The sequence below is a fragment of the Paenibacillus sp. FSL H7-0326 genome (genome assembly GCF_001955535.1).
In the GTDB taxonomy this organism is placed as follows: Bacteria; Bacillota; Bacilli; order Paenibacillales; family Paenibacillaceae; genus Paenibacillus; species Paenibacillus shunpengii.
The window spans coordinates 173,015-230,498 of record NZ_MPVN01000003.1 but is presented as its reverse complement, the minus strand read 5'-3'; the positions used below and the strand labels follow the sequence as shown (position 1 = coordinate 230,498).

Here is a 57,484-nt window from a genome sequence, read left to right as displayed (position 1 = left end):
GAATGGCCCGAGCTGAGACGAATGATCCCAGACCTTAAGGACAAATCCGTCCTTGATCTAGGCTGTGGTTATGGCTGGCACTGTCGCTATGCTGAGGAACAAGGTGCTACATATGTACTTGGAATTGATATATCAGCGAAAATGCTGGAACGTGCCAGAGCTCTGACTGATCATCAGCATATAGAATATAGAAGAGCGGCAATTGAAGATCTGAGTGTGAGCGATGAATCATTCGAGGTCGTAATCAGCTCGCTGGCAATCCACTATATTGAAGACTTTAAACAACTATGTCATAAAGTACATCAAATACTGACGCCTGATGGTCATTTTGTTTTCTCTGTGGAGCATCCGATGTTTACAGCACTAGCAGCCCAAGATTTCTATTATGATACCGAGGGCACTAAATTACACTGGCCTGTTGACAACTACCACCTTGAGGGTATCCGTGAAGCTGATTTTCTAGGTCATACGGTGATGAAATACCATCGTACAGTTTCCACCTATGTAAATGAACTCTTGTCTGCAGGCTTTCAGTTGACTCGATTATCCGAGCTGAAGCCAACACCTGAGATGTTAAGGTCGAGCCCAGCATACGAAGAAGAGCTGAGAAGACCTATGTTTATGCTCATTTCTGCGGTTAAGAAACAGTGATCCTGCATGAAAAAGGGACCTCATCTCTTATGTGATGTAAGAAATGAGGTCCTTGTTCAACCTAATTTAGATGAACTTTAATCACACTGCCGGACTGCGCACTTACGCTGCCAGCGGATTCGTTCGGCTCCACACTTTTCACTGCATCAATGCCAGCCGGGATCAATACAGGCGTAACCACCGGGTATCCTGCTGCTTGAATGGCTGCGATGTCAAATTCGATCAGAAGCTGACCTGCTTTTACTTCATCCCCTGTGCTGACATGAGCCTTGAAGCCTTCACCTTTCATAGAAACGGTGTTAACACCGATGTGAATAAGTACTTGTACTCCTGTTGCATGCTCAAGAATAACAGCGTGCTTGCTCTTCTCAATCAAATGAGCGACTTTGCCATCAAAAGGAGCTACAACCTTGCCTTCTGTCGGCTCGATCGCTACTCCCTCACCCATTGCCTTCGAAGCGAACGCTTCATCAGGAACATTCGCAAGTGGAACCACGGTTCCTGTCAGCGGGGCTGAAATCTCAAGTACATCCATTTTTTCAGCAGATTTACCTTTTAACCATTTAAACATCGAATCTCCTCCAATAACCAAACATTCATTTGTATTTATTTATATTTAGATAAAAATCTCTCCGTCATTCATCATAACACAATTCCGAAAAACGTTCGAAAACAAATCCTGTCTTTATCATGAATTTTTCACACACCAATTGTAATCATTCCCATATTAAAAAGTTGATACCAGAAATGCTATATACACATGATGTGATGGCTTTATTTCTGATAAGGCGTATAACTCACTTTGTCTGCTAGGAAACGACCGCCCTCATATTTGTAATCAATGATCACATCTCCCGAGAAAGTAACGGTGCTTGCCGAAGCCCCGAGACGTGCACTAAGCTGTCCATTATCGATAAAATAATAGACAATGGCTCCGAAGCCAAGCTCAGAATAGAAATAATCCGGAGGATTCCCTGTATATTCCTCAAGTACGTGCTTGATTTCCTCTTGTTCTTTTATCTTCAGAGACACAGTAACTTTCCCATCCTGCGTTGTAATAGAGGAATCAATCTGTTCTTTGATAATATCCTCGAAGGATTCAATCGGAATTTCCTTGTGATTGTGCAGATTTACAATGTGGACATCCTTCTCCATGAGTCCTGTTCCATATCCGAGTGTATTAATGACTGCAAGCTCTTCTCGTCCGTCATTCGTAAGGTCCTCCACATAAATATCAGGCTTATAGCTCCAGTTCCACATGCCTTCCCAACTCGTAAAAGGATGAGACTCTCCATTAATGATAAGGTTCATTCCCTTTACATAATCATACTTATTCACCTGTGCCGCTTGTAATTGAATTTCTCCATGCTGAGGAGCGGTCATGGTGTAATATCGGTTTGTGGTGAGATATAAAATTTGGTCCATTTTATCAAATCGCATAGATGAATCTGAGATTTCACTGAGAAATGACGCAGGCACCATTACGCGATGATTGATTAATTGAACCTTTTCTTTTAAATTGTACAACTTACCAGCATATGAAACCTTCGCTGCACCCGGATTAAGAACAAAGGATTGTCCGTTCATCTGCACAGTAACTGTCTTGCTCGCATTATTCCACTGGATCTGTGCTTTCGACAGCTTGTGAAGCATCGTGATTGGAACCATTACCGTACCCCGCTCAAGATAAGAAGAAGCTGTCAGTCTTACTTGTTCGTCATCAATATTCACTTGTATCGTTTTATTTTCTGCTGCTGATGCCTCGTGGTGGGGAAATCCGTGGACAGTAGATAATAGCGTCGTAATCACACCCGCTAGAGCGATCCGTTTCCAGTTCATCAGTCCGCCTTCTTTCATTTCTTTAAGAGTTTGAAGATACAACCTAATTAAACCATTTTAAGAAAGGATATTCTGTTGGTCAATAAATCAACCTAGAAATAACATTGAATCAAGTTAGGAATAAGCTTAGGCACCATAACACTATAAGGTCACACATATTAGATATTATGTAAACTGACACAGCTTCTTATCCCTAACAAAAATCAGCCGACCTGGTCAACACTTACCCTTCCGTAAGTCTTCTTACTTACTTCACAGGGTTGGTTAAAGGATCGGCTGAAATGATGTACTAATAGATGTCATTTTAATCAGAGCTCTACTTCTGCTGAATCATCATCCATTCGATATTCCAAAATATCTCCTGGCTGGCAGTCTAATGCTTTACATATCGCCTCCAGCGTTGTTAACCGAATGGCTTTGGCTTTTCCATTCTTCAGTATAGAAAGATTCGCCATCGTGATCCCGATTCGCTCGGAGAGCTCAGTAACACTCATTTTTCTCTTCGCCAGCATGACATCAATATTTATAATTATGGCCATATTATTCCACCTCAGATGATTAGGTCATTTTCTGATTTAATATCAATCGCTTCCTGCATCAGCTTCTGGAGAACAGCGGCGAATACGGCTACCACCAGAGGAGCAAAGATCAATACCATGCCTATAATAATTAGGCCAGGTGCGTCGTCTTTCTCAGCCAATAGAAAAATGAACGGAAGGATGATAACATACAGGATACTTATCGAGAATGCACAGGTTTTAATCGTTTTTAAAGCTTTAACTGAGATTACAGAGAACGCCTTATTCTTGTCAATGTAGCTTAGAAGCCGAAACGCCTGAAAGAGCCCTATAAAGAAAGGGATCACAGACACATACAGCATGATTACAATCGGATACAGCATATACGCAAATTCTGGATTCGCTGGGTTACTCAGTAACCAAGGCAGACCAACAATACAGAGCACAAGCACCGGGATTCCGATAAGAAAAACAGCTGCTTTTAGAAATAATGTTGAACCTTGTTTCATACAAACACCTCACCAAAATAAATTTCTTATTGAATTTAGCATATTATTTATCGTTTCACAATAAATTTTTACTTTAATTTATTATATAATTATTGTTAAAGGATTATTCTGGATTTGAATTTCTCTCTTTATCTATATTTCTGATATAGGTACATCTACAAGATCGCGTAAATTGGTATGGACTAGAGAAAATATTTATAATCTTAGTATGAATTTTTCAGGTGTTGAGTGAACCAAATAGTTGCCCATAACAATAAAAAAAACCGCTCCTTTATTCAAGGAAACGGTTAGGGATCAATATTATTTGTTCTCATCTCGTCCTGTGATGATCTCCCAACGATTCTCGTACTTCATTAGGTTAGGATGAAGCTCTCTCGGCTTATCATTTATAATTAATCGGATCCTCTTTATCCATTCATCAAAGAAGGAGTAAGAAGCGAACAAGTTCGCATATAAAGGCGAGATATATACGAAATGAGGTGCTGGATAGTACTCTGTCAAATGCCGTAAAGCAGCTTCCATCGGTGTATATTTCTTCCGCTTGCCCTCCCATCCCTCAACCATAATGAGCCTTTCATTTGACTGGTCACGCTTCCAGTCATGCAGCCGGTCCTCTCTCTTATAGAAGGGCTGTGTACTGTGCTTCAGCATGCGCTTAATGGTAGCATCGTGAAGGGGATAGAGAACCAGCTTCTTAAATTTTTTCGCTTCTGTTAATTCTAATGCGTTTGCGAGCTCCTTGTCCTCCACCCCGTCAAAATCATCATAATAGATCAAAGTTCCTTTGATCTCGTCCTCCTGGGGTTCATATCCATAGGGAACGGAATAGACTTCCCTTGCCATACGCTTCCCCTCCTTCCTACAGTTATATCGTTATTTTAAACCAATCTCTAGAAGCTCAGTCATGAATCAACGAGCAGTCTATATGCTGACAGATTCGCTCCACTTCTCCATGGTTTTGGCCATCCGGAACAGCAGAGCTATGAACAGAAGATAGAATACAATCTGAATGATAGTAAATATGAATATAACCGTTAATATCGTGTCGTCCATATTAAATGCCAAGGGATACATGATCATAAGAAGGGCATGTAGACCAAGTAATCCATTTTTTCTGAGACTGATCACTTCCTGAATCTTCACATTATGAAACACACCGGATTCTCCGATTACTGTGAGTCCTCTAAATATAAAGACAAGCAGGAACAGCGTAAGCAGACTAAGTAATTCCGCAAATATATGAACATACAGAGGAATAGAAGCAAAGCTGTTATAATCGACTGGCGGAACAAATATACCGGCTATGGACATGAATAATAAAATAAGGCTGAATCCTTTAGCTCGGCTAAAATCTTTGAAACGCTCACCGAGCCGGCTTAAGCCGAAGTATATCAAGATAAAACCTACAAAATCAGGCAGGATATCAATAGGACCCAAGTTTAAATCAATGAGTACAAATAGAAATCCCCATCCCATTTTGCGAAGGGGTGCCACCGTGCTTCGTATGGATGGAGACATTAGTTCACCTCCTGTACAATGGACCGGATCTGTTCTTCGGAATAACTTAGATTATTGATCATAAAGCTGAAATCTACAATTTCTTTATCTTCGGGTGTATTAAAATGCATTAACGCCAACGCTTCGTAGATCATGAACTCACTAGGATCCTCAGGGAGCTTCCACTGATATCTTAAGGTGATGCGATCGTCAGGGACCACTTCCTTCGGATAAGTAACCTGATCTGCCGGCTTACCGTACAGTGTATAATCAATGAGTGAAGAGAGCTCTTCCGTATGGGTCATCTCTACCTTCGTCAGCCAAGCCTTCGTGACCACGCTCAGGTAATCATGACCGCTTCCATCTGAGGATGCACCGCTTGAACCCATATCCGTAACATATCCTTTCTCAGGATAAGGCCGAACAACGATCTCTCCAATCGGAACTGTCTCTGTAGAACCATCATCATAATACACCTCAATCTCCCGAATGACGATGTCCTTGTCCTGTTCTGTATCTATCTTCGTATTCTCTTCCGGTCTGAGATCAATATAAAACCGTTTAAGATTCTGGTAATCATATTCTATTTGGGTTGTTGGACTTCCGATTGCGGTATGAGGGAGCTCTTTAATATGAATTTGGCTTACTTTCTTACCCTGATCCTTATTCTCCAAATAATAAACCTTGATCTCCGTAAGTTGATTAATGGCAGTCATATACTGCTTAGGAAATAATGGTTTATCAAGCTGCATGCTGTTGTAATAAGCCAGATTCCATACCCAGCTAAGCAGGAGCAGCAAGAAAAAGAAAGTCCATTTCCATACCGATTTCTTGTGTGATGTAAATTTAAGCAATCCTTACTTCCTTTCCATTTCAGTTTGTGTTTTTCTGCAAGACTATATATTACCATAATTATTAACTTTACAGACCCAAACTGCAGAAAAAACCGCGCATTTAATGATGCGCGGCTGCTCCTTTTTTCTAAACTCCACCTATTTTGCAACTAAATAACTGGTTCCTTCTGTTTTGTTGCTCTGTTGTTCTGTCGCTCTGCTGCACTATTCTACGGCCGGATTCGCGGCCAGTTCCTTCACTTCTTCCTTATGTTCAGGCGTTCCGTGGGAACCTCCGCCTGTATTAACTCTGTTCACGAACAAAGCAATTACAAACCCGGCACAGGCAAGAATGAGCCCGATCATAAATGCATCCTGCACTCCAGCTGTCATAGCGGCAGCCTGCTCTGCCTGACCTGGGTTTGCAATGCCTGCAAGTGCTTTATTCTGACCGGATTGCATGATGGATATGAACACAGCCGCTCCAAGCGCACCAGATGTCTGCTGCAATGTGCTCAGCACTGCGGTTCCGTGAGGATATAGCTCAGCAGGCAGAGCATTGAGTCCGTTCGTTTGGGAAGGCATCATAATCATCGCTATCGAAATCATCAGCACCGTTTGCAGTCCCATCACGATCCATGGTGATTCGAGCAGCTCGGTTTGCATAAACCCGATAATCGTCAAGATGAGCATGCTGATCCCTGGAATTAACAACACCCTTGGTCCATACTTGTCGAATAGGCGGCCCATCACGGGAGACATCAGTCCGTTAAGAAGACCTCCTGGCAGCATGACAAGTCCTGTTGTTAGCGTACTGTAGAGAAGAACCTGCTGCAGATATATAGGTAATACCAGCATCATGGCGAACATCGTCATCGTCACAATGATGGATAACACAACCGCAATAGTGAACATGGAATGACGAAATACCCGCATATCCATGACTGGTGTCTTCAATCTTATCTGACGCAATACGAAGAGAATCAAGGAGATTGCACCTGCACCAAGCACATAGTAAACGTAACTGCTGACTGCCCCCTCACCGCCGCCTTCTCCAAGGCTTCCGAAGCCAAATACCAATCCACCAAAGCCAATGGTTGACAGTATAATCGAGATGATATCCAGTTTCGGTCTGGAAGTCCGTGTAACGTTCTTCAGTCTCCAATATCCGAAGAGGATGGTCATCAATACAATCGGAGCAACCAAGAAAAACAGCCATCTCCAAGATAAAAATTGAAGTATAAAACCAGATAAGGTAGGTCCGATTGCAGGTGCAAACATAAGTACAAGCCCCACCAGTCCCATTGCAGCGCCTCTTCGTTCAATCGGTATGACAGCCAGAATAATGTTGGTCATTAAGGGAATAAGCACTGCCGTACCAATGGCCTGCACAACGCGTCCTGATATCAATATTGCGAAGTTTGCGCTGAAGCCGGCGATTAATGTACCTGTTAAGAAAAGAATCATAGCGGATAAATACAGCTGTCTCGTCGTAAAGCGTTGAACCAGGTAAGCAGACACCGGAATCAATACGCCGATCACGAGCATGTAGCTAGTTGACAACCACTGCGCCAAATGCGGCTCAATGCTGAGATCTCCCATAATTTGAACCAGCGCAACGTTCAGCAGTGTCTCATTAAGTATGGCGACAAATGCCCCTGACAGCAGGACGGCAAGTAATTGGCCGACCTTCGGTATCTTTTTATCCTCTCCGCTCGCTGATATTCCTGCCTGCATATTTGCTTCCACTCCCATCCTCCTCCATCTTTGTTTTATTCGTTCAAGAAAATACGCAATCCAAACATAGCATGGTTCCCCAGCTTTGTATCGGTGGTTTATGTCTTAAATCATTTTCTACCATCCTGCTTTAAGGCAAGTATATGTCATAAACAGCAGCAAGCCACTATGATATTTTTCATACCCTTTCCTATATATAGTGATTATGATAATTATAAACACCTACATATTGTATGTATGTCTACCTCATTTCATATATTCAAATTTCAAAGGAGGAGCAAAATGGCACAAATTGAAGCTGCAATGACGGTGAAAAAGGAATCAGATGACCTCACCGATATCATAAAACGGATTATAGACTCAAAAGAACAGGATGTGCTTCGCGAGAATGCGAACTTGAACGGGGACTCTTTCAGCGGGAAGATGAGCAAGATTGGTTCTGAAGCATCCAAGGAATACGCATTAAAGCATATTCTCCCCCCTTATGTCGCACGAGCAGTTGAACAAGGATATATTTATGTTCACGATCTGGACCAATATGCACTGGGCACCACAAATTGTATATTTATTCCTTTTGACCGCCTGCTAGAACGAGGATTTAATACGGGGAATGGCTCTGTAAGAACACCAAGATCGATTATGTCAGCCATGGCACTGGTCGCCATTATTTTTCAATCTCAGCAAAACAGCCAGTTCGGCGGTGTATCCGCCAGCAAGATCGACTGGGACCTGGCACCATATGTCAATCGCTCATTCATCAAGCATTACCGCAAAGGCCAGCAATTGTTTGAAGAAACAGGAGAGATTGAAGATGTGGATATTCACTTTGCGAGCGAGAAGGCCCGGACTCTATCGCCCAAATCCTTCACGTTTGCTCATGATGAAACCATCACAGAAACAAGACAAGCTGCCGAATCGCTGATCCATAATTTGAATACCATGAGCAGTCGCGCTGGTGGTCAGATCCCTTTCACATCATTGAATTACGGAATGTGCACCTCACCGGAGGGGAGACTCGTATCCCACTCTCTTCTCGATGCAGCGATCTCAGGCTTGGGTCATGGGGAAACACCTGTGTTTCCGCAGCATATTTTTCAGTGCAAGCAAGGTGTAAATCAGCGGGAAGGCGATCCAAACTATGACTTGTTTTTAAAGGCCGTAGACTGCACCAGCCGCAGGCTGTACCCGAATTTTATAAATATCGATGCTTCTTTCAACCTCCCTTACTATCGGGAAGGAGAACCAGATACGATCATGGCCACGATGGGCTGCAGAACGAGAACGATTGCAGATCGCTTCGGCAGAAACAGACTGTCTGGCAAGGGCAATCTCTCCTTTAATACGGTCAATTTGGTCAAACTTGGCATCGAGCAAGGTATTATTCTGCATCAACGACAAGCTGCCAATCTGAACGGTTTTTATAAAAATCTGCATTACTCCATGGAGACTGCGCTCTCGGGTTTGCTCCATCGATACTCACTTCAATCTATACAGCCTGCTAAAGCTTCAGACTTCATGATGAGAGAAGGCGTCTGGGAAGGTGGAGATCAGCTTCATCCTGACGAGCCGGTTTGCAATCTCCTGAAGCATGGAACACTTTCCATCGGATTCATTGGGCTGGCTGAATGCCTCAAGGCCCTTCTCGGACAGCATCATGGAGAGAGTGAGCTCGCCTATAACGAAGGACTGAAAATTATAGAAACGATGCGGGCATTCTGTGATCGCAAAAGCGAAGAGTATAACCTTAATATTACGCTCTTCGCCACTCCGGCAGAGGGATTATCCGGTAAATTCACACAGATGGATAGAGAACAATATGGACAGATACCTGAAGTCACGGATCGGGAGTATTATACGAATTCCTTTCACGTGCCCGTCTATTACTCCATTAGCAGTGCCCGAAAGATAGAGCTTGAGGCTCCATTTCACGAATTGTGCAATGCTGGTGCGATCTCCTATGTAGAGCTGGATGGAAATGTTCGCCATAATCAAATCGCTTTACGCAAAATCATTCAATATGCGCTCACACAGAATATGGGCTATTTCTCTGTTAATCACCCTATTGACCGTTGTCCTGATTGCGGGTATGAAGGGGTCATCGGAACGACGTGTCCCTCTTGTGGTGTGACTGAAGAGCAAGTGCATTTCAGCCGGCTGCGGAGGGTTACAGGATATTTGACCGGTGATTATACACTCCGATTTAACGAAGCGAAGCAAGCCGAAGTACGAGACCGGGTGAAGCATCAATGAATATATGCGGGTATATCCCTGAATCCGTTAATGAAGGGGCAGGACTGCGAGCCGTCGTGTTTATCAGTGGGTGCCGGCATGCCTGCCCAGGCTGTTTTAATAAGGACTCATGGAATTTTGATGCAGGTACTCCATTTACAGATGCAGAACAGAAACGCATCATTCAAGATGTTAAACATAATCCCCTTGTAGATGGTTTGACTCTATGCGGAGGAGATCCATTCTTCTCGGCAGAGGAATGTATTCAATTTGTCGAGCATTTTAAAGCGAAATGTCCTGACAAAACGATTTGGGCTTATTCTGGCTTTACCTTTGAAGCACTGCTTGCCAACAAGAAACGTAAACAGCTCCTGCTTCTGTGTGACATTCTTATCGATGGGAGGTTTATAGAGGAGCAGAAGGACGTAAGTCTACTCTATCGGGGAAGCCGTAATCAGAGAATTATTGATGTACGTAACAGCTTGAGGAGCAACAGCATTGTGCTGTATAACGAGGGAGTAAGTTGTTAATATTGCGTCGCATATATATCCTGAAGGATGTACCGCCAGATGCTATGGTTGTCTTCAAACATATTATCGACTTGAGGGATCAGCAGGGTGCAAACGTTGGGGAGCTCCCAATCCATTTCTACCACATTTTGAACAGAAGCATGGTTAACTACCAAGAGCCTGAATTCACCTGCTGTCATCTTTTGCAAAACATCAATCAGCTCCGCCGTTTCATGCCGTGTAGCCTCTGTACGCAAAAACAAAGTTTTCTTGTTCAGGATCATTCTATTCAAAAATCGCGCGGATCTACGCTCTATCTTATCTTGTAATATGGAATAGCTGGTTAAATGATGTGGAGTGTTCGATACCAGTGGAAAATCATGATGTGAGTATATGTCATATGCAGCATCTCTCACAATATAGCACTCTGCCAGTGGATTAACACCGATTACAGTCATATTCTCAGGCTGCATCATATATTTGAAGCGATTACGAAGCAGCTCCGTTACACCTGACAGCTGAGGTGTAATCATCCAGTCGATGACGCCTGCCATTGTACGAATTCGGCTGTGATTCAACTGACTTGCAGCCAGACAATTGTGACCAAGACTATATGCTACGTCATAGTGCCCTTTAATATCTGCCCACTTCACTAGGGTAGGATCCTCCTTTTTAATTCATGTCTCCTTATAGTAGATTAAGTTAATGCCATGGCTGCTTGTATTCCAATCTATTTTTATTAAATTGATGTATTTGATATAAGACCTTTCCCCATAAGTAAAAAGCCCGCTGACAAACAGCGGGCCTAATTAATTCTACTAGTATTCAACGATCTTAGTATGCCATCCACCCAGCATCTGCACTAATAACCGTTCCGTTCACGAAGCTGGCTTCGTCGGATGCAAGGAACAACGCAACCTGTGCAATCTCAGCGGGTTTACCAATACGTGGATTGATAGCCAGTCCTGCTTGGGAGCGGCCCATGCCATATTGACTAACGCCAGTCATGGAAGCGCTGATGTTCGTTTCTACTCCGCCTGGAGCAATGGCCACACATCTGATTCCTTCTTTGGCGTACATGAAGCCTGTATTTTTGGTGAAGCCGACAACAGCATGCTTAGATGCTGTATAAGATGCACCTGCACGAGCACCTTGAAGTCCTCCAGCTGATGCAATGTTGATAATAACACCGCTTTGCTTCTCCATGAAGATCGGAAGCACTTTACGTGTTGCACGCATTACGCTCGTAGTATTGATAGCGAAGATACGCTCCCATTTCTCATCTTCAATCTCACCAGCGGGTTCAAAGTTGTCCATAATTCCGGCATTGTTCACCAGAACATCAACCGTACCGTATTTCTCAACTGTTGTATCAATCAGCGTATTAATATCTTCGAGAGAAGCGACGTTGGTCTTAATTGCAAATGCCTCTCCGCCCGCAGCTTTAATCGTTTCAACAGTTGCATTTGCACCTTCTAGATTCAAATCGGACACGACAACCTTCGCTCCTTCTTGAGCATACAGAATCGCCGTTTCTTTACCCATACCGGAAGCTGCACCTGTAATAATAGCCACTTTGTTTTGAAGTCTCATATTGTATAACCTCCTATATTATCGTATACGTTTACATTAATAAAATAACGAACAATTGTTCATTAAGTGTTCACTTTTATATTATAATGAATGAGCAAACAATTATTCAATCAGCAAAAAAACAGCGTTTTGTATACTAACATACAATTAAACTGCTGAATGTCTATTAACACAATCTATACCTCAAAAGGAGGACTTCGAGAATGACGGATATACATGATTCCATAGATCGTAGAATCGTTAAATCCAAGCAGGCATTAAAGGATGCACTCATTCAACTGATGAAAGAAAAAGAGTTCAAAGAGATTTCGATCACTGACTTGGTTCGTATCGCTAATCTTAACCGCGGCACCTTCTACAAGCATTATCAATATAAAGAAGATATCTTAGAGGAAATATTAGATGATGTAATTTCCGATCTGATTGAATCCTATCGTGATCCTTATATGCATGTCGAAGTGCTGGATATCAGCAAATTGACCTCTGCTGCTGTTAAGGTGTTTGATCATGTATATAAATTCGCCGATTTCTATATTCTGATCGTTAAATCAGACAAGTTATCCGGTTTCCAAAATCGCATATGCAATGTACTGAAGGATCTATCTCTGGAGAGCATAGCTGAGCACGGACCACATACGAAGATCAATCCTGACATCCAAGCCAGCTACATTGCTTATGCTATCTTCGGGATTATTATTGAATGGATTAATGGTGGCCTTACCTTCAGCCCAGAGTATATGTCTGAACAGCTGCTTGAGATTGTAAGTCAGAATAAGGCATAACTACGATGATTATGCAAATTCCATTCGGGGCAACTTGTCCATCTGACTGCTCCGAATGTTTCATCGATCCGAAACCGAGGTAATGACGTACATATTTACGCTGAACAGCGTGCATACTAAGTCGAGAATGGAAAGGGTGATTCTGATGACTCACGATAAAACCGATCGCGGAGCTGGCGTGGAACCGATTCCTGAATCAGACGAGAACCATAAGCCTTTTGACCTGCTTGATCAATCCGGTTCTATAACCAAAGCCAACTTGACCGAAGATATACTGGAGGCGCCGGATGAGGAACAGAAAACAAAAAAGCGATAAGCAGGAAGCGCGGGGTATATGGCTCTCATCCGCATATCGACGCAGCTATTCCGCGCTTCATCATTCTCATAAGACGTATAAGCCTACTGACGAATAGTAGGCTTATACGTTCTTTTTCTTTTCGTATATTTGTAATTATGAATATTTATAGCTGAACACATACTCTCCTGAGCCTGCTCTAAGCACTACTGCTTCAGCTGTGCGGCTTATATCAATGATTCCTTCCACATCCTTTACGGGATGACCACTTTCCAATAGCTGATCGAGATTCGCTCCCTCCAGAATAATCTTAGCTTCTGTATTTACAGGGATCTGAATTTGTACCGTTCTAAGTCCCTTATCTTCTAGCCATGAGGATTCAATCCTTCCGTAAGGAGAATCCAGCTTAGCTGAAGCATGCTTAAGCTGTCCCGCTGCAAATCTTGGATGTATGCGAATCTTTTTATAAGCGATATCCGAATCCTCCATATCAAGACCTGCAAGATATCGATACATCCAGTCCCCGATTGCACCGTAGGCATAATGATTATAGGAGTTCATATCATCACTCCAAAAAGATCCATCAGACTTGATGCCATCCCAATGCTCCCATATCGTTGTAGCCCCTTGTGTAATCGAATACAGCCATGATGGATAACTGTCCTGCAGCAGTAATTTGACTGCTGTCTCATGATAGCCATTTTCAGACAAGACAATGCACAAATAAGGAGTACCTACAAATCCTGTCGTTAAATGATAGCCGTTCTGCACGACCATTCGATTAAGCTCACTTGCTGTTCTTCCTCTCGCGTCTCCTTCTACAAGACCGAACATCAGAGCAAGCACATGTGCAGTCTGCATAGGAGCAGCCAGACGACCTGCTGGAGTGACAAATTCATTCAGATAAGCTCTCCGTACCTGATACAGCAAATCACTGTATTTTTTCACATCTTCGGATCTGCCCAGAACAACAGCTGCATTTCTTACAAGATCAACAGAATATGCATAGAAGGATGTAGCAATCAGATCGAGTGGTGTTGCCCCCACATAGCTGTTCTCCTTCGCATCAAGGGCAAGCCAGTCACCGAAATGGTGACCTGTGTTCCATAAATATTCATATTCACCTTCGCCTCGAATATAGTTCACCCAAGCTTTCATGCTGTCATACTGCTCGGATAACAGTCTGATGTCTCCGTAGCATTGATACTGTGTCCAGGGACATATGACCGCCGCATCCCCCCAAGCTGCCGATGTATCTTTATTCCATTTCAAGATGTTCGGAATCGTAAAGGGTACACTCCCGTCTTCTCTCTGATCAGCCGCCAGATCTCGCAGCCATTTGGCGAAGAAGGGAGCCACCTGATAATTAAATGCTGCTGTACGTATAAATACCTGAGCATCGCCCGTCCATCCAAGACGTTCATCCCGCTGCGGACAATCGGTTGGAATATCTACAAAGTTGCCGCGTTGTCCCCAAACGATATTTTGCTGAAGCCGATTCACCCGTTCGTCAGAGCAGTCGAATTGCCCGGTCTGAACCATATCAGAATGCATGACTTCCCCCGTGAAGCCCTTTATGATAACCGAATCATCAAGCTTCTCGAGTCCTGCAATACGAATATATCTGAATCCCATGAAGGTAAAGGTCGGTGCATAGTTGTCTTCACCATTCCCCCGTGCGGTATATTCGACTAACTGCTTCGCACTTCGCAGATTCCCGGTATAAAAATTCCCTTCCCGATCCAGTACTTCCGCATGATATAGCGTAATCTTCGTTCCTTCATCCAGATTCATCTTTATTCGGACTCGCCCAACCATGTTCTGTCCCATATCGAGCACCGTTTCACCACGGGGGGTATGCAGTACCGATATAGGATGAATCGTTTCCGTTACCTTCACTGGCCAGTTCTCTTGTGCAGTCAGCGGATGATAAGGCATATCCGATCGAGAAACACCCTCCCATCCGCTGTCATCATATTCATACTCACTCCATCCTGCCTGTTCAAGTCTCGCATCATAAATTTCACCATCATATATACTAGTGTAGCGAATAGGCCCTTCGGATGCCTTCCATGTCGTATCCGTGACTACAACCTCTTCAGTGCCATCTGCATATTGCACATGCAGCTCCAGCAGCACTGCACGGTGTTCTCCATAAGCGCTGCGAAATCCCTTCTCCCAGGAGATACGCCCTGAATACCAGCCGTCTGCTGCTTGAATACCAATACCATTGCCGCCTGCATGCAGATAACGGGTTACATCGTACGTTTGGTATTGATGCCGGTGATGATAACTGGTCCATCCTGGGGCAAGCAGCTCCTCCCCGACGCGTTCTCCATTCAAATGCAAGTCGTACAAGCCTGCTGCCGTAGCATACACTCGGGCAGATACGATATTCTGCTTCAGCTGGAACGTTGTTCGGAGCAGCGAAACAGGTGGAGAATCGGGCCATTCCTGAGCCTGCTGGACAACGGGCAGCTGCTTCGGCATAATCCATTCTGCCTGCCATTCATTAGAACTAAGGAATGCGGTCTCCCACCATCCTGTACTGCTCCATTCTGAACAATTGCCCTGCTGATCCCACACCTTAACTCGGTAATAGTAGCGTGTTCTGGACTGTAGAGCGGGACCGCCATATTCAATATGAATGGATTGATCGGATTCAATTCTTCCGGTATCCCATAGATATAAGCTGAAGTCAGGCAGATCTGAGACAACAAGATGATACGCCTGCTGCTTGATTCCTCTTTCCTTCGAATTCAATTTCCATCCAAATCGGGGGACGAACTGATTGCTCCCGAGTAATTCCTCACGATATTCACAGGTGACTTGGCTCACTGAAAGTGCTGCTTGTGGATTCATCAACCTCTCCTGCCTTCCTTTGTCGAATGTCGAATATCTTCCCTTGTGTTTTCCTCTCTTTCATTCTACGATGATTGATAGCGCTTTATATGGTGTAATCAGACAAATCATGCTGGCTAATCGGACATTATTTAGGAAGAGACGATACATAAGGAGACAGGTGATATGATTAGTGCCAAACGGAGAATAGATATGATACGAGGCGAATCCTTATTTTCACAGGGTTTACCGTTATATCTCAATCGCAGTGTGGAATCATATGAGCTATCCGAGCATCAGCATGACTTCTTTGAGATCAGCTATGTTGCTGAAGGCAGCGGTACACATATCCTGAGCGGTATTACCCTGCCGGTTAAGCAAGGGGATCTCTTTTTACTGCCTCAAGGCACGTCTCATGTCTTCAGACCTCACGGCATAACTAAGGGACAGCCGCTTATTGTCTACAATTGCGTACTGGCGCTGGCTGAGTTTAGACAGACCGTGGCTCCCATTCCTGGCAGTGATGTGCTGAATCCTCTGCTGACAATGCATGAATATCGCCAGTACAGTGATAAATATGGAGAACTACTAACTTTATTCCAGCAATTACACCGAGAATACCAAGTCCACAGGCTTGGAAGAGAACTAGCACTCTACAGCGGCATCTTACAACTGCTCCTGCTGATCAACCGGATGGAAACGGCAGATGATCTAAGAGAAGATGAGAATTCCATCCATCTGGAAGCTGTACTGAGTGAGCTGCATGAAGGATATGGCTATCGAATCACCGTACAGGAGATGGCGCGTAAAATGGGGCTCAGCGAGCGGCAGTTTCACCGGGTATTTAAACGCCATATGGGGATGAACATGACCGATTATCTGCAAAATGTAAGAATCCATGCGGCAGGACGCCTGCTTCGTACAACCTCGCAAAAAGTCAGTAACATCGCAGCCGCTGTAGGCTATCAGGATGTGTCCTATTTCAATGCCCTATTCAAGCAGAAGACAGGCTGCACTCCACTTGAGTACCGACGGATGATATGAATATCAACTTGAATCCGCAAAAAAAACAGTGCTTGTCTGGACGATAGGCATGTCTTCATCCAAGCACTGTTTTATCGTATTTATATAGGCAAAGCCATTCGCACAGGTCTGATGAATTCTCTATACTAGTCTACTTCAGACTCGCTTGAAGCTCACCCAATACTTGCTGTAATCTCTCCGGGTAATCTGTAATGATTCCACTTACTCGAAGCTCTACCATACGTTTCATATCCTCTGTTTCATTTACCGTCCAAGGATACACCTCAAGTCCTTTTTCCAGAGCCGCATTTAGCTGGTTATCTGTAAGCTGCTTATAGTAAGGATGAAGGGAATACGTACTCACGCCTACTGCATCTGGTAAATATTCAGGATGCTGAAAATCCTGATGGTACAGAAGTCCGAGCTTAATTGAAGAATCCAGAGCTTGTAGCTTCTGCAAAGCACCAAAGTGGAAGGAAGAAACGACGACCTGTTCTGTCCGGTCATATTCCCGCAGGAGGTTTACCAGCTTCTGCTCGATTCCCGCTTCCAGTCCGCCTTTAATTTCAACGTTAATCATCAAATCCTTGGGAGCTAATTCGAAAACTTCTCTGAGCGTGGGAATCTTCTGCCCTTGATACTGTGCATCATACCAGCTCCCGGCATCGTAGCTTCTCAGTTCATCTAAGGTCATATCCTGAACCGCTCCCGTACCATCTGTTGTACGGTCAATGGTGTAATCATGAATGACTATGATCTCCTCATCCTTGGAGAGATGAATGTCCAGTTCAAATGCATTACAGCCTTGCGTAAGAGCAAGCTCGAAAGAAGCCAGTGTATTTTCCGGTGCAACTCCTGCTGCTCCCCTGTGTGCGATAATGATAGGCATCGTCGTATTCATTGGTCACACTCCCTGATTGTCATTAGATTCATTGCTTATTTACAGGCCTGTACGGACAAGTCGTTCATGTTAAGTATATGGAGTTCAGGAGATGAGTTCTACCTTTTTGTGTTAAATGATGTTTGCAGCTTCTAACTCGGCTTTACATTTCATCGATGTTATAGAATCGTGCACAATTTCCGCCCAGAATACGGTCTTGAATCTCTGTTGGAAGCTGATTAATATATGTGATGACTACGTTCATCACTGCTCTGTAATCCCGGCTCACCGTGCAAACGGGCCAATCGGAGCCAATCATCAACCGATCCGGACCAAAGGCTTCAAAGACGGTATCCAGGTAAGGGACAAAATCCTCTTCCCTCCAATTTGCCCAGTCTGCTTCGGTTACCATTCCAGACAGCTTGCAATACACATTTGGTGATTTAGCGAGTTCCTGTATACCGCTTCTCCATGAGTCCAGTTGCCCCTCCATGATCCTAGGTTTTGCCAAATGATCCAAGACGAACTTCTGTTCTGGGAACATTTGCGTTAATATTGACGCATTCGGAAGATGCCGCTCAAATAGAAGCAGATCATAAGTTAATCCGTACCTGCCCAAGAGACTAAGTCCGTGAAGAAAATCATCCCGCAGCATAAAGCGATCATCAGGCTCATCCTGAATCACATGTCTGATTCCCTTCAGCTTGGGATGAGCACCGAATCTCTCCAATTGCGCCGACACCGCAGGCGAACATAGATCGACCCAGCCGACCACACCGTAAACGAAGTCGAATTCATCCGCAAGCGAGAGAAGCCACTCGGTTTCATGAAGTGATTGTCTAGCTTGAACGGCGATTGAACCGTTAAATGACATGGAATCGAGAAGAGGCTTTAAGTCCGCTGGCATAAACGGCCTTTTTAATGCCCCATGACGATCATCAATCCATGGATAATCAACAGTTGCATAATCAATAAAATGCTGATGGGCATCGATACGAAGTGTGCTCATTACATCCCTGCTTTCTATGAATCTATTCTTTCATTTCCTTCTCATCTTTTTCGATTTCTTCATCTAGAATTCCTGTACGCGAAATGCTTTAAGAGCGTTGGCAAGCGGCCTCGTCTATGAAAGCACAGCCTGTAAGCAGTGAAAGAACAAAATAAACGTAAGACAGACTCTAGTAACCATGCAGTCCGTCTTACGTTATCTATCATTTAAACCAGCTGTATTTTTTCAATCATGAATAATCCGTTCCTTCAACTTCAACTTCAACTATCATATTTCCGCTTCTTGCTTCGTCAGACGATCCCGTGCAAAATTCCAATTCTGAATGCGCTCATACTCCTCCATGGTAATCGGCAGCACGGTTCCGTGCTTGAAGCCATATGGGAAGCTGAAGCTCTCGTCAGAACGAATAAACCTTCCACTGTCGATATCATCTGCCAAAAATGGCACATAGCCTTGTCCTTCACCTTCAACACCGAAAAAGTCGAGCAGCAGACACCATCTGCCATCCTTTACCTTAAATGCCGTTGGCGCTTCATAAGCGTGATGTCCCAGCTTCGCCATTTCTTCATCAAAGGCTTCAATCCGGGTATGCTCTCCAGTCAGCGTACTGCCCTTTTGCAGAATGATTCCCTCTGGATCCTTCTCGCTTTTTAGAAAACGATAAAAGAATCCGTTCTCTTCATAAATTGCGGAATCAATAATTCCGCTCCCATCTTTGCGGCACAGCATCTCCGGTTTCGAGAAGTGAACGAAATCCTTCGTTCGCGAGTAATAGATCGCCTTATGTCCGAAATTATTTGAAGCATGTGCTGAAGACCAATGGAGAACATAGTCCTCATTCTTGGTGTCATAAATGACATCTGGTGCCCACAGACAGCCAAAGTCCTCATTTCCAAGCTCAATCATTCTCTGCTCAGACCAGTTCACCAGATCCTCCGACTCCCACAACGACAAGCACTTGCTTCCTTCTCTTGAAATGCTGGCCCAGCTGCTCTTGTACTTCGTGTTAAATCCGTTTGCCAGACTCAAATCGGTTGCAATGATGAAGAACTTCCCTTCTCTCGTCCGCACAATGGTATGATCTCTGACTCCTCGATCTCCCTGTTCACTCCACAGCACAGGATTTCCATCATTGACCTGCTCCCAGTTTAGACCATCCCTGCTCAAACCAAAATAAACCTGTTCACCATCTGGTGTTTTCTTTTCTTTAAAATGCACAAACAAATAAGCGTCCATTAAAAAGTTCCTCCTTTTGAATTCTAAGGGAATGATCCATTGTGTTATTTTTAGTACTTGATAACTTATGCTTCCTTGTTAAGCGGCCGCATTGTTCGCAGCACACCATAAATTCCATTCAAATCTGCTTCAGGCATGAACTTAACGACAATTTGACTGCTCTTGTTGATTAAGGCTTGCGGAATCGGATACTCCTTGGTTACAAACTCTCTTCTGCGTTCATAACCGGTTTCCTCTCGCGTGAGAAGCTGATCATTCACATAAATGTTCATGGCACGATTATGGTTGATGAGGAAGTACGTCACCTGGAGCACATTCACATCATCTGGATCAACCGCCATTGTATAGCTGAACCAGCCCTTGTCATTTGCAAGCCTGCCATTCTGGCCATCCCAAGCTCCGCTGAACGTATTCTCTCCTCTGATCCCATGCTAGAGCTCATACTGATCATTGCCTACCTGAACGCTGTCAATCGTTGCCTCCTTAGTAAGGTTCTCAAGTCTGCCAAGCTCCAAATGACGCTTCAACTCCTCCGAATCTGGTTCAACCATGTTCCAGTAGATACCATATCGTTCTTTATGCTGCTTATAATGAGGTGTAAAGATCAACCGTTCATCCTCATCGGTATTCCTTAATCGAAACTCCATCCGATCCTCGTCTTTGACCACATGCTCTTCTACGGACTGAATCCATTCTTTGGGAGTCATTCCGTTTGGAATGATAAAGTCCTTGATCCGCATCCGCTTCGTTGGCACTTGCACCATGATGCCTGTGCTGGATAACGTCATATCTTCATTTCCTAGAGCTGCGCTGAGAACAATTGGACCGTATTGGAAACCCACTGCTGCCGGATTGTCAGGGAGGCTGCAGGCGAGCACCTTCATGGGCAGAACTAAATCCAGTACATCTCCGCTGTGCCAGGTGCGGTCTACCTCCAGATATTCATTTTTGATCTCAGGTTCAAACCGCTTGCCATTTAGTAAAACAGTCATTTCACCCTTGACCCAATTAGGTACTCTTACATAGAGCTTCATTGCCCTGTCTCGGCCATCTGTGGTTTCAATCGTAAACTGGACATCATCACGATCCGGTATAGAGGCGGTTTGTGTAATGCTCATATTCTCTTGTGCAAAATCGAGCCTGGAGCTAATAAATTGATTCACGTACAGCTCGTTGTCATTGTAAAAATATATGCTGTCATTCAGCTTCGTAAAGCTCTCCATTCCCGTACCTGTACAGCACCAGAAGTGCTCAAATGGAGAGCTGTATATTTTGAAATAACCGGTTGCCATCGGCTGAAAATACATGGTCATTCCCGTTTCGGGATTTTGCGAGGAGAGAATCGCATTTATGTAGCTCGTTTCGTAATAGTCGGCATATTTCTTGTCGCCGGTTAGTTTGAACAGCTCCCGAGTCAGCTTCAGCATGTTGTAGCTGTTACAGGTCTCGCATGTAATATCGGAGCGTCTTGCATCCAGAATATCTGGCTCTCCAAAATGCTCGGATTCACTGTTGCCGCCGGTTATATATGTGTGATGATTAACCACGATATCCCAAAATTTCTTGGCTGCCTCTAGATAAAATTTTTCACTCTCACCAAGCGTTCGATAACGGTTAAGCGCTCCCAGAAATTTAGGAATCGTTGTGTTCGCATGCTTGCCTTTTAATATATCTGCTCCCTGAGCGATTGCTTTGAACAAGGGGATCTCGTCAAATTTGTGAGCCGCTTCCAAGTGCTTCGGATCTGACGATATTTTAAATAGATCATACAAGCAGTCATTCATTCCGCCATATTCTACAGAAAGCACGATCGTTTGCAGCTCATGTGACCAGCGGGAGGTGCGTAATGCAACCCAGTCTCCTAATTTACAGACAATGCGCTTGGCATCGGCCAACTGTGTTCCTTGGTAAACAGCGATAAGTCCGGCGATCAGTTTATGTATGGTGTACCATGGAACCCAGGCGGGTTGTCTCTTCTCAATATTATCGATCAAGCTCTCGGGAAATGCCGACAAATAACCGCTTTCAAATTGACATTGGGCAAGCTCTGCTATGATATATTCCAATTTCTTAAGCAGATCCGGATCACTCGTTTGCTCATAAGCTTGAGCACATGCAGTCATGAAATGCCCGAGCGTATGTCCCCGAATCTCGGTATCCTCCCATCCTGGATACTTCCCTGCCTTAGGAGGAAGACCTCGGTTCTCCCGAAACCCAGCGAGCAGACGATCCAGATCATAGCTATGTAAATAGTCGAGCTCCTTCGCAAATGCGTTGATATGAAACTCTCCAGTTAAGTGCACCTGGTTCATAGCAAAATCCTGCAATACATGACCTTTTACTGCTTCTTCCTTTGCAGACATACTTCTACCACCTTCCGAGACTCTTCTATACGGTTCAGCTTGCTCTTTCAGAATAACGATTTCATATGTAGGAGTGAAGTGGAGAAACGTTCGAATTCGTGTAAAAAAGTCAGAAAATGACATATAGATGCATAGGAGTATAGAATGTTAATTCATAGTTGAGATCAACAAGTGGTGCCATTTCATACCAATATATTATAATAAGATACAGTAAGCTGAAGGTGTGAAAAAGACAGATACTTACGGAGGACATACATCGATGGATGGATACACATTTAATATAGAGAAGCCCCTAATAATGCAAATGACAGGAAAGTTCGCATCACCTGCTCCGGACTGGGTACATATGAGTAGAATACTGATGGATTACGAGCTGTTCGTCCAGACCAAGGGCAGGCTGTTCATCGCAGATGATCGGGGAGAGCATGTGCTCGAAGAAGGAGATTTTCTGCTGATGCCGCCTAGAACGAAGCAATTCGGTTACAAGGAATCCGATTGCAGCTTTTACTGGCTTCATTTCACATCTGAAGAACCCTCCTGCACCATTCCAATCCGAGATTATCAGCCTGTTCAGCACCACATCTTCATTCCACATAAAGGCCACCTTCGAGGCATGGACAAGATTGTCATCATGATGAAACAGCTGCAGGACTCCATGCGCAGTTATCAGGATCCTACACTCGGTAATTATATGGCGACCACCATTCTGTGTGAGCTGTATCATCAGTCCTATGCTGAGGACAATATATCCGGCAAGAAGCTGAAACAGCTTCAGCTCTATAATGATATTGTAGATTATATTAACTGGAATCGATTTGAAGCACTTAAGGTATCGGCAATTGCTGATTATTTCGGATATAACTCGAAATACCTGTCACACCTGTTCGCATCTGTTGCAGGCGTTACCCTTAAACAGTATATTATACAGCAGAAGATGGAAGCGGCTGCCTTTCTCTTGTCGGACACAAATCAGACAGTTCAAGAGATAGCCATGCAGCTCGGATACCATGACAGCCAGCATTTTATGAAGTCCTTCAAACAGATCACTCATCTCACACCAACGGACTTCCGAAACGCCGCTGCAAACAGACTGCTGTATTACAAGTGACTCACTTGGACCTTGTTTCATTGTTTCGATACCATTTACGAAGCTGGTTAATATGTGCCTGATGATAACGGTTATGGTCTGCCATGTGCCATATCCCCCAACGAATCGTTGCTTCTTTCTCATTCTCATGTCCGAACCTGACGACTTGTTCCAGATCTGCATCAGTCAGCTTCCTGCACGTATCTCGTAACAGCGCTAATACGTTTGTATAATCTGACATAAATGTATCAACTGAGACTCCAGCAATCATGGGAAGTCTGCCATCTTCATCAATCATGGGGCCGTATTTATCCCTATATGTTGAAGGCAAGGGTTGTCCCTTAATTCTGTACACCCAGTTCAAATCTACATACATGAGATGTTTAATCAGCTGGGCAGCACTATTATGACGATCGTCAGGCCCTCTGTAATCCAGCTCATCTTGCGTCATCCCTTGTGTAATCATCCGAAGGCGCTCGCAATTTTGTTCCACAGCCGAATACAACATACCTACGATTGGAGACATACTTGAGTCACTTTTCAAATCAAACATGAGAAGATTCCTCCTAGGAGATGATAAATAATGGATTTTAGGACAGCACAGAAAAATGCTGCAGTCGTTAAACAAATCGTTGATGTATATAGGCTCTCTAGAAATGCTGTAAAATCTGGCAAAATTTCAGATCTCGAGAATCGAAATCTATGGGACAGCCAACAGTCAGTGCTTGAACAAATCTTAGATGAGTGCTCGTTGATCGATTTAAGGGTTATCTATGCAATTGCATCCATAGGATATCATGAGAGAGGTATACGACATCGTTATTTAAACAACGGCGATGAATCCGTTGAAATTATAGAAATGGCAATTACAGAAAACGAAGAAGAACTGCTTAGCAAGCATAGCAAGTATATCGCTTTCCTCTCTGAGCAAGAATTGAGAGAACAATTGCTAGCTCGCATTGACATGTCTCAAGATTTGATAGAGGGCATGAAGATTATAAAATTAAGCTGAGGGCTAAGGAGGTTCTAGATGATCATTGCCATTCTTGATGAGCATAATACTGCCGCCTACTATGACGTGATTGAAGAAGTCGGGCACAATTTACAAGCGTTGCAATATGAATTTGATCGTTTTCTAAGCAGCCTGGAGGGAAATCATCCCTTCCGATCATATACTGAGATTGTTGAAAGTAATGGTGAAGTCATATTCGCTGATTATGTAAATACATATGGACCTGATCAATTGATCGCCTGGATCAATGTGGAGAAATACAATGCTAGAGTTGCTGTAAGAATTAAAAATACAGATGCTCTAAAACCTGAAGCTAAGATATACATTTAAAGGAGAATTCTATTTATTATTTGCTCGCTTTTTTCTGATTCCTTGAACAATCCAACCCAATCCGATACAGAAAAAGATAATGCTGAAGGAATCAATAGCCTGATTAGTCAATAAAGCTTTAATTACAACAAACATTTGAAATACCCATATGATGCCAGCATATACAAAAATCATATTCGTTTTGTCCTTAAAAAATCTCCGGCCAATGAAATTTACAATAAGTATGATTACAATAGCATAAAAGATTAATATTCCCATGATCATTAGAGTCATCATTGAAACACTCACAATAAGCACCCCACTAATAGTATAGTTTCATCTATGATATATGGTAGATCCTTACAATATTTTTTTCTCATAATAACACAATTGTGCTTGTTTTAACCTTCCAACCAAAAAAAACACCTCCAAGTTCATCTCCGACCTCAGATAGTCGATAGATGTTTTTGAAGGTGTTTTCAATATGAAGCCAAACTCTTCTTATTCTTTCGTCACCAATTTCAGTGGTGCGGCGATCATTTCTTCCACTTCATTGCCTTGAAGCACATCCGCTGCGGCTTGGACAGCGAGTTCACCGATAAGTGCCGGCTGCTGTGCTACTGAAGCGGTCAGCCCTCCGGCATTAATGGATTTAATCGCATCCTCGTTACCATCAAAACCAACCACGATGACATCTCTGCCTGAGCTTTGAATGGCCTCAAGTGCTCCAAGTGCCATCTCATCATTGTGGGCAAATACGGCCTCCGCATCCGGATTGCCTTGAAGCAGGTTCTCCATGACATTCAACCCTTTGGTCCGATCAAAATCGGCCGGCTGCTTAGCCACGACATCAAGCTTCTCATCGGCAATATTGTGGAAGCCCTGACCACGCTCCCGTGTTGCAGACGCACCTGCCACACCTTCCAGCTCAATGACTTTTGCTCCTTCGCCAAGCTGCTCTATAATATACTGAGCTGCCATTTCTCCACCCTTCACGTTATCTGATGCCACCAATGCTTCTACTTCACCTTGGTCTGCTGAACGGTCCAGCGTAATAACAGGAATACCGAGCGAGTTTGCCGTTTGTACTACGTTCGAGATCGCCGCCGAATCCGTCGGATTAATGAGCAATGCGTTCACGCCTTGCTGAATCAGATCATCCACGTCATTGGATTGCTTCGCCGAATCATCCTGTGCATCTACAATAACAACCTCGATCCCTTGCTTTTCTGCTTCAGCAACAACACCGTCTTTTAAGGCAACGAAAAATGGATTGTTCAAAGTAGATATGGATAGTCCGATTTTTATATCATCTGTGTTACCGTTGTTGTTCGGTTTAGCCCACTCTGGCGGCTGCATGGAACAGCCCGTCATAATGATCATGAGTACTGCAGTGAACAATAAGGTTAGTTTTTTCATCATGTCTCTACTCCTCTTATGCAGATTTCTTACGGTCAATCAGTACCGCAATAACGATCACGACACCTTTGACGACCATTTGATAGAATGATGATACGCCGAGCAGGTTCAAACCGTTGTTAAGAACTCCGATAATCAGTGCCCCGATCAAAGTCCCGATAATAAGCCCGCGGCCTCCTGTTAAGCTTGTACCTCCTAATACGACAGCAGCGATTGCATCAAGCTCATAAGAATCACCGGCTGTCGGCTGTGCAGAGTTAAGACGGGAAGTTAGAATAGCACCCGCTAGTGCAGCCATCATACCTGCAAGAGAATAGATCATAATTTTGACACGATCGACCTTGATACCGGATACAAGCGCAGCCTTCTCATTACCGCCGATGGCATACGTTTTGCGTCCAAATGATGTTTTATGCAGAATGACCCACAGAATAGCAAATGTAATCATCATCGTAATGGCCGGCACCGGAATGCCTAGGAAATATCCACGTCCAAACAGCTGGAATGCCATGCTGTCCCCAAGACCCGTGATCGGATTCCCGTTCGTGTACACTAGGGTTAATCCCCGGAAGATCGTCATACTGGCTAGTGTTGCAATGAAAGGTGCCATCTTACCTTTGGTAATCATGAGTCCGTTCATCATCCCCATAATTCCGCCCAGCAATACCCCGACAATGATGGCAAGAATCGGATCTAGACCAGACAGCATCAGGTTAGCGACAATGGCACTGGACAGTGCCAAGATCGAACCGACGGACAGATCGATACCGCCAGTCAAAATGACAAAGGTCATACCAAATGCAAGCAGTGCGTTAATCGATACCTGTCTGAGCAAATTCAATATGTTAAGCGGTTCCAAAAATCCCGGATTCATAATCGTTACAATAACGATAAGCAGGATGAGTCCGAGCAGCGGCCCAAGCTTCCCTGCAAGCTGTGACAACTGAAGTCCTTTTTTATTACTCGTTTCCTTTACACTGGTCATGTTATTGTCCTCCTGTTGCTAGTGTCATAATTTTCTCTTGAGTAGCTTCTTCGCGGCTGAGTTCTCCACTGATCTGTCCCTCGTGGACAACGATGATCCGATCACTCATACCGAGCACCTCCGGCAGCTCAGAAGATACCATGATAATCGCAACACCGCGGTCTGTCAGCTCATTCATCAACTGATAGATTTCCCGCTTGGCACCCACGTCAACGCCTCGTGTCGGTTCATCAAGGATTAGGACACTTGGTCCGATACCTACCCATTTAGCAATAACGACTTTTTGCTGATTCCCACCCGATAAATTTCTGGCAGCTGTTTCAGAAGATTCTGTCTTAATCAGAAGCCGTTTAATCAGAGTATCTACAAAATCCTTCTCTTTCTTACTGGAGATTAGACCTGCTTTGCCACTGAAGCTGAACAGATTAGGAAGCACCATATTTTCACGTATAGAAAAATCAAGCACCAGACCTTCATCCTTACGATCTTCCGTAATAAAGCCAATTCCGTGCTTCACTGCATCATCAGGCTTGCGGATATTAACCTTCTTGCCTCGTACCCACATCTCTCCACTATGAAGGGAGTCAAGTCCAAACAGTGCACGCATGATTTCAGTTCTTCCTGCACCCATGAGCCCAGAGAAGCCCACAATTTCACCAGATCTAACGCTGAAGCTTACATTGTCAAAAGCGTCCTTGCGGCCGATATTCTTGACTTCCAGTACGACCTCACCCGGTTTCGGGTTTCTGGCAGGATAACGTTCCGTTAATTCTCGGCCAACCATTTTTCTAACGACTTCCTCAAAGCTCGTATCTGGAATTGGCTTGGTGTCCACGGTCTTCCCGTCACGCATCACCGTAATTCGATCACAGATCGTAAAGATCTCCTCCATCCGGTGCGAGATATAAACGATGGATACACCCTGCTTGCGAAGTGAGTTAATGACCGCAAACAGCTTCTCGATCTCACGCTCTGTCAGTGCAGCTGTCGGCTCATCCATTACAATGACTTTAGCATTGGTCATGAGTGCTTTGGCAATCTCAATCATTTGCTGTTGTCCTACTGAGCATTCTCCGGCATCCTGATCCAGCGGAATGCTGACGGCCAGCTTCTCAAACTGCGATTTTGCCAGCGCTTTCATCTGTTTCGTATTTAAAAACCCTGCTTTACTGGTCAGCTCTTTGCCGATAAACAAGTTTTCCAGCACCGTCATATCCGGCCAAATGTTCAGCTCCTGATGGATAAAGGCAATACCGAACTGCTCTGCTTCTTTGGGATTAGAAAAATAAGTCTCTTTCCCATCTATCAGAATCGTTCCCTCGTTCCGCGGATGCAGTCCGATTAGAATATTCATCAGTGTTGATTTGCCGGCTCCATTCTCACCCATGAGCGCATGTACTTCACCTTCAACCAGATCAAAATCCACACCTGTCAGCACTTGATTCGTTCCAAATGCCTTATGAATTCCTTTCATCTGAATATGCATAATGATTTCCCTCCTTGATGCCGAATCTGTCAGAAGTACACACCGGACTGTAAGATGCAATTAGCATAAGGCTTTGCTTCCCCTGTGCGAATAATAACCTTAGCGTCTTGTGTTAGCTTCTTGAACTGCTCGTGCGAATGATATTCCACCGAATGATTTATAAACTTCTCTTGTATAAAATGGAGCGCTTCCACATTCTCCGATTTAATCTCTTCAGCCAGAATGACCTTCTCGATCTCCATATCTTCAGCAATCGCCTCTACTACTTCCATGAAGCTGGGTGTGCCCAGCTTTATGGAAAGGTCGATCTTATGAACACCTTCAGGCACAGGAAGTCCGATATCCGCTATCACAATTTGATCCGTGTGTCCTAAATCCGCAAGCACCTTGGTGATATGACTATTAATTATTCCTTGCTTCTTCATTACAGATTCGCCTCCACTTCATCTCGTGTCGGCATTCCGCCTTGTGCACCGAACTTCATGACAGACAGCGATGCCGCACGGTTGGCGAATTTAATACTATCCTGCAGTGATTTGCCTTCCGCCAGTGCAACGGCAAAGGCAGCATTGAAGGTATCACCTGCACCGGTTGTATCGACTGCTTCCACAGCATAACTTGGAACCAGAATCTCTTCGGCTCCATCATAGAAGCGGACTCCGTTTTTCCCTTCGGTAACAAGCAGCTTGTTCGGATACTTACGAAGGGAATCATGCACGCTTGCTCCGTCAAAGATGATCTTGGCTTCATGCTCATTCGGTGTAATATAGGCAGCCTTCTCAATGAGTTCATCGCTCACAGGCCGGGCAGGTGCCGGATTTAACATGAGCGGCACGCCAAGCTCACTGCACAGTGCTGCAACATGCTCCACTGTTTCCTCTGGAATCTCCTGTTGAATCAGCACGATATCCGAATTCTTGATCACTTCTACGGTCTGCTCTACATAAGCCGGTGTCACCTCATCGTTCGCTGCTTTCACAAAAACGATGCTGTTGTCACCTTCTGCCAAGATAATATGAGCCGTACCACTTTCCATATCTGTAACCGGTTCCACATAGTCGACAATGACTCCGTTTTGTTTAAAATTGTCCAAGATGATCTTGCCGTAATGGTCATCACCCACACGCCCGATCATCGTAACCTCAGCACCGAGTCTGGCTGCAGCGACTGCCTGGTTCGCTCCTTTGCCCCCCGGCACCGTCTTGAAGGATTCTCCAAGCACCGTTTCTCCTGCACCAGGGCGTTTACTAGACGTCACGACAAGGTCCATGGAGGAACTGCCAATGACCGTTACTTTTGCTTTTTTACTCATTTATTTCGCGCCACCTTTCGGGTTGTATTCCGTTCAATATACTCAACTGGAAACTGAATGTAGGCCTCCATATTATGTTTGTTATCGATTAAATTTATCAACAGCCGGGCTGCTGCTCTTCCCATCTCATATGCAGGTTGTCTAATGGTTGACAGTGCCGGTGATAACAATCCGCTGATCGGAATATCATCAAATCCGACGATCTGCACATCCTCTGGAACTCTTCTGCCTCGTCTTACGGCTTCATGAATCACTGCAATCGCTGCCAGATCATTACTTGCAATAATGCCGTCCGTAGAAGGATAAGTATCAAACAGATTCGTAGCCAGTCTATCTACGTTATGAAATGAAAAGCTAGAAGTCTGGATTACATGATAATCCATTCCCGCTTCTTTGAGAGCATCTAATGCTCCTTGGTATCGATCCTGAGCCGGTTTGACATGAGCAGGACCCTGCATCACCGTAACTTCTCTGCTGCCCCCGGCTATAATCGCTTCCGCGGCAAGTCTGCCTCCCTGCCATCCATCTGCATAAACCGAAGGTTTATCATGAGATGTCCGGTCTAGGAATACAACAGGCAGGCTAAAGGAAGCGTACGTATTCGTATCCGGATTATTTGTCAGCGTGATCACGCCGACCACATTATTTTGAGTAAACGTTTGCAAGTATTCCAGCTCTTTCTGTTCATTCTCATCACTGTTTCCAATAATAATACGGTAATCATTCTCCCGCATTTCATCCTCCACACCTCTTGCGATCTGAGGGAAGTAAGGATTCGTGATATCAGGAATAAGCAGTCCGATCAGCTTCGACTTACGTTTATATAAAGATCTCGCAACTTCATTCGGTGAATAATTCAATGCCAGGATGGCATCCTCTACTTTCTTGCGTGTATCCTCATGAACATATCCTGCGCTATTGAGTACCCGGGACACCGTGGCCACCGATACGCCTGCTTGACGCGCTACATCTTTAATTGTTGCCATCTCTGTCACCTCGACTATGTGTAACCGGTTACAGGTATAAGATAACATAGTTACTCACATGTTGCAAGCTCAAAATGAACACCTATATTCTGTCTTATTATTTCATGGTAAGATGGAAGTAAGCTTTAAGTTTATGGATAGGAGGTACAACGCCATGGGATTATTTAAAAAGATCACTTCCCTATTTGGTACAAATGAGCACAAGCCTAATCCGAAGAAGAGAATTGAAGCACCTGAATTTATCTACTCGCATAACCTTCCCGAGCAACTAGGAATCATGTCATCTGTCCATTCACTGAACAGATTGGCTGCTCGTCTTGAGGATGCATTAAACGATACATATATGAATCAGGTGAGAGACCGAGTCATGTCCAAGCATCGTTATACAGCCGAGAAATATAACTGGATGCTGCTTGAACTTAAGCGATACTTTATTCTCTGCGCTGTACTCAAAAATGTGCCGATGTACAGTAATGATACGGACGTCATTTGGCATGAAATGCTGATGTTTACACGAGACTATGAGGACTTTTGCCGAAAATTCACCGGTGATTTCATCCACCATCAGCCGCATAGTGTACAGCCAAGCGAAGCTGAACGTATCAGTGAGAGAGCCTGGTACGATCTCCTATACAGTCGTCTCTTTATAATCTTTCCAGAGAACGAGCAATTATCCAGACCTTTCTTCAAGCAGCCTATAGAGGAAGGGATCCTCAGGAGAATAGAGCATGATCCGAACGATGAAGTGATAACCGCAAGACTTAGGGTAACAAATGATCTCGATGTGAAGCAGCTTCAGGAGGAGCTGCTGCTTACACTTAGCCATCAGATCAGAGAAGCTCACCTGCAATTGGATGATTTGTTAAGACAAGATACGTTGTCTGTAAAAAACCAACAGAAGACTTCACCGAATGTGTTACGAAGCAATGCAGCGATGGACCCTATCCTCTCTATCCTGCTCATATCTACGTCTACTTCTTACTTATTCGAGGAGGCTCCACCTTCTGAGGAAGAGCTTCGTAAAGCGCAAGATACCAGCGGTGGCGGCGGATGTTCCGGCTTCCACTCGAATGAACATGAACGGTCCGATTCAAATGCTTCTGACTCTTCACCAAGTGATACATCGGATGGAGGTTCATCGTGCGGAGGTTCTTCCTGTGGCGGCGGATGCAGCAGCTGAATTCTGCAGCTGAATTCTGCAGATACACATTTCTTTATTCTGATATAGGCATCTATGTGAATGTATATAGGAGTGGTGAGATGATTGGAAATCTAGATAAGTTACTCTTTGTTCTCTGGCGAAGGATCTTTTCTCGATACACAATTAGTATCTACATGTCACACAATCAAGAACACTTCCAGAAAATCATTTATAAGCTAAACAGCCATCAGGTTGATTATAGGACACAAATAACAGATACCGGCTCCTCTGGAGTCAGTTTGGGCGGATTCTCCGCACAGTATGAAATCTTCGTAAAAAAAAGCGACATACATTTAGCTGAAAAAGTGATTAACCATTAAATAGAGCTTTACTCCATTAAATCTGTTCTCTAGAATCAAAGGCTCCTCTCAGCGGAATGCTGGAAGGAGCCTTTGATATTTTTATAAATGAGCTTCGTTATAGAACCATACTAATCAAGATGATTCACATTCGTGTTAATAGCTCATTTCGATTCGCACCGCTGTCGTTTTAAATCCCGGCATTTTACAAAAAGGGTCCAGCTCGCCGCGTGTGGCTCGATTCACATTTTGGACCCCTCCCCAGTGCATTGGTACAAATAAGGTATCCTTTCGGATCTGCTCATTGAAACGGCACCGAACCTGGAACTCTCCGTATCGAGAGGTGATTCTTACCCAGCTCTGTTCCTTAATCATATAGTGACGTGCCGTATCGGGATGAATCTCGACGAAGTTTTCGACCTGACGCGAAGCAAGTCCTGGACTCAGTCTTGTCTGTACTCCTGTCAGATAATGAGACAGTACCCGGCCATTCGTCAGCATAAGAGGATATTCCTTGGACAATCTTTCCTTAACCATTTCACTTTCTTCTGCTGTAAATACAGCTCTGCCATCAGCGTGCGCAAATCGCTCTTCAAAAATTCTGCCGGCTCCCTCTTCGTCTTCCGCAGGACAAGGCCAGTACACTCCTTCTTCCCTCCGCAGACGATCATAAGTGATGCCATAATAATCGGCAATACCACCCTTACTGGCGATTCGAAGCTCATTGAATATTTCCTCTGCCGAGGTATAGTCAAAGTATTTGCCTTTACCAAGAGCTGCTGCAAGCTCCCGAAGAATCTCCCAATCATGCCTGCAATTCCCGGGCGGCGGCGTCACCGCTTCACGCAGGAGTACCCGCCCTTCCAGATTCGTGAGCGTACCCGTGTTCTCTATATATGAGCTTACGGGAAGAACAACATCCGCTAAGCGTGCCGTTTCGGATAGGAACATATCTGCCACCGCCAAGAAAGGAACCTTCTCCAGTGCTTCTTCGACGAGTGTAGCGTTAGGATTCGAAACAATGGGATTCGAGCCCATCACAAACAGCGCTTCAATTGCCCCTGTATGAACGAGCTCCATCATTTCGTAAGCTGATACTCCCTTTCTAGGAATTTCATCAGGTTCAACGCCCCACACAGAAGCGATGTATTTACGGTCCTGCTCATCCTCAATGGAGCGATATCCAGGGAGCTGATCAGCCTTTTGACCATGCTCTCTGCCTCCCTGACCATTCCCTTGTCCTGTGATCGCTCCGTACCCGCAGCCTTGTCGGCCGATCTTCCCTGTCGCTAGCAGCAAATTAATAAAATGCCTGACCGCGAGATGTCCATCTGTCTGCTGCTCCACGCCTCTCGCCGTTAGTACCATACCTGTCTTCGCCTTACCGAACATATCAGCAGCAAGCTTCAAATTCTCCTCAGATACACCGGTATTATCCGTAATATACCTCCAATCCAGCTTATCAAGATATGCCGTCAATTGTTCATAGCCGTTTGTTCTATTTGCAATAAACGCTTCATCCAAGAGCCCCTGCTCCCTTAGCCATTTCAGCATTCCATCAGCAAGCAGCATATCCATTCCCGGACGAACAGCGAGATGAAGATCAGCCATAGCAGCTGTCGATGTTCTGCGCGGATCAATCACAATAATCACCGCACCTTTTTCTTGAGCTCTAGTAAAGTACGGCATAAGTGTAGGCTGACACTCTGCAATATTGGTACCGGCGAGTATGATACATTTTGCATCCTCAATATCCGATAATGGGAAGGTTAAACCACGGTCCATTCCAAATACCTTAGCACCCGCTGATGCAGCAGCAGACATACAAAACCGTCCATTGTAGTCGATGTATTTAGTGCCGATGCCAATCCGCGCAAATTTCCCGAGCATGTAGGCTGTCTCATTGGTCAGTGATCCGCCGCCGTATACGCCGACAGCATTGCTTGGCAGCGACTGTTATCTTGCCTGCAATGTACTGAATCGCTTCCTCCCAGGTAGCTTCCGTCAGTTCCCCATCCTTTTTGATTAACGGAGACGTAATTCGTCTGGCACTTGTCGTATGCTGGTGCGCATTCATGCCCTTGACGCATATTCTTCCTTCGGAAGCTTTGTTCAGCGTTCCTTTGGATTCTGTTACGTACTGAAATACGCGGGTTGTCGATTTAGAGACATCCTCACGGGATTCTATCGTAACCTCCGCTTTGCACTGCACACTGCAGAATGGGCATTGGGTTGTTGCATGATGAATTGCACCGGGCAGTACTGAAGCAGCTTCTTGATTATGATTCATCACTTCTGAAGAGCCTGCTATTTTCATGCTGAGTTCCACTCCTTTTTATCACCACATCTATATCGTTCAAGCAAATTCCAGCAGCTTATACTCCAGCTCCATAACGCGTTCTCGAATGCTCCCAATCCCTGTGCGCTCCACCCATTCCCACGTTTTCTCGTTGAACCAGCCCTCGGTGCTGTAGAGCTCCACAGTGTATTGAGCAGCACGTATTGCCCCTTCTCTCGTGTCAGTGATACTTAAGAGCTGTCCCTCTGTTACAGGATGCCTTGCATGACCTCCTACGTAGATTTCGTATCCAGCGGGGCACGCTTGAATAGCAATATCATGCAGCAAGATCCCGAACACGGACTCAGCTTCCTCTGAGGCAGCAGCATAGATTGAAGCTGGAACCTGCTGCTCAGCGCACCAGCTTATAAATTCATCAAATGTATCTATCGGTAATGAGCGATGCTTAGCTCCTTGCGATCGGTTTCGCTGTATGTAGTATGCAATCGTTTCTTCACAGGTCCGGCACCCCTCTTCTTGATCTGCAGTTAAATCAAGTAACTCTCGTACTTCTGCTGACGATTTAACACCTGTCGTACGAATGAGATGTATCAGCTCCTCGTGCCCGGTAGACATGCAGGAGCAGATGCTGTGATCTGTTACAGATTCCTGCTCCGCACCGCTGGCTGGCATCGAAGCACCTGACAGCGTTACCTTCACCAGCGCCTCCAGCATGGGCCTGCACCCGCCGCATGATCCGGATGCCTTCGTCTTCTGCTTCACTTCATCCGCAGTCGTAAGACCATCCTTCTCCATTACCTTCACAATCGCTGATTTGGACACTTGGTTGCAGGCACATACCGTCTCGCCTCCCGGCATCGCAGCAACAAGAGCTTCCATCCGGTTCTCACCAGCTGATGCAGGCTTCATTGCCGCAAGCTCAGTGGCGTCTGCTTGACGTTTGATATATCCTAGCATGGTCTGGGATTCGGTTGTATCTCCATATAAAATAGCACCAGCAAGCTTACCGTCACGCATCGTCACTTTTTTATATTTGAACTGCAGCCGGTCATACTCCTGAACTGCTATACCGATATCCGGTCCAATCTCCCCAACAGAGAATAGCTCGACACCGGACACCTTCAGCTTGGAATAGGGAATTGAGCCTTGATATGCTTCGGTTTCCATATGGCACAGCTTACGTGCCAGAACTCTCGCCTGATCGTACAGAGGTGCAACCAGTCCATAACAGATTCCCTGATGCTCGGCACATTCTCCGACCGCATAGATATACTTATCACTTGTCTGCATGTAATCATCAACAATAATCCCGCGACTCACGGCAAGTCCGCTGTCTCTCCCAATGTCTACATTAGGGCTGATTCCCACGGCAAAAACAATCAGATCCGCCATCAGCTTGTTTCCATTGGCAAGCCGAATTCCCTTAGCCCGGCCGTCTCCAATGATTTGCACCGTTTGCTGACCAAGTCGGAATTTCATTCCTTGCGCTTCCAGCTCCGTCTGCAGCAGTCCTGCAGACATCGGATCCAGCTGTCTATTCATCAAGTACGCTGCATTGTGTATCACTTCGGTCTCCATCCCTAGGTTCAGCAGTCCTCTTGCAGCTTCCAGTCCCAGCAGCCCTCCGCCAATAACAATGGCTTTCTTAAACTTCTTGGCATAATCCATCATAAGAAGACAATCATCCATGCTTCGAAAAGCAATAACACCTTCCTGATCACTTCCCGGGATCGGTGGTATAAAGGCTGATGAACCTGTCGCAATCAGAAGATCATCATAAGACAGCTTCATTCCAGAGGAAGTTTCTATCCTTTTTTTCTTCCGATGAATCCGTGTGACCTTCTCTCCCGTGTAAAGTTTGATCCCGTTCTGTTCGTACCAGGTCCAGTCATGAATAATAATATCTTCAAATGAAGTTCCGCCCTGAAGCACTTTGGACAATTCGATCCGATTATAGTTCGGCCTCGGCTCTGCGCCAATTACCGTTATTTCATAAAGTCCACGATTCAGTTGAATAATCTCCTCTATACATTTCATGCCGGCCATTCCGTTTCCAACGACAACCAACTGCTTCTTCATCTAGTATTCCTCCATCCCATGCCTATCTCTGTAGAGAAACCACGATCTTTATATGAGTAAAAAAGAACAAAAAAGCCCCTTTTTCAAAATAAGAAAAAGGGGCTGCGCTGCCTCACGAAACAGCACTCCGTTGTGCTGAACTTATATATAAGAGAATATAGGATACCCGATTCTATGTCAATATTTTTAACACAAAATGCTTTCATACGATTACTTTCATTTTTTTCAATAAATTGCGTTAAGTATCTTGACATATCGAAAATCAATTTCTATAATTCAGTGTACAGTCATCCAAACAAAATACATAGCGATTCACAATGAAGTGAATCATATGTCACGGCAATGAGGCCGCAGCTCGAACCCTTTAAGTAAGGGGCGAATTGCGGCTATTTTTGATGCAGTTGAGATCCCTCTTCATGATGGATCTGATCTATTTAAAGATAAAAGGGAGAGATTAGGATGGAGAAAAAAAGTTTCTGGAAAAGCGGGCATAACCCCACACTCTTCGGTGCATTTTTCTATTTCGACATCAGTTTTATGATCTGGGGCTTGATTGGTCCGCTTAGTGTTGTCATTGCAGGAGATTACCCGATGGATGCAGCCCAAAAAGCAAATCTGGTTGCACTTCCGGTATTAAGCGGCTCCATACTTCGACTGCTCTTCGGGTATCTGACCGACCACATTGGTCCCAAGCTTACTGCGCAGATCGGGATGATCGTCACCTTGATTCCTTTAATTCTCGGCTGGCAATGGGTCAGCTCACTCGATCAGCTGTATGTTGTTGCACTGCTCCTTGGCGTAGCTGGCGCTTCCTTTGCTGCAGCACTACCACTGGCAAGCCAGTGGTATCCAAAAGAGCACCAAGGTCTGGCCATGGGAATTGCCGGAGCAGGTAATAGTGGAACCGTACTTGCTACTCTATTTGCCAACCGACTTGCTACACATTTCGGAAGCTGGGAAGTCGTATTCGGACTCGCTATGATTCCTATCATCATCGTCTTTATCCTCTTTACGATCTTTGCCAAGAACAGCCCGAATCGCCCTGCTCCTAAGACCTTTGCGCAATATGCCCATGTCTTAAAACAAAAAGACGCACTGATTCTCTGTTTATTTTATTGTGTTACCTTCGGTGGATTTGTCGGTCTATCCAATTACTTAACGATCTTCTTCAATACGCAATATGGCCTATCTGCTGTACAGGCAGCCGATATTGCAACATTCTGTATTATTGCGGGCAGCTTCTTCCGTCCAGTCGGAGGCATGCTCTCTGACCGCTTCGGAGGAACACGTATTCTAACATTCCTCTATGCAGGAGCTGCTCTCATGCTGGTAGGTGTTTCATTCCTGCCTCCACTCCCAGTCGTCGTTGTGCTCTTGTTCATCGGCATGATGTGCCTTGGTGCCGGTAACGGTTCGGTGTTTCAGCTCGTTCCGCTTCGGTTCGGCGCTGAGATTGGTCTCATGACAGGAATTGTCGGTGCGGCCGGAGGATTAGGTGGGTATGCGCTGCCGCTTCTCCTCGGAAACCTATACAAATCGGTTGGAAGCTACACCCCTGGATTCTTGATTCTAAGCGTCGTCGCTGCAGCTGCTTGTATTCTGGTCATTGCCATGAGTCTGCAATGGAGAAAAACATGGCTGCAGAAGCAGGGCAAGAAGTCCGCTGCCTTCGCTGCTGAACTCAATGCATAAATTATAAAACATGTACCACAACCAAAACGATCAATAAGCTGCAAAAAAGAAGCAGTATTTTATCATAAACGATAAGATACTGCTTCTTGCTATCTTGTTATTTAACCGTCAGGGTGCCAAAGGTCATATACATTCCGCAATTAAAGTTATAAGTCCCCGGCTCGAGTGTTGTATCCACGGTATAATAATTGTCGCCTTTCTGCAAATATTGAAGCATATCAATATCCTCTGAGACAAGGCTGGTAATATGAGTAAGGTTCGTCACTTTCTTAAAGTTAATCTTCGTTGGTACACCTTGCTTCACTTCGATGTGACTAGGAGAGAAGCCCTTATCATTAATTTCGACGGTTACGATCTCATAATTGCTTAGATCCTCTTCTTCTTGCACGGTCTGGCCTCTATCCAGTGCAGATGGAACCATGCTGTTACCTTGGAAGAATAAGATTAAACCACCTATAACAAGTACGCCCGCAAGTCCCAGTGCCAGGAATGGCCACCATTTTACTAACTTTTTATTCATAACTAAACAAGTCCCCTCGAGAAATATCTAAAGTAATATATTTATATCTTTAGCATAAACCATCTTTTCAATGAACTATATGACCCTTTGTAGCTATTTCATTACATTCTTTTGTCAAAAATATAAACATTATGTGAATGAAGTCTTGAAATGAGGAAAAGAGCAGCGTCATCTAAAGACAGCTCCTCTTCTTCCTATTCCATATTATATACGTTAATGTCAAGACTTAACCTAACTGATGTTAAATCTTGATGTGATGCTCTTATCACTCTTCGTTATTGTCAGTAATCCGCTTGGGGCCGGGTAGTCTCCCCGCATCTCTTAGAGCTTCTCTTAACAGAAACTCAATATGACCATTTACGCTTCGGAATTCATCAGCTGCCCAGCGCTCCAAAGCCTCATACGTAGCCTGGTCGAGGCGGAGAGGGAAGCTCTTCTTCTTACCTGCCATTAATGCGGATGCCTCTCATTAATAAAGTGAGCTGGTGTTAATGACCGGCTGGGCAGAACGATCAGAAACGACAGCAACAAGCAGATTATTAATCATCGCAGCTTTGCGTTCCTCGTCAAGTTCAACAGCTCCTTCTTTCTCAAGCCGTTCAATTGCAAGCTGTACCATCGTGACCGCACCTTCTACAATTTTCTCCCGAGCGGAGATAATAGCAGACGCCTGTTGTCTTTGCAGCATCGCGCTTGCAATCTCTGTAGAGTACGCCAGATGTGTCAAGCGGGATTCACGCACGTTAACTCCTGCAATTTCCAGACGAGCCTGCAGCTCATTCGTGAGCTCCATGGCGATCTCCTCCGCATTGCTTCGCAGAGAGAATCCAGCCCCGTCAAGATTATCATATGCATATTTACTGGCCACATGGCGCAGTGCGGTCTCGCTCTGAATTTCAACGAAGGATTCATAATCATCAACCTCAAACAACGCCTTCGCGGAATCCACGACGGAGAAGACAACCACAGCTTCAATCTCAATCGGATTCCCTTCCACATCATTTACTTTGAGCATCGAGCTGTTGAAGTTACGGACACGAAGCGATACCTTCTTCTGTGCCGAGAGCGGAATGGTCATATAAAACCCACTGTCGCGGATAACCCCCATATACTTACCGAAAAATGTAAGCACCATCGCTTGATTCGGCTGAACAACCGTCATCCCCGTAGCCAGCAAGACAGCAACGACAGCAAGAATGGAGCCTGCAACATAACCGCCTGTTTCATCTGTGGTAAAGGCATAGACTCCGGCAGCAAGGAGCACAGCAACAACAAGCAGACCTACAAAGCCATTTACACGAAATACTTTTTTCTCCTGGAACAATAAACATCACCGCATCTCTCTACAATATTGTTTTGATATATTTATGATATCACTTTTTACTTTAATTGTAAACGTAACTTTATAAATTAATACATTGTTAAACAAATGAGCATAAAAAAAAGCCCATCTCATGGATGGACTCCCTATGTTATACTCGTTCCCCCAGAAATACGACATTCAGGGCTTGCTCATCCACTTCTTGCTGGTCGTTAATGGACACATAGTGGGACTTGGCACCAATTCTAGAGCTGACTGTTCTTAATAACACATCATCTGCAAAATGCAGCGCAGCCCCGTCATCCACACCATACCCTGGCTTCATCGCTCCTTCCGAAATGAGCTTGTGGTAGCCAGGCCTTCTATTGACCTCACCGTCATAATGCGGGCAGTGGCTCCCTTCTAAGAGGCCTAAGCCATTGAGCTTATATACCGAAGCATTTAACGGATCGGTGAGTCCGTCTTCAAACCAGCAAATAGATCCTGCACTAAGCCCTGCGAGAATAACTCCTTTTTCATAAGCAGAATGAAGAATTCGATCCAGCCCCCACTCCTTCCAGAGGACGAGCATATTACGAGTGCTTCCCCCACCAACATAGACAATATCTTGATCAAGCACATAACTCTCCAAGTCTTGAAAATTAGGCCGAAAGAGAGAAAGATGAACAGGTGTACAATTCAATGTGCTAAACGCATGATAGAAACGCTCGACATAGTTATCAGCATCTCCGCTGGCCGTAGGGATAAAACATACTTTTGGTGAAGCTGTTCCTGCCTGCTCTAATATGTACTTATCCAGCAGTAGGTTGTCCGGTTCCATTGAAAAACCGCCTCCGCCCATCGCAATAATTTGTTTCATCCACTCACCTCTTATTCATTATGTTGTCGTCCGTAAATGTTAGAAAACGTCCCACTCATGTTAGATTACGTCATTTTATTAAGTACTTCTCTGCTCTATCATTTAAAGCTTAATCTTCATATGAATATCCTTTGGTTCCTTGTTAAACAGCTCTTCATCGATTTCTTTAGATAAATGACTTCCATTACTCTGATAAAAAGAAACGGCTGACCTGGTCTCCGTTGACGAGATGTACAGAGCGGCAGCACCCCTGGACCTGGCCTCTTCTGAGAGCCGATCCAACAGCTGAGTCCCAATGCCTTGTCTCCTGTATTGTCTCGACACATACATAAGATCCACTTGTAGTTGATCCTGTCGAACGCCTCTAGGCTTGTGGGCAAGCACTCCGAATCCGACCAAGATATCGCCTGCAAATGCACCAACGGCCATTCCGCCTTTTTCAAGCTCGTAGATGAACCTTTCCTCCATTTCACGCAGCAATTCGTCGTCCCAGTTCGGACACTCGTGATCCGTCTTGATCTCAACTAGCTGATCATTGTCCATTTCGTATATGAGCTCAATATGCTCGGAGCGATCAATCTCCTTCAATTGATGTACATCCGCAGGGGTAAGTTCGCGATAAGTAATCATGATCATCCTCCATGGTGATTTAAAGATAAGAAATCGCTTAATTCCTCCACACTTTTTACATAGTGGGTGGGCTGCTCAGAGGTCAACTCTTCCTCGCTTCCGTATCCAAATCCCACAGCAATGGAGGCAATATGTTGATGGTGAGCACCGATAATGTCATGTTTACGATCACCAATCATTACCGTTTGATCTGGATCCAAATTGTAATTCTCCATGAGATATCCGATAATTTCAGCTTTGGCAGATCGTGCTCCGTCCAGCTCGCTTCCGCATATGTATTCAAAATAGGTGCTGAGCTCGTAATGCTCCAATATTTGCTTCGCATATACTTCCGGCTTGGAAGTCGCAATAAACAACCGCATCTGTGGGTCGCAGCTTAAACGTTCGAGCATCTCTCTAACTCCAGGAAATACAGCATTCTCGAAGAGTCCGGTAACACTAAAATATTCTCGATAATAATCAACAGCAGCTTCAATCTGTGCCTCATCAAATTGATAAAAATCTTTGAAGGAAACGCGCAGCGGCGGCCCTATGAATTTGTTCAGCTCTTCCAAGCTGGCAACAGAAATATTCATTTTACCCAGCGCATGTTGAACCGACTTCGTAATTCCCAGCTTCGGATCAGTCAATGTGCCGTCCAGGTCAAACAATAGGTTAGTGTATGGCATCTCTATTCTCCTTTTTTACACTCATGTATTAAACTCATGTTTCAACACTTCCTCAAAGGAAGGAATGAATTCGATAAAGTTCTGGATTCCTTTGAGCGTTAATAGAACCTGCTCCTCTCCTAGCTGTTGTTCCTGTGCATCCCTGCATTCCATATACAAAGATCTTTTTAAGTTATACTCCAGCCAATCCAGCTTCCCTATCAATCCATTATACAGCACAGCCCGCCAGTCTATCTCTATTGAAACCGGCTGCTTCTTGTATCCTCTCATGAACGCTGTAAATTTTTCAGGAATCATTCGTCCCTGTGTATCTACACACCAATAGAGTAATGTCTCCGTCATATCCTGCCATTGATTTATGTAACCCGCTGCTTCCCAATCAATAATTACAGGTAGATCGTCATGCCACATTATATTCTTTGGATCTAAATCTCGATGGCTTATAATCCGATCCACTGTACTTAATACCTTAACTGAAGCCACTGCTTGAGCATTCGACTCATACAGTAGATCCATATTTTCTTCTAACAGGTTAGCCCAAACCGCGTTAGCGATCCTTCCTTTGTCTAAATAATAGTTCCAATTAATAATGGCAGCTTCGTGTGAAGCATGATCAACAACACCTATAACCGCAAAATCAACAGCATGAATCCTTGCCAGCAAATCCCCAACGATCTCACAATGAGTCAGTCGTATTTGATCTAGGCTCAAGCTTCCACCTTCAATCCATTTAAATATGAGATAAAAGTTAGATCCAACCAGATGAATAGACTCGTCATCGACTGAGATCGCCGGCAATGCAGATATTTGATTCATTGCAGCCATTCTAGCAATACGTTCGGCATTTTTGTAATTCTGAAGTGCTGTGGGCCTCTGCATTATTTCTGGATTTAACATCTTGATGGCATATGTTCCGCGGTCAGTAACAATTGAATACATCTTGTGCAGCAATCCACCAGTAACCTGCTCTGGTGTTCCTGCAACTATGCCCAGCTTTAATCTGGTGCATAATTCCTGAATTTGTACAAAATCCTTTGAATCAATCATCGGCAGTTGTCCTCTTCACCCATATTTACTTTGCAAAGCTCTTCAATCTGTTTTGGCGGGAACACTTTTCCTCTATGAAGATAATTTTCAAGAAACATTTGAACTTGAGTCAAGTGTTTGTTCATATCCTTCATATCGATTAGACCTTGGCTAACCGCATCTGCATATTCTTCTAGGTCGATTAATCTATAAGTCGGTCCATTGCCTTCTACAACTATATCTATGTATAAATCTGTTAGTACCATCTCAGCGTCATTCAATTTAATATCTATCAAATCAACATACCATTCGTTTGCCCATCCCCATGGTTCATGCATTATTTTGACTCCTTCAAGGATAAGAATATAATGGCGAATAACTTTACGGGATAGCTCATCATAGCGGTCAAAGAATGCAACCTCGCTTGTTCCATATCCTTGAAACTCACCTAATCGGGAAATGACAGTGAGTGGTTTCAATCTAACCCCTCCTAACAATTCATTGTAATTCAATTTGCTTCAGTATGTACTGCGTGATTTCATCTGCATTGAGTTTTTCGGAATCAATATGTTCTGAGAATACACTGGCTTGAAGAGCACTCAAGCATTTTTCGGTCTGCTGAAACTGCCATCCCCCTACGGTATCCCCTCGAATGGTCAGCCTCTCATGGATCGAAGCCTTAGAAGCCATTAGAGTGAAATGGTATACTTTATCCAGCTTCTCAAACGCATCCTTAATGTAATTAAAATTGTATGGTTTATACAGCGTCATTGGAACAATCAGGTTCCTGTTATATTTGAGCTTAACCATCTTAGCGACTTCCACGACAAGCACTCTCCACAAGTCCAAATCTTGAAAATCCCCGCTTCGCTCGTGCTCCTGTCTCATCGAATCAGGTATTAACTTTCTCAGCAAATAACCAGATAGCTCCGGATCAACGATCATACTGTTAGGAATAAGCTTGGCTAAATTCTCTGCTTGCGTCGTCTTTCCTGCCCCAAATGCCCCATTGATCATAACGATCATTGTTATTTCCTCCTGTTGTTGATATCAGAATTTGAGAGCTCATAATGTAGAACTATTGTTAACGCTATCAAAATCATCCCTTAAAATGGCATACATTCTTTGATCCACGAACTCGCCCTTCATTTTCAGCTGACCTCTTAGTATCCCTTCCCATTTCATACCCAGCTTCTCCATCGCACGCGCGGAACCCGCATTATTATAACTGCATCTACCCTCAATACGATTAAAGCCCAAGTGCGTAAAGCCATACTCGATGATCAGACGGGTCGCTTCCGTAATTATACCTTGATTCCAATACAGACGCGAAAGGGCAAATCCAATCTCAGTTCTCTCGTGTTCCAAATTCCACTGAATAAATCCTGTTCTGCCGATCAGCTTATTTTTGGCTTTATCAATAATGCCCCAGTGATATTGCTTCTTTCTCGCTATATTTTTGGATTAAACGACTAATAAATGCCCTAGAATCTGTAATCGATTGATGCTTGTCCCACAAGGTATACGTAGCAACAGCTGGATCAGATGCCAGCTCATAGTAAGCCTCTGTATCATCCATTGTTATTTTTCTTAATAACAGCTTACTCGTTTCAAACTCCGGTTCAGTTTCGAATAACTGATCGACGTTCACGTTCAGTTCCCTCCACTTCTCTGATCTGCAAAGATGTTAATTTTCAACGCATTTAATACTTCAATGGCGTCTTGTACTGGCAGCTTGGGCAGCCGAAATTCCTCTACTACTACTTGTATTAGTTGTTGTGAAGAACTTAAGTATTTAACTTCGGTTTCTCCATTACTGTAATGAATGCTAAATTTATTGTTCACTATAGAGACACTTCTCATCTGATCCAATTGATATAATTGACATCTAAATATGGACATGAATGGGGCGGCACGCAGATATGATTTTTCTATCACCTCACGAAAATCATGGATTGTTACTACTTGAGCTGAATTAAAGTACCATTCCTTCCCACTTTGTTTCCCATTTGTATAACGAACATATTTAAATTCATTCATGCTCGGATCCACTGGTAATAAATATACTTCATCCTTACCAAAATATGCTTTACTATGGAATCCAGACTCAAAAGGTATCGGTTTGAAAAATGGAGCGGCAGCACCAACATCTACATAATAGCGCTGATGATCAACATCCACGATGATGCCGATATGCTCTTTGCCCAGCATGATATGGTGGCAGCGGAATCCTAACTCTCTTAATAAAATCAATAAATTGCTATTTAATGTATAGCAGGTTCCTCCGAAGTTATAGTCATTATTATGGCCAGTGAACTGTGAAATGTTCGGAATGTCGATATTCCTATCTTTATTTTGATGATAATAGAGCAATTTGCTTACATTTTCAAAAGGGAACGTATTCAAATGCGCCTGACATATCTGTGCTAGATATATATAGGACGGTTTCTGTAAAGGGACATTGAGAATTGATAAATAACGGGTCACTTGATCGCTTAATTTCTCCATACCGGCCCCCTGTAACTGAGCTTATCTCTCTTAATTATTTGATGGATCATGCTACTGACATTCCGAGTCCTGACCAGCACGCTTAGTAATTTGTATAATGCCATGAATGGTTTCAGGAATTTCATCAGGATGAGTTACATGAAACAAATAATTTGCTTCTCCTTCGGATGGTAATACCACGTCAGTATTCTCTGTCTCAGCTTGCTGTCGGTGAAGGACCTCTTTAAAAGAGGATGCACTTCTAAATATCGCTGTATCCCGCTGACTACGAGCAACTCGCTCCTCAAGGACATGATCCGGAGGATCTAAATGAACAATGACGCTGATAAATCCACCTTTATGAAATCTGGATAGCAAATCTAAACGACTCTTATAGCTCCGATTTGAATTGCATAAAATGAGATGATAGTCTGTCTGCTCTACCGCATAATCTACAATGGTTTGAGTGAGCGCGAATTTAATATGGTTAGGTCCATGTTCAGGCAGCAAGCTTCTATAGTATGTATTGATAAATGCTGCATGATTATCCTGATCGATGACGAGTGAGGGATGGAGCTCTTGCTCCAAAGCTCGGGCAAACGTCGTTTTTCCACTATGTGTCTTACCTACGGTGATAATAACTAACCTGCTCACAATATGCCTCCTCCCTTTTCTCTCTTATATCCATTTTATTACAGAAAAAACTCTCTTTAAATGCTAGAATCTCAAATCTGATTATGTCTTTAATCTCAACATCCGAGCATGATAACCGAATCAAACTCGTCTATCGGTCTTATGAAACATTTTTTCTTAAAGTTCTTTGATTCTACGCAGTATATGCGTGATATGTCCTTTAATTATGGCATGTATAAACAACCCTTCATTGAATCGATCACCACGGATGTAGCTGGTCATTAATTTTCTAAGGGCTTCCATATCTAACTTCATAATGTGGTCTTGAATATCGTGTTCCACATTTCTATAAATCTCATGTTCACTGATCCACGCTGTCCAATCAAAAACCATGAGAAATCCGGTACGATCCAATTCTTTGCGGAACCTTAACACTTCTTCGCTTTCAAGCAGATACCCATTTTTCTCAGTGAAAAAAATAGAGTCTGGGTCTTCAAAATAAGGAAGATACTCTACCAATATATTTATTTCTTTACTCGTTATTACGGCATCGTATGGCATATGATCATATCCCTTTCATTATAGCCGGATCAATTCATTTATTTTTGCTGAGAAGCTGTCCCAATCTCCAGAGTACCCTACTTGCATACCCCATCCGACTGACCTAAGATTATTTCTGAGTTCTACAAGTTCATTCATATCACTAGCAGTTAAATCTGTATTAGGATATCCGGAATACGTCGGAAACTGTGAAAAATAACGGGAAAGATTCCACAAATCTTCTTCCTGCTCTTCTGAGATCAAGGCCAATGCTTTACCGGTATCCATTAACGTATCAATATCCTCATTGATATCCTCTATTTTTTCAATTACGGTGTCCGCTTCTGACCAATCCTTCTCTATTTGGTAACCAATTGAGTCCTCTAACTGAATTAATTCATGCTGAAGATTGAAGGACATGCCAGAATAGACATCCTCCAAATGATCCGACCTTGAATAAATGTAAGCAATCAAGCCTAGATTTAATAAAACAGAAATGATGATAACAATGTTTTTAATTTTCATGTTTATCCTTTCTTTCTCCGTTTTATAAAATTTCAAATAAGCTCTTTGTGCATATGTATCGTTATCAATCTCTCATTTCCAAAGTTCATTAATTTAATATCGAACGGTTTGAAGCCTTGCTTGGTGTAAAAAGCTAAACCTCTCGAGTTCGTGCTGTGACATGCTAATCGTACCGTATGATACCCCAAGTTGTATTTAGCCTTGCTCAGCATGACTTCAATTAAATACGGAGCTGCTCCTTGACCTCTATAAATAGGCGAGACAATAACGTTACCCAGCCAGCAAATGTTTTCGTCCGAATTATCTCTATAAATATTGGCATAGCCAACCACTTCGCTAGTTCTTTGATCCAGTACTACCGTTAGCTCTAACCGATCCTCAGATATTTGAAGTATTTGCGAGGGGGTTAGTGGATACGTGAATTTGGGACTTACATATTTTAATTCTTTTTCAGTTTGTGGAAATGAACTGATGATCTCAAGATCCTGTTCTTCCAAACTTCGATGAACATACATACCATTCACTCCTTTTCACTTAATGGCTACCAAGACTTATGAAAACTCAAGGGGCAGTCAAATTGTTGGAATCGGATTACCGCTCGCTAGCCATGGCTTCAATCGTTTCGTGAGCAAGCCCCCTAATTCTCTCTAGTCGATTATTTGCTGATGCCTCACACATCACACGTTCACTCCTGTTTAACCACCCCTGACTACAAATAGTTCAGACTGGATTTGAATATGTATCCTGAGAGCCATTTTTTCTCATCCTAATTATAAATACTTATATATATCCATATTGTTCTCAAGGACGATTAACTTCTCTTTATAAGAAAACTCCTGTATAAATTGCGATAACTTTGTATCATTGTAATTTCTATTCCAGTCAATTAGTTTATATATCCCTTCCTTCGTTTCCTTCTTTTTACTTGGCAGTTCACCCGCTAATCGTTTGTAATATCGATCCCAGATCCTCCTTTCTTGCAATTCTAAGGAAGGCTTTAATACGAATATTTTGTCTGCAGTAGATAAGCTTGGTTCAACCCATTTAATGTAGACTCCTTCAAGTATCCACTGATCGAACTGTAGTACTCTTTCAAGCTTCCTTCTCCTAACATCCTCTGGAGTCTTAACCCCATAATGTTCACTAGAATTATCCCAAAAGATATCATCCAGATCGTAGTGTCGTATATTTAACTCCTTTTGCAAAAGATTAGCAATATGAGACTTACCGCTTCCTGCACCACCAATGATATGAATTCGAATGATAATCACCTCCTGAATATTTTCTTTTCACATAACGCACCACGGATCTCTCTTCGATATTTCTTAGTATTCAATAATATCTTCCTGCTATTGTCGATTTATTATATGTTGAATTTCATTCTTTTCTTTTAACTTCAATAACTGGCTCTTCAAAATTCGAGGATATACATTCAACTGCTCCAATTGATCGATAGTAAACCATTGAAATATTAATTTCCCGCCTTCTTCAATGCCTATGAATTGATCCTGAATCTCTGTAATTTCATGTCCCTCAGGAAAATCAATCAAATAATAGAAGCCAATCTCATGAAACAATTTGCCATCATACTCAAAAAAGTCCTCGTTAACAAATAACAGTCCTTTGATTTTAACTTTGATACCCAGCTCTTCTTCCATTTCTCTACTAATCGTCTGATCTGTAGATTCGTTAAATTCTACCCTGCCACCAGGTAAATTCCAGAAGTCATCTGTGAGAGTCGTATGTAAAAGTATTCTATTTTGATGAACAGCGATACCAGCAACCCTAAAATTAAATTTAATGTTGTTTTGCTCAAATGTGATCATACACTACCTCTTTTCATTCAAAATTTGATTTAAAATCTCTTTCATCGTTTCTTCCGGTTCTCGATCTTCGGTATATACGATTTGCTTGGCCAGCTTATAATTCGATTCATGGTCAACAAAATGTCGGTTGAAATCAAGCCCCGACCGTTCACATAGAATTAGCGCTGACTTCTCACGATTCTGTGAAGGAATTAACAAGAAGACAAAAGGTTCATTTAACATTGCTTTCTCCACTTTCCCAAATAACTCTGGGTCTTCATAGACAGAATGACCTGCTCCAAAATCAATAATATGATCTCTGTATTCCTCAAGGACCCTGACCACCAAGTGAGCTTCAAACGGTTTCCAATATTTATATTTCTCCCTAATTCAGCAATTGTTGATTTCCCTGTACTAATGGGACCTATAAATATGATATTTGACATTCAAATCTCCTCTAAGCCTAAAATGATATTTGTTCTGCCTCTGACTTATGATGGTATTTAATGTAGATTCATAACCACCAGCCCTAGATATTTCTTATCCAAGGCTGGTGGCTGCCAACTTCTTTTATTTCGATATCAATATTTGATCATTTACAAAGGCTTTCAGGAAGAAAAGCTCGTCACCCTGAGGACTTCTAAGATTATTTTGTTCAAAACACTCAATCGCATGATCCAATGATATGGATTTCACAGCTCTATTGCACGAGGTGAGTTGATTCCAGAATACGTTCATCTCATCCAGATCACAAATGGATTCATGGCCGAGCAGAAAATGATTTGCATCATACTTTTGGATATCTTCGATCATAGGTAGTAATTGAGAGGCTTTATAATGAAATATAGCATCCGTAGTCGTCCCATACACACTATCACCTAGAAAAATAGTCTTATCATCGGGGACATAAACGATTGTAGAATCATCCGTGTGCGTACTTCTAATCCGTTCAAGAATACAGACCTTATTCCCCAGATCAACAGTTAGAGATTCTTCGAACACTAAATCGGGAGAGCTTAATTTAAATTGATCTCTCTCCGGTATTTCTTGCTGAATTATTTCCATACACTGCGAAGTTATTTTATTAGACTCTACATACTCTTGGAGTGAACGATCATCATAGGAATACTTTCGCCAAACATCCATTTTTTGATGGGTTAAGCTATTCACAATAACCGTCGTATTGAATTCATTCATCCCTAAGAAATGATCCCAATGGGCATGAGTGATAACCAAGTATTTGATAGGCGGTACATCTAAATGTTCGATTTCCTTCAAAAATTGTCTAGCATGTACAGCGGAGCTCCCACCATCGACCACGAGGCTATACTTTTCTCCACAAATTAACCCCAATGTTGGTCTTTCTTTATCATTTTGATTAGATAGATAATAGATGGATTCACTTAATTTATTCAGCATGTCCATTCTCCTCTTCGATTGATTCTAAACCTAACAAGAGAAAATTCACATGCTATTTCACATTTAGATTCTCTCATTTTATTTCGTTACCAATGGAAGCACCTCACTTTTCATATTAAATACCGCTGGCTACAAATTTATCACATTCTCTACTAGCCGCTAATGGCTTGATTTTGTACGACAATTCCTTGAGCTTCACACCAATTCCGTAAGAACTTAATATGTTCATTAAAATAATGATCATTTTGCCAAGCTCCCCATATCGGTGCATTGCCTGTATGAAGACCCATTAGCCAAATATCTCTGATCGCTACGAATAAAGGAATAGCGCTGAGTTCCGTACTCGACAGGGGTTTGATCCTTTGATAGGAGTTAATAAATAATGTCCAATTCTTGTTCTCAAAAGCATCCTTATCTTTATGCATCACTTTGTTCCAAAGATACACCGAAACGTCATACGATCGGTATCCATATCCACAGCAATCAAAGTCAAACTGCGTCAGCGTATCTTCATGAAAATGTACATTTCCTCCATGGAGATCGCCATGACATACACCCCACTCAAGATCATGTGATAATTCTTCAATTCGACTTCGTAGTTCGACGGATAACGTTTGCAAGTAATCGAAGTCCTCAGGTCTATGCGATAAAAAAGGACGTATATTCTGCAACGGTTCATCCAATAGATGATTCAGATCAATCTCAAATCTGGTATGTTCACTTTTAAAATCATTCATAGCAAGATGCATTCGAGCTACCTCTTCACCAAACCATTCACTTTTATCCTCTGCTTCAGAATACTCACCGTCTGCGTATGTAAATAGCACCATGTAACGCAAACCTTCTGGCGCCTGTAAATCATACAAATATTCGTTATTTTTTGTTGGTACCGGGGAAGAGACGGATATTCCCTTTGTTTTCAAATCATTCAGAAGCTCCACCTCGAACAAAATATCTGCTTTGGTACGCCAATGGGCTTTGTAAATCCTCAGAACATATTGTTCTGCGAGAGTTTTGACTAAATATGTATCATTTAATCCGTTTACAAGAAAACGACACTCCTTCACTTCCCCAATCGAATACAACTCATTCACCAGAATTAGTAACGAATTTGAGGAAACTACTGAGTGGTTATAAGTTACTGTCGTCATATCTTATGATCCTCCGTCTCATTGATACATTATGTATTGCTACCTGACTCGAAAGAATCATACCATATTTTTACTGGTAATATATACCGATTTCAGCTTGAATGGTCTCGTAAAGCCCTTGATCTCACTTTCCGATCCATCCTCATGCTCTAATTCGGTTCGGATGAACCATCGATTGCCGATTGAATTATATTAGTAAAAATTGTCTTTTATTTCTTGTTAATATATGGTACGCTCCATTTGTTATTCTGGATAATGAATCTTGAATAACAAATGAACAGGGGGATATTGATGAAGAAAAAAGAAGGTAATAACACATACATTTCACAGGATTTTTTAGAGGATATGGTGTCACTGGAAAATCACTCCTTCGCGGAAAGGAGCTTCTTAAACTGTTATGAGTAAAAAAAATACGCTATAATCATTGTTTTAGTCGTTATAGTTCTTTTTCTACTATCGATTATTTTTCTAAACGGATATAATCAGTCAAAAAACGAGGCTAAAGCCTACTATAACGGATTTGTTTTAAGTCTCCAATCGCTGGATCGGTCCTTAGCTCTTATTGAGGAAAGCGACGAGCCTGATGAAATTTCTCCACTGATGGTTGATGTTATAGCTTATATTAATATGGTGTGTGATCGATTAGATCTTTTTGTACAAAAAAATACAAATAACTTTCTCGAACTGGCTAATCTGGATAATGAGTTTCACTTACTGAAGCATCAATATATAGGACTGGTAAGAAATCAAGTTTCAAATCCAGACGCATCCAACGTCCAAACGAATCTGAGTTAAGAGAACAAGTCCGTTTATTAATGGACGAATTACCGAAAGAGCTCAACAATACAAGAGATTTTTCTCAGGAATTTGACAGAGTGGCTAAAGAGTTCAGACCATTCATTAATTAAGAGCTAAAACTAACTACCCTCCATGTGAAATTAAACTCCTTTGGAGGGTTATTTGGTGCTTTTCAAATTACGAATTCACCACTTCATTCCAAGCCTTATAAAACTCTTTTACAGAGCTGTACCTCTTGCGCCTGTCCTGACTAGTTGCTTTCCGCGCCACCTTATACAGTGCTTCACTTGCATCCCATCTCTCAAGGGTTCGATCAAGCTCACCGCCCAATAACACGAATGCCGTTGCTCCCATGGTATACACATTGGTTCGACTATCAATCTCTGCACCGAGTTCAAATTCTTCTGGAGACATGAATCTGGATGATCCCCATAATCTTCCCATCTGATTGTAAAATGGTTTCTTCTCATAGTAATCAATATCACAAATTCTAGTTTCATCATTCACAAAATCATATATAACACTTCCATCATAGAAATCAATGGCGGCATAACCTTTTCCCTCTGCAAAAACATGAAAGTCAAAGATGCGATTTAATGACCGAAGTCTTTTCTCGATGGATAAATGCTTGAACCTATAGAAGGGAGAATCAGGATCTGTATATTTGGCTGGAGGAGGATAAGCCCAGTGAGAATGAAGGCATTCGCCATCAAACCATTTAAATATTGCCACATAGCCTGAAGCTACTTCATAATGATCGATAAGCTCCACTAGGACCGGATGTTTTAGCTCCTCATACAATGAGGCAGCTTCCACCAATTTAGCGACTGCATACTGAGGGTCTCCTTCGTATTCCATCGTCCGGGCTCCGGCAAATTTTACAAAACGCTTCTCTCCTGCCTGCTCTACCCCAAAGCTGATATTACCTGAATCCTGCTGATCAAACACCGTAAATACAGTTCCAAGCTGACTAAGCCAACTGAAATCAAGATGTTCCTTAAGGCAAAAGGAAACCTGATCTATTTGATAGACGATAGGACTGCTCATTCTTCACCTCCTGCTCGTAATTACTTACTTAACTGTGGACCCGTAAAAAATAAGCCTGTTTCCAAATGGATCAATGACACAGCATTCCTCACTGCCCCATGGCATGCTTTCTAATCCAGGCCTGGAGAAGTGATATTGTTTGGCTAGCAGATATTGATGAAATTGTTGAATATCATCTATTTCGATTCGAATGGCTCCTCCTGGACTGCAATCTCCATAATGCTCGCTTAAATGTATCCTAAGTCCATTCTTGGATATCTGCATATACAAGGGTAGATTCGTCTCAAAACGATGCTCCCAATCCACCTGAAACTCTAAATATTCGATATAAAACTCTCTTGCTTTCCTCTCATCGAAGATCCGTAGGATAGGAATCACTTCTCTAAACCTCATATTCATAGACATAATAGCATCTCCTTCTAGTGTGATATTCCGTTTTATTTCCTCATATTAATCACTGTCCCTTGCTGATCTCTTTTCAAATCTTCAAATACTGGTCTTTGCACGGAGCTTATATCCTCTATTACAATCTCTTCAAGGAATTTAAATTCAAGAGTTAGAGATTCCTGATCGACATCGTTATAAATAAGAGTACGGTCGTCTTCAGCAATCCTACCCTCCAAGTCTGCTTCCGCATGAAAAATAAACATGACAAAAACGACTTCATTTCCATCTGGATACCGATATTTCATTCGTGAGCCGCTATAAACGGAATAAAGCTCATGCTGTTTCACCAAAAGGCCTGTTTCCTCAAACACCTCTCTGATCATCGTCTCTTCAATGGACTCACCAGCCTCCATTCCACCACCTGGGAGCCCCCAATCCTCATAATCCGATCTTCTCTGCATTAATATCCGGCCGAGCTTATCTCGTATAATAGCTCCACCTGTTACAATAATTTTCATCTTCGTTTATCCCTCTCGCAGCTTCAAAATATAATTCTGATAATAATGGATAGGACTTGAAACATCATCGGTTAGATTACTTGTAAACACAGCAGCTAATTGTCTCTGTTTGTTAACAAATATGTATTGCCCGCCCATCCCCATAGCATAGAAGGTCTTATCCTCTTCGCTTAAGGGATTCTTGTCTTTTAATATCCACCAATGGTAGCCATATGACGTTTCCTCTACCGACAGGCTTCTTGTTGATTTATCAATCCATTCGGCAGAAATCAGCTGTTTCGAATTCCATTTCCCGTTATGTAAATATAGCATGCCGAATTTCAGCAGATCTTCCGTCTTCATTGCCATGCTGAATCCACCAATTGTAATCCCTTGGGCATCCTGATACCAATTAAATTCTTCAATACCTAACGGCCCAAACAGATTCTTCTTCGCAAAATCGACTGTATTCATTTGTGTTGCCTTCTGCAATATAGCGCTTAACAGATGTGAATTACCACAGCTATACTTCATGTCATTTCCTGGCTCCGACTCAACGGGCTGTTCGAGAACAAACCTCACCCAGTTCTTTGATGGAATCATCGCTTCATTACCTGGCCATTTCAAGCCGGAGGACATCGTTAGTAAGTGTCTTATCGTTATGTTCTTCTTTGTACTATCCATGTCTTCGAAATAATGACCAATAGAAACATCCTCGTTCTCAATATAGCCTTGCTCAATCGCGATCCCGCACAATGCGGACGTTATGCTCTTGGTAACCGAATTGATTTTGAAGGGTTTCTCTTTGGCTTTCCGGTTTTTGTAATATTCAAAAATGACAGATTCACCTTTATATACAACACAGCTAACGATCTTATCTTTTCTAAGTGCTCTTTCAAGGGTGTCTAAACTACTCAATCGAACAACTCCTTTCGCTCAATCTATTAACTTAGCAAATAGTGTTTTCAGGACGAAACAAACTAAATTATAGCAATATAATGTAAATATTGTAACTCGCAATCTCATGTCCATCATTTCACACCTCTAGCATACTAAAAAAGCACACCAAGGTAGACGTAATCGCCTATCTCTTGGCATACTCTTCAAAATGATGGTGTATAAACTACCATAACTATTCCCTTATCCAATCTGCTCCATTCGAGCAGGCAGCTGCTGCTGTAACTGCAGCAGCTCCTCCCTCACCTTCACAACCTCACCAATAATAATGAGAGCCGGATTCTCAATCGCATTGATCTTGGCAGTCTCCTCGAGCTGATCCAAAGTTGTAACCATGATTCGCTCCTGCTCCGTGGTCCCTCTCTCAATGATAGCAACCGGTGTATCCACTTTTTTTCCGGATGCGATCAGCTCATTGCGAATAGTTGAGATATGACTCACTCCCATATATATAACCAAGGTGTCCACATACATGGCAAGCTTGCCTATCTCCTGCTGATCTCCACCCTCTTCCTTTCGGCTTGCCGTTATGCAGGCGAACGAAACCGCTGCACCACGGTGCGTAAGTGGAATAAGAGCGGAGCTGCCGGCTCCAATCGCGGAAGTAACTCCAGGAATGACTTCATAAGCAATTCCTCGTTCAGCCAGAGCAAGCGCCTCTTCGCCTCCTCGGCCGAAGACGAATGAATCTCCACCCTTCAATCTGACGACATGATGGCCTGCTGCTGCGTATTCGATAAGCTTCTGCTGTATCTTTTGCTGAGTCATGGCATGAACGCCAGGCGCTTTGCCGCAGTAGATTCTCCTTGCCTCAGGCCGCGCATAGCTGAGAATCTCTTCGTTCACCAGACGATCATACAGAATAATATCTGCCTTCTCCATACACCGAAGTGCCTTCAATGTGAGCAGCTCAGGGTCTCCAGGACCTGCACCAACTATGCTTACATATCCGCTGTTCTTCTTCATAACGTTACATAAACGGCACCGCTCGCCGGATCTATTTCGAGCGCATAGGCATCAACCTTGCCCTCATCCGGTGCTTGAACCTCTCCGCTGCAGAGATGGACTTTCCAGTCATGAAGCGGGCAGTGCACATTACTGCCGCATACCATCCCTTCCGAGAGCTTCCCTCCCTTGTGGGGACAACGATTCTCGAGCGCCTTAATGGTACCGTCACTCAGCTTGAACAGAGCAACCTCGGTGTTCTCAATCATCACAACTCTTGTTCCTAGGACATCAATATCGGATTCGTATGCTACCAAATATTTATGACTCATGGCTTATGTCTCCCCCTATTTATCCCTATTCATGTGAGAGCTGATAACGATTCAGCGGCTCGAAGTTCTTCCGAAGCTCTTTGTTCTGAGCGATCTCTTTCCATGGATCTACCGTTTTTGCCAATGTCTCATTGATCCGAGACACAAGCTCAGTTCTATACTGTGCATCAGCTAGTGCTTCCTTGATAGACTCGAGGCCAACTTTTTCGATCCAATCTGAAGTACGCACACCCCAGCTCGCTTGTTCTCTATAATATTGAAGGAATGCAGCAGACCATTCGACGACTTCATCCTCTGTTTTCACTGTGCATAACAGCTCTCCGGCTCTAACCTTAATCCCGCCGTTACCTCCAACATAGATCTCCCATGCTCCATCCAGTGCGACCACACCCACGTCTTTAATTACGGATTCGGCACAGTTACGAGG

At 43.4% G+C, this 57,484-nt stretch carries 64 protein-coding genes and 1 pseudogene (2 of these 65 cut by a window edge); 11 read left to right on the top strand and 54 right to left on the bottom strand.

Going from position 1 to position 57,484, the window contains the following annotated elements; all coding sequences use genetic code 11:
- A protein-coding gene (locus tag BK126_RS17010) for a class I SAM-dependent methyltransferase (protein ID WP_076313750.1) crosses the window boundary here: on the top strand, window positions 1–651 show its 3' portion. Its footprint begins 87 nt before the window's first position; only the last 651 of its 738 coding nucleotides appear in the window; the start codon falls outside the window, past its left edge; the stop codon is at window positions 649–651.
- A 61-nt stretch (window positions 652–712) separates the two neighbouring features.
- Here BK126_RS17010 and BK126_RS17005 read toward each other — a convergent pair whose 3' ends face one another.
- The 8 genes from BK126_RS17005 to BK126_RS16970 all read right to left on the bottom strand — a co-directional run bounded on the left by BK126_RS17005 (window position 713) and on the right by BK126_RS16970 (window position 7,596).
- Complete coding sequence (locus BK126_RS17005) at window positions 713–1,222, bottom strand: PTS sugar transporter subunit IIA (protein ID WP_076313749.1); 510 nt, start codon at window positions 1,220–1,222, stop codon at window positions 713–715.
- 203 nt (window positions 1,223–1,425) lie between these two features.
- Window positions 1,426–2,490: a stalk domain-containing protein gene (locus BK126_RS17000; RefSeq protein WP_076313748.1), complete on the bottom strand. Its 1,065-nt coding sequence runs from the start codon at window positions 2,488–2,490 to the stop codon at window positions 1,426–1,428.
- Window positions 2,491–2,798: 308 nt separating this feature from the next.
- On the bottom strand, window positions 2,799–3,029 hold the full coding sequence (locus BK126_RS16995) for a helix-turn-helix domain-containing protein (RefSeq protein WP_076313747.1): 231 nt from the start codon (window positions 3,027–3,029) through the stop codon (window positions 2,799–2,801).
- An 11-nt stretch (window positions 3,030–3,040) separates the two neighbouring features.
- Complete coding sequence (locus BK126_RS16990; protein ID WP_076313746.1) at window positions 3,041–3,517, bottom strand: DUF2975 domain-containing protein; 477 nt, start codon at window positions 3,515–3,517, stop codon at window positions 3,041–3,043.
- Window positions 3,518–3,817: 300 nt separating this feature from the next.
- Window positions 3,818–4,360, bottom strand: coding sequence for a hypothetical protein (locus BK126_RS16985; RefSeq protein ID WP_076313745.1), 543 nt, complete (start codon window positions 4,358–4,360; stop codon window positions 3,818–3,820).
- A 78-nt stretch (window positions 4,361–4,438) separates the two neighbouring features.
- On the bottom strand, window positions 4,439–5,035 hold the full coding sequence (locus BK126_RS16980; RefSeq protein WP_076313744.1) for a hypothetical protein: 597 nt from the start codon (window positions 5,033–5,035) through the stop codon (window positions 4,439–4,441).
- On the bottom strand, window positions 5,035–5,868 hold the full coding sequence (locus BK126_RS16975) for a hypothetical protein (RefSeq protein WP_076313743.1): 834 nt from the start codon (window positions 5,866–5,868) through the stop codon (window positions 5,035–5,037). The genes BK126_RS16980 and BK126_RS16975 overlap by 1 nt, the downstream gene beginning before the upstream one ends.
- A gap of 204 nt (window positions 5,869–6,072) precedes the next feature.
- Entirely contained in the window at window positions 6,073–7,596 is a 1,524-nt protein-coding gene (locus BK126_RS16970; RefSeq protein ID WP_076313742.1) for an MDR family MFS transporter, read from the bottom strand.
- A gap of 270 nt (window positions 7,597–7,866) precedes the next feature.
- Between BK126_RS16970 and BK126_RS16965 the strand changes: the two genes are divergently transcribed.
- Window positions 7,867–9,834: an anaerobic ribonucleoside triphosphate reductase gene (locus tag BK126_RS16965; RefSeq protein ID WP_445321888.1), complete on the top strand. Its 1,968-nt coding sequence runs from the start codon at window positions 7,867–7,869 to the stop codon at window positions 9,832–9,834.
- Complete coding sequence (gene nrdG, locus BK126_RS16960) at window positions 9,831–10,343, top strand: anaerobic ribonucleoside-triphosphate reductase activating protein (RefSeq protein ID WP_076313741.1); 513 nt, start codon at window positions 9,831–9,833, stop codon at window positions 10,341–10,343. The genes BK126_RS16965 and nrdG overlap by 4 nt, the downstream gene beginning before the upstream one ends.
- Here nrdG and BK126_RS16955 read toward each other — a convergent pair.
- Window positions 10,340–10,975 (bottom strand): DUF1796 family putative cysteine peptidase, encoded by a 636-nt coding sequence (locus BK126_RS16955; protein WP_076313740.1) that lies wholly within the window; start codon window positions 10,973–10,975, stop codon window positions 10,340–10,342. The two genes, nrdG and BK126_RS16955, sit on opposite strands and share 4 nt — an antisense overlap.
- 181 nt (window positions 10,976–11,156) lie before the next feature.
- Entirely contained in the window at window positions 11,157–11,915 is a 759-nt protein-coding gene (locus BK126_RS16950) for an SDR family oxidoreductase (protein WP_076313739.1), read from the bottom strand.
- 203 nt (window positions 11,916–12,118) lie between these two features.
- On the opposite strand from BK126_RS16950, the gene BK126_RS16945 reads away from it, so the two are divergent.
- Window positions 12,119–12,697, top strand: a complete 579-nt coding sequence (locus tag BK126_RS16945) for a TetR/AcrR family transcriptional regulator (RefSeq protein ID WP_076313738.1) — start codon at window positions 12,119–12,121, stop codon at window positions 12,695–12,697.
- Between the two features lie 145 nt (window positions 12,698–12,842).
- The gene (locus BK126_RS29465; RefSeq protein ID WP_177178693.1) at window positions 12,843–13,013 is read left to right on the top strand and encodes a hypothetical protein; all 171 of its coding nucleotides are present in this window, start codon (window positions 12,843–12,845) and stop codon (window positions 13,011–13,013) included.
- 135 nt (window positions 13,014–13,148) lie between these two features.
- On the opposite strand, the gene BK126_RS16940 is transcribed toward BK126_RS29465, so the two are convergent.
- Entirely contained in the window at window positions 13,149–15,854 is a 2,706-nt protein-coding gene (locus BK126_RS16940; protein ID WP_076313737.1) for an alpha-L-rhamnosidase, read from the bottom strand.
- A 165-nt stretch (window positions 15,855–16,019) separates the two neighbouring features.
- Here BK126_RS16940 and BK126_RS16935 point away from each other — a divergent pair, with 165 nt between their 5' ends.
- A complete protein-coding gene (locus BK126_RS16935; protein WP_076313736.1) occupies window positions 16,020–16,877 on the top strand; it encodes a helix-turn-helix transcriptional regulator in 858 nt (285 codons plus the stop codon).
- 130 nt (window positions 16,878–17,007) lie between these two features.
- Here the strand turns inward: BK126_RS16935 and BK126_RS16930 are convergent, their stop codons facing one another.
- From BK126_RS16930 to BK126_RS16915, 5 genes are all read right to left on the bottom strand, one after another.
- Window positions 17,008–17,757, bottom strand: a complete 750-nt coding sequence (locus BK126_RS16930) for a glycerophosphodiester phosphodiesterase (protein ID WP_076313735.1) — start codon at window positions 17,755–17,757, stop codon at window positions 17,008–17,010.
- A 142-nt stretch (window positions 17,758–17,899) separates the two neighbouring features.
- The gene (locus BK126_RS16925; RefSeq protein WP_076313734.1) at window positions 17,900–18,745 is read right to left on the bottom strand and encodes an amidohydrolase family protein; all 846 of its coding nucleotides are present in this window, start codon (window positions 18,743–18,745) and stop codon (window positions 17,900–17,902) included.
- A gap of 267 nt (window positions 18,746–19,012) precedes the next feature.
- Window positions 19,013–19,981 carry a glycoside hydrolase family 43 protein gene (locus BK126_RS16920; RefSeq protein ID WP_076313733.1) on the bottom strand — a complete coding sequence of 323 codons (969 nt, stop codon included), beginning with the start codon at window positions 19,979–19,981 and terminating at the stop codon, window positions 19,013–19,015.
- Window positions 19,982–20,046: 65 nt separating this feature from the next.
- Window positions 20,047–20,406: a DUF6805 domain-containing protein gene (locus BK126_RS29855; RefSeq protein WP_341180721.1), complete on the bottom strand. Its 360-nt coding sequence runs from the start codon at window positions 20,404–20,406 to the stop codon at window positions 20,047–20,049.
- Window positions 20,407–20,412: 6 nt separating this feature from the next.
- A complete protein-coding gene (locus BK126_RS16915) occupies window positions 20,413–22,344 on the bottom strand; it encodes a glycoside hydrolase family 127 protein (RefSeq protein WP_256702889.1) in 1,932 nt (643 codons plus the stop codon).
- Between the two features lie 259 nt (window positions 22,345–22,603).
- Between BK126_RS16915 and BK126_RS16910 the strand changes: the two genes are divergently transcribed.
- Entirely contained in the window at window positions 22,604–23,452 is an 849-nt protein-coding gene (locus BK126_RS16910; RefSeq protein WP_076313732.1) for a helix-turn-helix transcriptional regulator, read from the top strand.
- 1 nt (window position 23,453) lies between these two features.
- Here BK126_RS16910 and BK126_RS16905 read toward each other — a convergent pair whose 3' ends face one another.
- Window positions 23,454–23,984, bottom strand: a complete 531-nt coding sequence (locus BK126_RS16905) for a DinB family protein (protein WP_076313731.1) — start codon at window positions 23,982–23,984, stop codon at window positions 23,454–23,456.
- 30 nt (window positions 23,985–24,014) lie between these two features.
- Between BK126_RS16905 and BK126_RS16900 the strand changes: the two genes are divergently transcribed.
- The gene (locus tag BK126_RS16900) at window positions 24,015–24,443 is read left to right on the top strand and encodes a hypothetical protein (protein ID WP_076313730.1); all 429 of its coding nucleotides are present in this window, start codon (window positions 24,015–24,017) and stop codon (window positions 24,441–24,443) included.
- An 18-nt stretch (window positions 24,444–24,461) separates the two neighbouring features.
- Entirely contained in the window at window positions 24,462–24,773 is a 312-nt protein-coding gene (locus BK126_RS16895; RefSeq protein WP_076313729.1) for a hypothetical protein, read from the top strand.
- 480 nt (window positions 24,774–25,253) lie between these two features.
- On the opposite strand, the gene rbsB is transcribed toward BK126_RS16895, so the two are convergent.
- From rbsB to BK126_RS16860, 6 genes are read right to left on the bottom strand one after another with little or no spacing between them, the layout of a single operon-like run.
- A complete protein-coding gene (gene rbsB / locus BK126_RS16885; protein WP_076313727.1) occupies window positions 25,254–26,171 on the bottom strand; it encodes a ribose ABC transporter substrate-binding protein RbsB in 918 nt (305 codons plus the stop codon).
- A 16-nt stretch (window positions 26,172–26,187) separates the two neighbouring features.
- Window positions 26,188–27,156 carry an ABC transporter permease subunit gene (locus BK126_RS16880; RefSeq protein WP_076313726.1) on the bottom strand — a complete coding sequence of 323 codons (969 nt, stop codon included), beginning with the start codon at window positions 27,154–27,156 and terminating at the stop codon, window positions 26,188–26,190.
- 1 nt (window position 27,157) lies between these two features.
- Window positions 27,158–28,642: a sugar ABC transporter ATP-binding protein gene (locus BK126_RS16875; RefSeq protein WP_076313725.1), complete on the bottom strand. Its 1,485-nt coding sequence runs from the start codon at window positions 28,640–28,642 to the stop codon at window positions 27,158–27,160.
- Window positions 28,643–28,671: 29 nt separating this feature from the next.
- Entirely contained in the window at window positions 28,672–29,067 is a 396-nt protein-coding gene (gene rbsD, locus BK126_RS16870) for a D-ribose pyranase (protein WP_076313724.1), read from the bottom strand.
- Window positions 29,067–29,954, bottom strand: a complete 888-nt coding sequence (gene rbsK / locus BK126_RS16865) for a ribokinase (protein ID WP_076313723.1) — start codon at window positions 29,952–29,954, stop codon at window positions 29,067–29,069. Before rbsK ends, rbsD begins: the two co-directional genes overlap by 1 nt.
- Window positions 29,951–30,940: a LacI family DNA-binding transcriptional regulator gene (locus BK126_RS16860; protein WP_076313722.1), complete on the bottom strand. Its 990-nt coding sequence runs from the start codon at window positions 30,938–30,940 to the stop codon at window positions 29,951–29,953. Before BK126_RS16860 ends, rbsK begins: the two co-directional genes overlap by 4 nt.
- Window positions 30,941–31,094: 154 nt before the next feature.
- Here BK126_RS16860 and BK126_RS16855 point away from each other — a divergent pair, with 154 nt between their 5' ends.
- Complete coding sequence (locus BK126_RS16855; RefSeq protein WP_076313721.1) at window positions 31,095–32,120, top strand: glycine-rich domain-containing protein; 1,026 nt, start codon at window positions 31,095–31,097, stop codon at window positions 32,118–32,120.
- 476 nt (window positions 32,121–32,596) lie between these two features.
- Here BK126_RS16855 and nasC read toward each other — a convergent pair.
- Window positions 32,597–34,730: pseudogene (gene nasC, locus BK126_RS16845) on the bottom strand (assimilatory nitrate reductase catalytic subunit NasC).
- Window positions 34,731–34,796: 66 nt separating this feature from the next.
- A complete protein-coding gene (gene nirB / locus BK126_RS16840; RefSeq protein WP_076313719.1) occupies window positions 34,797–36,818 on the bottom strand; it encodes a nitrite reductase large subunit NirB in 2,022 nt (673 codons plus the stop codon).
- Between the two features lie 459 nt (window positions 36,819–37,277).
- Between nirB (BK126_RS16840) and BK126_RS16835 the strand changes: the two genes are divergently transcribed.
- The gene (locus BK126_RS16835; RefSeq protein WP_076313718.1) at window positions 37,278–38,510 is read left to right on the top strand and encodes a nitrate/nitrite transporter; all 1,233 of its coding nucleotides are present in this window, start codon (window positions 37,278–37,280) and stop codon (window positions 38,508–38,510) included.
- 97 nt (window positions 38,511–38,607) lie between these two features.
- On the opposite strand, the gene BK126_RS16830 is transcribed toward BK126_RS16835, so the two are convergent.
- The 29 genes from BK126_RS16830 to nirB (BK126_RS16700) form a co-directional block, all read right to left on the bottom strand.
- Entirely contained in the window at window positions 38,608–39,030 is a 423-nt protein-coding gene (locus BK126_RS16830) for a cupredoxin domain-containing protein (protein WP_076313717.1), read from the bottom strand.
- Between the two features lie 265 nt (window positions 39,031–39,295).
- Window positions 39,296–39,481 (bottom strand): type II toxin-antitoxin system antitoxin, encoded by a 186-nt coding sequence (locus BK126_RS16825; protein WP_047910399.1) that lies wholly within the window; start codon window positions 39,479–39,481, stop codon window positions 39,296–39,298.
- A gap of 18 nt (window positions 39,482–39,499) precedes the next feature.
- Window positions 39,500–40,354, bottom strand: a complete 855-nt coding sequence (locus BK126_RS16820) for an SPFH domain-containing protein (RefSeq protein ID WP_076313716.1) — start codon at window positions 40,352–40,354, stop codon at window positions 39,500–39,502.
- Between the two features lie 148 nt (window positions 40,355–40,502).
- Window positions 40,503–41,210, bottom strand: coding sequence for a Type 1 glutamine amidotransferase-like domain-containing protein (locus tag BK126_RS16815; RefSeq protein WP_076313715.1), 708 nt, complete (start codon window positions 41,208–41,210; stop codon window positions 40,503–40,505).
- Between the two features lie 102 nt (window positions 41,211–41,312).
- Window positions 41,313–41,840 carry a GNAT family N-acetyltransferase gene (locus tag BK126_RS16810; protein ID WP_076313714.1) on the bottom strand — a complete coding sequence of 176 codons (528 nt, stop codon included), beginning with the start codon at window positions 41,838–41,840 and terminating at the stop codon, window positions 41,313–41,315.
- A 2-nt stretch (window positions 41,841–41,842) separates the two neighbouring features.
- Entirely contained in the window at window positions 41,843–42,508 is a 666-nt protein-coding gene (locus BK126_RS16805; RefSeq protein ID WP_076313713.1) for an HAD family hydrolase, read from the bottom strand.
- A gap of 21 nt (window positions 42,509–42,529) precedes the next feature.
- Window positions 42,530–43,555 (bottom strand): phosphotransferase, encoded by a 1,026-nt coding sequence (locus BK126_RS16800; protein ID WP_076313712.1) that lies wholly within the window; start codon window positions 43,553–43,555, stop codon window positions 42,530–42,532.
- On the bottom strand, window positions 43,552–44,013 hold the full coding sequence (locus BK126_RS16795) for a DUF402 domain-containing protein (protein WP_076313711.1): 462 nt from the start codon (window positions 44,011–44,013) through the stop codon (window positions 43,552–43,554). Before BK126_RS16795 ends, BK126_RS16800 begins: the two co-directional genes overlap by 4 nt.
- A gap of 19 nt (window positions 44,014–44,032) precedes the next feature.
- Entirely contained in the window at window positions 44,033–44,560 is a 528-nt protein-coding gene (locus BK126_RS16790; RefSeq protein WP_076313710.1) for an ATP-binding protein, read from the bottom strand.
- Between the two features lie 39 nt (window positions 44,561–44,599).
- A complete protein-coding gene (locus BK126_RS16785; protein ID WP_368665072.1) occupies window positions 44,600–44,932 on the bottom strand; it encodes a GNAT family N-acetyltransferase in 333 nt (110 codons plus the stop codon).
- A gap of 19 nt (window positions 44,933–44,951) precedes the next feature.
- Window positions 44,952–45,185, bottom strand: a complete 234-nt coding sequence (locus BK126_RS29640; protein ID WP_218639255.1) for a GNAT family N-acetyltransferase — start codon at window positions 45,183–45,185, stop codon at window positions 44,952–44,954.
- Window positions 45,186–45,187: 2 nt separating this feature from the next.
- Window positions 45,188–46,042, bottom strand: a complete 855-nt coding sequence (locus BK126_RS16780) for an arylamine N-acetyltransferase (protein WP_076313709.1) — start codon at window positions 46,040–46,042, stop codon at window positions 45,188–45,190.
- 51 nt (window positions 46,043–46,093) lie between these two features.
- Window positions 46,094–46,675 (bottom strand): AAA family ATPase, encoded by a 582-nt coding sequence (locus BK126_RS16775; protein ID WP_076313708.1) that lies wholly within the window; start codon window positions 46,673–46,675, stop codon window positions 46,094–46,096.
- A gap of 156 nt (window positions 46,676–46,831) precedes the next feature.
- A complete protein-coding gene (locus BK126_RS16770) occupies window positions 46,832–47,215 on the bottom strand; it encodes a DUF6508 domain-containing protein (RefSeq protein ID WP_076313707.1) in 384 nt (127 codons plus the stop codon).
- Between the two features lie 18 nt (window positions 47,216–47,233).
- Entirely contained in the window at window positions 47,234–47,719 is a 486-nt protein-coding gene (locus tag BK126_RS16765) for a hypothetical protein (RefSeq protein ID WP_143757741.1), read from the bottom strand.
- A gap of 32 nt (window positions 47,720–47,751) precedes the next feature.
- Window positions 47,752–48,234, bottom strand: coding sequence for a GNAT family N-acetyltransferase (locus tag BK126_RS16760; RefSeq protein ID WP_076313705.1), 483 nt, complete (start codon window positions 48,232–48,234; stop codon window positions 47,752–47,754).
- Between the two features lie 255 nt (window positions 48,235–48,489).
- Window positions 48,490–48,990 carry a P-loop NTPase family protein gene (locus BK126_RS16755; RefSeq protein WP_083655935.1) on the bottom strand — a complete coding sequence of 167 codons (501 nt, stop codon included), beginning with the start codon at window positions 48,988–48,990 and terminating at the stop codon, window positions 48,490–48,492.
- Window positions 48,991–49,068: 78 nt separating this feature from the next.
- Complete coding sequence (locus BK126_RS16750) at window positions 49,069–49,545, bottom strand: NUDIX hydrolase (protein ID WP_076313704.1); 477 nt, start codon at window positions 49,543–49,545, stop codon at window positions 49,069–49,071.
- A 3-nt stretch (window positions 49,546–49,548) separates the two neighbouring features.
- Window positions 49,549–49,767: a hypothetical protein gene (locus tag BK126_RS29135; protein ID WP_143042101.1), complete on the bottom strand. Its 219-nt coding sequence runs from the start codon at window positions 49,765–49,767 to the stop codon at window positions 49,549–49,551.
- A gap of 327 nt (window positions 49,768–50,094) precedes the next feature.
- Window positions 50,095–50,943, bottom strand: a complete 849-nt coding sequence (locus BK126_RS16740) for an MBL fold metallo-hydrolase (protein ID WP_076313702.1) — start codon at window positions 50,941–50,943, stop codon at window positions 50,095–50,097.
- Window positions 50,944–51,095: 152 nt separating this feature from the next.
- The gene (locus tag BK126_RS16735; protein ID WP_076313701.1) at window positions 51,096–52,094 is read right to left on the bottom strand and encodes a phosphotransferase enzyme family protein; all 999 of its coding nucleotides are present in this window, start codon (window positions 52,092–52,094) and stop codon (window positions 51,096–51,098) included.
- Window positions 52,095–52,151: 57 nt separating this feature from the next.
- Entirely contained in the window at window positions 52,152–52,277 is a 126-nt protein-coding gene (locus tag BK126_RS30250; RefSeq protein ID WP_143042109.1) for a DUF3977 family protein, read from the bottom strand.
- Between the two features lie 792 nt (window positions 52,278–53,069).
- Entirely contained in the window at window positions 53,070–53,939 is an 870-nt protein-coding gene (locus tag BK126_RS16730) for a protein kinase family protein (RefSeq protein WP_076313700.1), read from the bottom strand.
- Between the two features lie 24 nt (window positions 53,940–53,963).
- Window positions 53,964–54,344 carry a VOC family protein gene (locus BK126_RS16725; protein WP_256209687.1) on the bottom strand — a complete coding sequence of 127 codons (381 nt, stop codon included), beginning with the start codon at window positions 54,342–54,344 and terminating at the stop codon, window positions 53,964–53,966.
- Between the two features lie 32 nt (window positions 54,345–54,376).
- The gene (locus BK126_RS16720) at window positions 54,377–54,844 is read right to left on the bottom strand and encodes an NUDIX domain-containing protein (RefSeq protein ID WP_076313699.1); all 468 of its coding nucleotides are present in this window, start codon (window positions 54,842–54,844) and stop codon (window positions 54,377–54,379) included.
- 6 nt (window positions 54,845–54,850) lie between these two features.
- Window positions 54,851–55,741 carry a serine hydrolase domain-containing protein gene (locus BK126_RS16715; RefSeq protein WP_076313698.1) on the bottom strand — a complete coding sequence of 297 codons (891 nt, stop codon included), beginning with the start codon at window positions 55,739–55,741 and terminating at the stop codon, window positions 54,851–54,853.
- 222 nt (window positions 55,742–55,963) lie between these two features.
- Complete coding sequence (cobA, locus tag BK126_RS16710) at window positions 55,964–56,746, bottom strand: uroporphyrinogen-III C-methyltransferase (RefSeq protein ID WP_076313697.1); 783 nt, start codon at window positions 56,744–56,746, stop codon at window positions 55,964–55,966.
- Window positions 56,743–57,057 (bottom strand): Rieske 2Fe-2S domain-containing protein, encoded by a 315-nt coding sequence (locus BK126_RS16705; RefSeq protein ID WP_076313696.1) that lies wholly within the window; start codon window positions 57,055–57,057, stop codon window positions 56,743–56,745. Before BK126_RS16705 ends, cobA begins: the two co-directional genes overlap by 4 nt.
- A gap of 25 nt (window positions 57,058–57,082) precedes the next feature.
- On the bottom strand, window positions 57,083–57,484 hold the 3' end of the coding sequence (nirB, locus tag BK126_RS16700; RefSeq protein WP_076313695.1) for a nitrite reductase large subunit NirB. 2,025 nt of this gene lie beyond the right edge of the window; only the last 402 of its 2,427 coding nucleotides appear in the window; its start codon lies off the right edge, out of view; it ends in the stop codon at window positions 57,083–57,085.

What these genes read in the sequence shown, in the direction of transcription:
- BK126_RS17005 (WP_076313749.1), bottom strand. Translation starts at nt 1,222, where the DNA reads ATGTTTAAATGGTTAAAAGGTAAATCTGCTGAAAAAATGGATGTACTT.
- BK126_RS17000 (WP_076313748.1), bottom strand. Translation starts at nt 2,490, where the DNA reads ATGAACTGGAAACGGATCGCTCTAGCGGGTGTGATTACGACGCTATTA.
- BK126_RS16995 (WP_076313747.1), bottom strand. Translation starts at nt 3,029, where the DNA reads ATGGCCATAATTATAAATATTGATGTCATGCTGGCGAAGAGAAAAATG.
- BK126_RS16990 (WP_076313746.1), bottom strand. Translation starts at nt 3,517, where the DNA reads ATGAAACAAGGTTCAACATTATTTCTAAAAGCAGCTGTTTTTCTTATC.
- BK126_RS16985 (WP_076313745.1), bottom strand. Translation starts at nt 4,360, where the DNA reads ATGGCAAGGGAAGTCTATTCCGTTCCCTATGGATATGAACCCCAGGAG.
- BK126_RS16980 (WP_076313744.1), bottom strand. Translation starts at nt 5,035, where the DNA reads ATGTCTCCATCCATACGAAGCACGGTGGCACCCCTTCGCAAAATGGGA.
- BK126_RS16965 (WP_445321888.1), top strand. Translation starts at nt 7,867, where the DNA reads ATGGCACAAATTGAAGCTGCAATGACGGTGAAAAAGGAATCAGATGAC.
- nrdG (WP_076313741.1), top strand. Translation starts at nt 9,831, where the DNA reads ATGAATATATGCGGGTATATCCCTGAATCCGTTAATGAAGGGGCAGGA.
- BK126_RS16950 (WP_076313739.1), bottom strand. Translation starts at nt 11,915, where the DNA reads ATGAGACTTCAAAACAAAGTGGCTATTATTACAGGTGCAGCTTCCGGT.
- BK126_RS16945 (WP_076313738.1), top strand. Translation starts at nt 12,119, where the DNA reads ATGACGGATATACATGATTCCATAGATCGTAGAATCGTTAAATCCAAG.
- BK126_RS29465 (WP_177178693.1), top strand. Translation starts at nt 12,843, where the DNA reads ATGACTCACGATAAAACCGATCGCGGAGCTGGCGTGGAACCGATTCCT.
- BK126_RS16940 (WP_076313737.1), bottom strand. Translation starts at nt 15,854, where the DNA reads ATGAATCCACAAGCAGCACTTTCAGTGAGCCAAGTCACCTGTGAATAT.
- BK126_RS16935 (WP_076313736.1), top strand. Translation starts at nt 16,020, where the DNA reads ATGATTAGTGCCAAACGGAGAATAGATATGATACGAGGCGAATCCTTA.
- BK126_RS16930 (WP_076313735.1), bottom strand. Translation starts at nt 17,757, where the DNA reads ATGAATACGACGATGCCTATCATTATCGCACACAGGGGAGCAGCAGGA.
- BK126_RS16925 (WP_076313734.1), bottom strand. Translation starts at nt 18,745, where the DNA reads ATGAGCACACTTCGTATCGATGCCCATCAGCATTTTATTGATTATGCA.
- BK126_RS16920 (WP_076313733.1), bottom strand. Translation starts at nt 19,981, where the DNA reads ATGGACGCTTATTTGTTTGTGCATTTTAAAGAAAAGAAAACACCAGAT.
- BK126_RS16915 (WP_256702889.1), bottom strand. Translation starts at nt 22,344, where the DNA reads ATGTCTGCAAAGGAAGAAGCAGTAAAAGGTCATGTATTGCAGGATTTT.
- BK126_RS16910 (WP_076313732.1), top strand. Translation starts at nt 22,604, where the DNA reads ATGGATGGATACACATTTAATATAGAGAAGCCCCTAATAATGCAAATG.
- BK126_RS16905 (WP_076313731.1), bottom strand. Translation starts at nt 23,984, where the DNA reads ATGTTTGATTTGAAAAGTGACTCAAGTATGTCTCCAATCGTAGGTATG.
- BK126_RS16900 (WP_076313730.1), top strand. Translation starts at nt 24,015, where the DNA reads ATGGATTTTAGGACAGCACAGAAAAATGCTGCAGTCGTTAAACAAATC.
- BK126_RS16895 (WP_076313729.1), top strand. Translation starts at nt 24,462, where the DNA reads ATGATCATTGCCATTCTTGATGAGCATAATACTGCCGCCTACTATGAC.
- rbsB (WP_076313727.1), bottom strand. Translation starts at nt 26,171, where the DNA reads ATGAAAAAACTAACCTTATTGTTCACTGCAGTACTCATGATCATTATG.
- BK126_RS16880 (WP_076313726.1), bottom strand. Translation starts at nt 27,156, where the DNA reads ATGACCAGTGTAAAGGAAACGAGTAATAAAAAAGGACTTCAGTTGTCA.
- BK126_RS16875 (WP_076313725.1), bottom strand. Translation starts at nt 28,642, where the DNA reads ATGCATATTCAGATGAAAGGAATTCATAAGGCATTTGGAACGAATCAA.
- rbsD (WP_076313724.1), bottom strand. Translation starts at nt 29,067, where the DNA reads ATGAAGAAGCAAGGAATAATTAATAGTCATATCACCAAGGTGCTTGCG.
- rbsK (WP_076313723.1), bottom strand. Translation starts at nt 29,954, where the DNA reads ATGAGTAAAAAAGCAAAAGTAACGGTCATTGGCAGTTCCTCCATGGAC.
- BK126_RS16860 (WP_076313722.1), bottom strand. Translation starts at nt 30,940, where the DNA reads ATGGCAACAATTAAAGATGTAGCGCGTCAAGCAGGCGTATCGGTGGCC.
- BK126_RS16855 (WP_076313721.1), top strand. Translation starts at nt 31,095, where the DNA reads ATGGGATTATTTAAAAAGATCACTTCCCTATTTGGTACAAATGAGCAC.
- nirB (WP_076313719.1), bottom strand. Translation starts at nt 36,818, where the DNA reads ATGAAGAAGCAGTTGGTTGTCGTTGGAAACGGAATGGCCGGCATGAAA.
- BK126_RS16835 (WP_076313718.1), top strand. Translation starts at nt 37,278, where the DNA reads ATGGAGAAAAAAAGTTTCTGGAAAAGCGGGCATAACCCCACACTCTTC.
- BK126_RS16830 (WP_076313717.1), bottom strand. Translation starts at nt 39,030, where the DNA reads ATGAATAAAAAGTTAGTAAAATGGTGGCCATTCCTGGCACTGGGACTT.
- BK126_RS16825 (WP_047910399.1), bottom strand. Translation starts at nt 39,481, where the DNA reads ATGGCAGGTAAGAAGAAGAGCTTCCCTCTCCGCCTCGACCAGGCTACG.
- BK126_RS16815 (WP_076313715.1), bottom strand. Translation starts at nt 41,210, where the DNA reads ATGAAACAAATTATTGCGATGGGCGGAGGCGGTTTTTCAATGGAACCG.
- BK126_RS16810 (WP_076313714.1), bottom strand. Translation starts at nt 41,840, where the DNA reads ATGATTACTTATCGCGAACTTACCCCTGCGGATGTACATCAATTGAAG.
- BK126_RS16805 (WP_076313713.1), bottom strand. Translation starts at nt 42,508, where the DNA reads ATGCCATACACTAACCTATTGTTTGACCTGGACGGCACATTGACTGAT.
- BK126_RS16800 (WP_076313712.1), bottom strand. Translation starts at nt 43,555, where the DNA reads ATGATTGATTCAAAGGATTTTGTACAAATTCAGGAATTATGCACCAGA.
- BK126_RS16790 (WP_076313710.1), bottom strand. Translation starts at nt 44,560, where the DNA reads ATGATCGTTATGATCAATGGGGCATTTGGGGCAGGAAAGACGACGCAA.
- BK126_RS16780 (WP_076313709.1), bottom strand. Translation starts at nt 46,042, where the DNA reads ATGGAGAAATTAAGCGATCAAGTGACCCGTTATTTATCAATTCTCAAT.
- BK126_RS16770 (WP_076313707.1), bottom strand. Translation starts at nt 47,215, where the DNA reads ATGCCATACGATGCCGTAATAACGAGTAAAGAAATAAATATATTGGTA.
- BK126_RS16765 (WP_143757741.1), bottom strand. Translation starts at nt 47,719, where the DNA reads ATGAAAATTAAAAACATTGTTATCATCATTTCTGTTTTATTAAATCTA.
- BK126_RS16760 (WP_076313705.1), bottom strand. Translation starts at nt 48,234, where the DNA reads ATGTATGTTCATCGAAGTTTGGAAGAACAGGATCTTGAGATCATCAGT.
- BK126_RS16750 (WP_076313704.1), bottom strand. Translation starts at nt 49,545, where the DNA reads ATGATCACATTTGAGCAAAACAACATTAAATTTAATTTTAGGGTTGCT.
- BK126_RS29135 (WP_143042101.1), bottom strand. Translation starts at nt 49,767, where the DNA reads ATGTTAAATGAACCTTTTGTCTTCTTGTTAATTCCTTCACAGAATCGT.
- BK126_RS16740 (WP_076313702.1), bottom strand. Translation starts at nt 50,943, where the DNA reads ATGCTGAATAAATTAAGTGAATCCATCTATTATCTATCTAATCAAAAT.
- BK126_RS16735 (WP_076313701.1), bottom strand. Translation starts at nt 52,094, where the DNA reads ATGACGACAGTAACTTATAACCACTCAGTAGTTTCCTCAAATTCGTTA.
- BK126_RS16730 (WP_076313700.1), bottom strand. Translation starts at nt 53,939, where the DNA reads ATGAGCAGTCCTATCGTCTATCAAATAGATCAGGTTTCCTTTTGCCTT.
- BK126_RS16725 (WP_256209687.1), bottom strand. Translation starts at nt 54,344, where the DNA reads ATGTCTATGAATATGAGGTTTAGAGAAGTGATTCCTATCCTACGGATC.
- BK126_RS16720 (WP_076313699.1), bottom strand. Translation starts at nt 54,844, where the DNA reads ATGAAAATTATTGTAACAGGTGGAGCTATTATACGAGATAAGCTCGGC.
- cobA (WP_076313697.1), bottom strand. Translation starts at nt 56,746, where the DNA reads ATGAAGAAGAACAGCGGATATGTAAGCATAGTTGGTGCAGGTCCTGGA.
- BK126_RS16705 (WP_076313696.1), bottom strand. Translation starts at nt 57,057, where the DNA reads ATGAGTCATAAATATTTGGTAGCATACGAATCCGATATTGATGTCCTA.